The 57,671-nt window shown below is 54.1% G+C and carries 52 protein-coding genes, 1 pseudogene, 1 riboswitch and 1 other annotated feature (1 of these 55 running past the window's edge); of the genes and pseudogenes, 42 read left to right on the top strand and 11 right to left on the bottom strand.

Going from position 1 to position 57,671, the window contains the following annotated elements; all coding sequences use genetic code 11:
• Positions 1-9 precede the first annotated feature (9 nt).
• The 5 genes from JQC72_RS03515 to JQC72_RS03495 all read left to right on the top strand — a co-directional run bounded on the left by JQC72_RS03515 (position 10) and on the right by JQC72_RS03495 (position 5,736).
• Complete coding sequence (locus tag JQC72_RS03515) at positions 10-1,311, top strand: homocysteine synthase (protein ID WP_205492811.1); 1,302 nt, start codon at positions 10-12, stop codon at positions 1,309-1,311.
• 298 nt (positions 1,312-1,609) lie between these two features.
• Positions 1,610-2,806: an aminotransferase class I/II-fold pyridoxal phosphate-dependent enzyme gene (locus JQC72_RS03510; RefSeq protein ID WP_205492809.1), complete on the top strand. Its 1,197-nt coding sequence runs from the start codon at positions 1,610-1,612 to the stop codon at positions 2,804-2,806.
• A complete protein-coding gene (locus JQC72_RS03505) occupies positions 2,772-3,935 on the top strand; it encodes an aminotransferase class I/II-fold pyridoxal phosphate-dependent enzyme (protein ID WP_205492807.1) in 1,164 nt (387 codons plus the stop codon). The genes JQC72_RS03510 and JQC72_RS03505 overlap by 35 nt, the downstream gene beginning before the upstream one ends.
• A gap of 465 nt (positions 3,936-4,400) precedes the next feature.
• Positions 4,401-4,958, top strand: a complete 558-nt coding sequence (gene dcd / locus JQC72_RS03500) for a dCTP deaminase (RefSeq protein WP_205492805.1) — start codon at positions 4,401-4,403, stop codon at positions 4,956-4,958.
• A gap of 109 nt (positions 4,959-5,067) precedes the next feature.
• Positions 5,068-5,736, top strand: coding sequence for a GNAT family N-acetyltransferase (locus tag JQC72_RS03495; RefSeq protein ID WP_302104454.1), 669 nt, complete (start codon positions 5,068-5,070; stop codon positions 5,734-5,736).
• A gap of 183 nt (positions 5,737-5,919) precedes the next feature.
• Here JQC72_RS03495 and kimA read toward each other — a convergent pair whose 3' ends face one another.
• Positions 5,920-7,740, bottom strand: a complete 1,821-nt coding sequence (gene kimA, locus JQC72_RS03490) for a potassium transporter KimA (protein WP_205492803.1) — start codon at positions 7,738-7,740, stop codon at positions 5,920-5,922.
• 97 nt (positions 7,741-7,837) lie between these two features.
• Positions 7,838-7,972: riboswitch (cyclic di-AMP (ydaO/yuaA leader) on the bottom strand.
• Between the two features lie 179 nt (positions 7,973-8,151).
• On the opposite strand from kimA, the gene JQC72_RS03485 reads away from it, so the two are divergent.
• The 4 genes from JQC72_RS03485 to holA all read left to right on the top strand — a co-directional run bounded on the left by JQC72_RS03485 (position 8,152) and on the right by holA (position 13,399).
• Positions 8,152-10,572: a DNA internalization-related competence protein ComEC/Rec2 gene (locus JQC72_RS03485; RefSeq protein ID WP_205492801.1), complete on the top strand. Its 2,421-nt coding sequence runs from the start codon at positions 8,152-8,154 to the stop codon at positions 10,570-10,572.
• 541 nt (positions 10,573-11,113) lie between these two features.
• Complete coding sequence (locus JQC72_RS03480; protein WP_205492799.1) at positions 11,114-11,656, top strand: RNA polymerase sigma factor; 543 nt, start codon at positions 11,114-11,116, stop codon at positions 11,654-11,656.
• The gene (locus JQC72_RS03475; RefSeq protein WP_205492797.1) at positions 11,653-12,351 is read left to right on the top strand and encodes a zf-HC2 domain-containing protein; all 699 of its coding nucleotides are present in this window, start codon (positions 11,653-11,655) and stop codon (positions 12,349-12,351) included. Before JQC72_RS03480 ends, JQC72_RS03475 begins: the two co-directional genes overlap by 4 nt.
• 25 nt (positions 12,352-12,376) lie before the next feature.
• Positions 12,377-13,399 (top strand): DNA polymerase III subunit delta, encoded by a 1,023-nt coding sequence (holA, locus tag JQC72_RS03470; RefSeq protein WP_205492795.1) that lies wholly within the window; start codon positions 12,377-12,379, stop codon positions 13,397-13,399.
• A gap of 296 nt (positions 13,400-13,695) precedes the next feature.
• On the opposite strand, the gene JQC72_RS03465 is transcribed toward holA, so the two are convergent.
• Positions 13,696-14,997, bottom strand: a complete 1,302-nt coding sequence (locus tag JQC72_RS03465) for a phytoene desaturase family protein (protein ID WP_335342385.1) — start codon at positions 14,995-14,997, stop codon at positions 13,696-13,698.
• 141 nt (positions 14,998-15,138) lie between these two features.
• Here JQC72_RS03465 and JQC72_RS03460 point away from each other — a divergent pair, with 141 nt between their 5' ends.
• On the top strand, positions 15,139-15,672 hold the full coding sequence (locus JQC72_RS03460; protein WP_302104453.1) for a 2-thiouracil desulfurase family protein: 534 nt from the start codon (positions 15,139-15,141) through the stop codon (positions 15,670-15,672).
• A gap of 603 nt (positions 15,673-16,275) precedes the next feature.
• Entirely contained in the window at positions 16,276-17,352 is a 1,077-nt protein-coding gene (locus JQC72_RS03455) for an NAD(P)H-dependent flavin oxidoreductase (RefSeq protein ID WP_205492791.1), read from the top strand.
• 598 nt (positions 17,353-17,950) lie between these two features.
• Here the strand turns inward: JQC72_RS03455 and JQC72_RS03450 are convergent.
• The 4 genes from JQC72_RS03450 to JQC72_RS03435 form a co-directional block, all read right to left on the bottom strand.
• Positions 17,951-19,456 carry a M1 family metallopeptidase gene (locus JQC72_RS03450; RefSeq protein ID WP_205492783.1) on the bottom strand — a complete coding sequence of 502 codons (1,506 nt, stop codon included), beginning with the start codon at positions 19,454-19,456 and terminating at the stop codon, positions 17,951-17,953.
• 315 nt (positions 19,457-19,771) lie between these two features.
• Positions 19,772-20,242 (bottom strand): CcdC family protein, encoded by a 471-nt coding sequence (locus tag JQC72_RS03445; protein WP_205493240.1) that lies wholly within the window; start codon positions 20,240-20,242, stop codon positions 19,772-19,774.
• 173 nt (positions 20,243-20,415) lie between these two features.
• Complete coding sequence (locus JQC72_RS03440) at positions 20,416-20,718, bottom strand: hypothetical protein (protein ID WP_205492781.1); 303 nt, start codon at positions 20,716-20,718, stop codon at positions 20,416-20,418.
• On the bottom strand, positions 20,675-21,316 hold the full coding sequence (locus JQC72_RS03435) for a recombinase family protein (protein WP_205492780.1): 642 nt from the start codon (positions 21,314-21,316) through the stop codon (positions 20,675-20,677). Before JQC72_RS03435 ends, JQC72_RS03440 begins: the two co-directional genes overlap by 44 nt.
• A 31-nt stretch (positions 21,317-21,347) precedes the next feature.
• On the opposite strand from JQC72_RS03435, the gene JQC72_RS16395 reads away from it, so the two are divergent.
• Positions 21,348-21,473: a hypothetical protein gene (locus JQC72_RS16395; RefSeq protein ID WP_302104452.1), complete on the top strand. Its 126-nt coding sequence runs from the start codon at positions 21,348-21,350 to the stop codon at positions 21,471-21,473.
• A 129-nt stretch (positions 21,474-21,602) separates the two neighbouring features.
• Here the strand turns inward: JQC72_RS16395 and JQC72_RS03430 are convergent, their stop codons facing one another.
• Positions 21,603-22,025 carry a type II toxin-antitoxin system HicB family antitoxin gene (locus JQC72_RS03430; protein ID WP_205492779.1) on the bottom strand — a complete coding sequence of 141 codons (423 nt, stop codon included), beginning with the start codon at positions 22,023-22,025 and terminating at the stop codon, positions 21,603-21,605.
• A 41-nt stretch (positions 22,026-22,066) separates the two neighbouring features.
• Positions 22,067-22,261, bottom strand: a complete 195-nt coding sequence (locus tag JQC72_RS03425; protein ID WP_205493237.1) for a type II toxin-antitoxin system HicA family toxin — start codon at positions 22,259-22,261, stop codon at positions 22,067-22,069.
• 1,446 nt (positions 22,262-23,707) lie between these two features.
• Positions 23,708-23,929 (top strand) — a binding site (T-box leader).
• 44 nt (positions 23,930-23,973) lie between these two features.
• On the opposite strand from JQC72_RS03425, the gene trpS reads away from it, so the two are divergent.
• The gene (trpS, locus tag JQC72_RS03420) at positions 23,974-24,966 is read left to right on the top strand and encodes a tryptophan--tRNA ligase (protein ID WP_205492778.1); all 993 of its coding nucleotides are present in this window, start codon (positions 23,974-23,976) and stop codon (positions 24,964-24,966) included.
• 244 nt (positions 24,967-25,210) lie between these two features.
• Here the strand turns inward: trpS and rpsT are convergent, their stop codons facing one another.
• Positions 25,211-25,477, bottom strand: coding sequence for a 30S ribosomal protein S20 (gene rpsT, locus JQC72_RS03415; protein ID WP_205492777.1), 267 nt, complete (start codon positions 25,475-25,477; stop codon positions 25,211-25,213).
• A gap of 192 nt (positions 25,478-25,669) precedes the next feature.
• Between rpsT and gpr the strand changes: the two genes are divergently transcribed.
• The 17 genes and pseudogenes from gpr to deoC all read left to right on the top strand — a co-directional run bounded on the left by gpr (position 25,670) and on the right by deoC (position 46,110).
• Positions 25,670-26,752 (top strand): GPR endopeptidase, encoded by a 1,083-nt coding sequence (gene gpr / locus JQC72_RS03410; RefSeq protein ID WP_205493236.1) that lies wholly within the window; start codon positions 25,670-25,672, stop codon positions 26,750-26,752.
• Between the two features lie 112 nt (positions 26,753-26,864).
• Positions 26,865-28,028 carry a stage II sporulation protein P gene (spoIIP, locus tag JQC72_RS03405; RefSeq protein ID WP_205492776.1) on the top strand — a complete coding sequence of 388 codons (1,164 nt, stop codon included), beginning with the start codon at positions 26,865-26,867 and terminating at the stop codon, positions 28,026-28,028.
• A gap of 148 nt (positions 28,029-28,176) precedes the next feature.
• Positions 28,177-28,542 (top strand): DUF3679 domain-containing protein, encoded by a 366-nt coding sequence (locus JQC72_RS03400; protein ID WP_205492775.1) that lies wholly within the window; start codon positions 28,177-28,179, stop codon positions 28,540-28,542.
• Between the two features lie 236 nt (positions 28,543-28,778).
• Positions 28,779-30,962, top strand: coding sequence for an anthranilate synthase component I (locus JQC72_RS03395; RefSeq protein ID WP_205492774.1), 2,184 nt, complete (start codon positions 28,779-28,781; stop codon positions 30,960-30,962).
• 778 nt (positions 30,963-31,740) lie between these two features.
• Entirely contained in the window at positions 31,741-33,564 is a 1,824-nt protein-coding gene (gene lepA / locus JQC72_RS03390; protein WP_419179830.1) for a translation elongation factor 4, read from the top strand.
• Between the two features lie 195 nt (positions 33,565-33,759).
• Positions 33,760-34,920 carry a radical SAM family heme chaperone HemW gene (gene hemW / locus JQC72_RS03385; RefSeq protein ID WP_205492772.1) on the top strand — a complete coding sequence of 387 codons (1,161 nt, stop codon included), beginning with the start codon at positions 33,760-33,762 and terminating at the stop codon, positions 34,918-34,920.
• Positions 34,921-35,003: 83 nt separating this feature from the next.
• On the top strand, positions 35,004-36,026 hold the full coding sequence (gene hrcA / locus JQC72_RS03380; protein WP_205492770.1) for a heat-inducible transcriptional repressor HrcA: 1,023 nt from the start codon (positions 35,004-35,006) through the stop codon (positions 36,024-36,026).
• A gap of 184 nt (positions 36,027-36,210) precedes the next feature.
• Entirely contained in the window at positions 36,211-36,858 is a 648-nt protein-coding gene (gene grpE / locus JQC72_RS03375) for a nucleotide exchange factor GrpE (protein WP_205492769.1), read from the top strand.
• Between the two features lie 157 nt (positions 36,859-37,015).
• Positions 37,016-38,857, top strand: coding sequence for a molecular chaperone DnaK (dnaK, locus tag JQC72_RS03370; RefSeq protein WP_205492768.1), 1,842 nt, complete (start codon positions 37,016-37,018; stop codon positions 38,855-38,857).
• Positions 38,858-38,992: 135 nt separating this feature from the next.
• Positions 38,993-40,120 (top strand): molecular chaperone DnaJ, encoded by a 1,128-nt coding sequence (gene dnaJ / locus JQC72_RS03365; protein WP_205492766.1) that lies wholly within the window; start codon positions 38,993-38,995, stop codon positions 40,118-40,120.
• A gap of 73 nt (positions 40,121-40,193) precedes the next feature.
• On the top strand, positions 40,194-41,132 hold the full coding sequence (gene prmA, locus JQC72_RS03360) for a 50S ribosomal protein L11 methyltransferase (protein WP_205492765.1): 939 nt from the start codon (positions 40,194-40,196) through the stop codon (positions 41,130-41,132).
• 18 nt (positions 41,133-41,150) lie between these two features.
• Entirely contained in the window at positions 41,151-41,897 is a 747-nt protein-coding gene (locus JQC72_RS03355) for a 16S rRNA (uracil(1498)-N(3))-methyltransferase (RefSeq protein WP_205492764.1), read from the top strand.
• Complete coding sequence (gene mtaB / locus JQC72_RS03350) at positions 41,894-43,249, top strand: tRNA (N(6)-L-threonylcarbamoyladenosine(37)-C(2))-methylthiotransferase MtaB (protein WP_205492762.1); 1,356 nt, start codon at positions 41,894-41,896, stop codon at positions 43,247-43,249. Before JQC72_RS03355 ends, mtaB begins: the two co-directional genes overlap by 4 nt.
• 775 nt (positions 43,250-44,024) lie before the next feature.
• Positions 44,025-44,363: pseudogene (locus JQC72_RS16390) on the top strand (NUDIX hydrolase); the annotation flags it as partial.
• 75 nt (positions 44,364-44,438) lie between these two features.
• The gene (locus JQC72_RS16385; protein ID WP_335342393.1) at positions 44,439-44,855 is read left to right on the top strand and encodes a GNAT family N-acetyltransferase; all 417 of its coding nucleotides are present in this window, start codon (positions 44,439-44,441) and stop codon (positions 44,853-44,855) included.
• A gap of 131 nt (positions 44,856-44,986) precedes the next feature.
• The gene (locus tag JQC72_RS03340) at positions 44,987-45,412 is read left to right on the top strand and encodes an NUDIX hydrolase (RefSeq protein WP_205492753.1); all 426 of its coding nucleotides are present in this window, start codon (positions 44,987-44,989) and stop codon (positions 45,410-45,412) included.
• Positions 45,413-45,438: 26 nt separating this feature from the next.
• Positions 45,439-46,110, top strand: coding sequence for a deoxyribose-phosphate aldolase (gene deoC, locus JQC72_RS03335; protein ID WP_205492751.1), 672 nt, complete (start codon positions 45,439-45,441; stop codon positions 46,108-46,110).
• Positions 46,111-46,446: 336 nt separating this feature from the next.
• Here deoC and JQC72_RS03330 read toward each other — a convergent pair whose 3' ends face one another.
• Together JQC72_RS03330 and JQC72_RS03325 are read right to left on the bottom strand one after the other, a co-directional pair.
• Positions 46,447-47,376: a Na/Pi cotransporter family protein gene (locus tag JQC72_RS03330; RefSeq protein WP_205492748.1), complete on the bottom strand. Its 930-nt coding sequence runs from the start codon at positions 47,374-47,376 to the stop codon at positions 46,447-46,449.
• A gap of 368 nt (positions 47,377-47,744) precedes the next feature.
• A complete protein-coding gene (locus JQC72_RS03325) occupies positions 47,745-48,092 on the bottom strand; it encodes a hypothetical protein (RefSeq protein WP_205492747.1) in 348 nt (115 codons plus the stop codon).
• A gap of 406 nt (positions 48,093-48,498) precedes the next feature.
• Here JQC72_RS03325 and JQC72_RS03320 point away from each other — a divergent pair, with 406 nt between their 5' ends.
• From JQC72_RS03320 to JQC72_RS03265, 12 genes are all read left to right on the top strand, one after another.
• The gene (locus JQC72_RS03320) at positions 48,499-48,843 is read left to right on the top strand and encodes a histidine triad nucleotide-binding protein (RefSeq protein ID WP_335342384.1); all 345 of its coding nucleotides are present in this window, start codon (positions 48,499-48,501) and stop codon (positions 48,841-48,843) included.
• 262 nt (positions 48,844-49,105) lie between these two features.
• On the top strand, positions 49,106-49,279 hold the full coding sequence (rpsU, locus tag JQC72_RS03315) for a 30S ribosomal protein S21 (RefSeq protein WP_205492745.1): 174 nt from the start codon (positions 49,106-49,108) through the stop codon (positions 49,277-49,279).
• Between the two features lie 19 nt (positions 49,280-49,298).
• Entirely contained in the window at positions 49,299-49,742 is a 444-nt protein-coding gene (locus tag JQC72_RS03310; protein WP_205492744.1) for a GatB/YqeY domain-containing protein, read from the top strand.
• A gap of 313 nt (positions 49,743-50,055) precedes the next feature.
• Positions 50,056-51,042, top strand: coding sequence for a flotillin-like protein FloA (floA, locus tag JQC72_RS03305; protein WP_205492737.1), 987 nt, complete (start codon positions 50,056-50,058; stop codon positions 51,040-51,042).
• Between the two features lie 70 nt (positions 51,043-51,112).
• On the top strand, positions 51,113-51,475 hold the full coding sequence (locus JQC72_RS03300) for a hypothetical protein (protein WP_205492728.1): 363 nt from the start codon (positions 51,113-51,115) through the stop codon (positions 51,473-51,475).
• Positions 51,476-51,729: 254 nt separating this feature from the next.
• Entirely contained in the window at positions 51,730-51,921 is a 192-nt protein-coding gene (locus JQC72_RS03295) for an alpha/beta-type small acid-soluble spore protein (protein WP_205492726.1), read from the top strand.
• Positions 51,922-52,184: 263 nt separating this feature from the next.
• Positions 52,185-52,463, top strand: a complete 279-nt coding sequence (yqfC, locus tag JQC72_RS03290) for a sporulation protein YqfC (protein WP_205492724.1) — start codon at positions 52,185-52,187, stop codon at positions 52,461-52,463.
• Between the two features lie 12 nt (positions 52,464-52,475).
• Complete coding sequence (gene yqfD / locus JQC72_RS03285; RefSeq protein ID WP_205492722.1) at positions 52,476-53,687, top strand: sporulation protein YqfD; 1,212 nt, start codon at positions 52,476-52,478, stop codon at positions 53,685-53,687.
• 25 nt (positions 53,688-53,712) lie between these two features.
• Positions 53,713-54,651 carry a PhoH family protein gene (locus tag JQC72_RS03280; protein ID WP_205493235.1) on the top strand — a complete coding sequence of 313 codons (939 nt, stop codon included), beginning with the start codon at positions 53,713-53,715 and terminating at the stop codon, positions 54,649-54,651.
• A gap of 29 nt (positions 54,652-54,680) precedes the next feature.
• Positions 54,681-56,813, top strand: a complete 2,133-nt coding sequence (locus tag JQC72_RS03275; protein WP_205492720.1) for an HD family phosphohydrolase — start codon at positions 54,681-54,683, stop codon at positions 56,811-56,813.
• The gene (gene ybeY, locus JQC72_RS03270) at positions 56,810-57,277 is read left to right on the top strand and encodes an rRNA maturation RNase YbeY (protein WP_205492718.1); all 468 of its coding nucleotides are present in this window, start codon (positions 56,810-56,812) and stop codon (positions 57,275-57,277) included. The genes JQC72_RS03275 and ybeY overlap by 4 nt, the downstream gene beginning before the upstream one ends.
• Positions 57,278-57,287: 10 nt before the next feature.
• Positions 57,288-57,671 carry the 5' portion of a diacylglycerol kinase gene (locus JQC72_RS03265; protein ID WP_205492716.1) on the top strand. It continues 306 nt past the right edge of the window, so 384 of the gene's 690 nt are visible here — the first part of the coding sequence; the start codon lies at positions 57,288-57,290; its stop codon lies off the right edge, out of view.

Raw genomic sequence — 57,671 nt, 5'->3', positions numbered from 1 at the left:
ATGATGGTGATGAGCGATACGCAACAATACGGTTTGGAAACGTTGGCGGTCCACGGTGGCCAAGAACCTGACCCGACGACCAATGCCCGAGCGGTACCGATTTACCAAACCACTTCCTATGTATTCAATGATACGGAACATGCGGCCAATTTGTTTGCATTGAAAGAATTCGGCAATATCTACACCCGCATCATGAACCCGACACAAGATGTTTTTGAAAAGCGGGTGGCCGCGCTGGAAGGAGGCGTCGGTGCGCTGGCGACGAGTTCCGGTCAGGCGGCAATCACCTACTCCATCCTGAACATCGCCAAAGCCGGAGACGAAATCGTCTCATCCAGCAGCCTGTACGGCGGCACGTACAACCTGTTCCACCATACCTTTCCCAAGCTGGGAATTACCGTGCGGTTCGTCGACCCTTCCGATCCGGAAAATTTCAAAAAGGCGATCAATGAAAAGACGCGGGCCGTTTATGCGGAGATTATCGGCAACCCCAAAATGGACGTGCTGGATGTGGAGGCCGTGGCCAAAGTGGCGCATGATGCCGGCTTGCCGCTGATCGTGGACAATACGCTGGCCACTCCGTACCTGTGCCGGCCGATTGAGTTCGGGGCGGACATCGTGGTCCACTCGGCCACCAAATTCATCGGCGGTCACGGCACCAGTATCGGTGGGGTGATTGTGGATTCGGGCAAATTCGATTGGACCAACGGCAAATTCCCGGAATTGACCGAACCGGACCCCAGCTATCACGGGGTTTCCTACACGGAAGCGGTCGGACCGCTGGCATACATCATCAAGGCTCGGGTTCAATTGCTGCGGGACATCGGGGCATCCATTTCTCCGTTCAATGCGTTTTTGTTCTTGCAAGGGTTGGAAACGTTGCATCTGAGAATGGAACGGCACAGCGAGAACGCGCTTCGGGTTGCCCGGTTCCTCCAGGAACACGAACTGGTGGAGTGGGTGAGTCATCCGGGATTGGAAGGCCATCCGTCGTACGAAAAAGCGAAAAAATATCTGCCCAAAGGGCAAGGCGCCATTTTCACGTTCGGTATCAAAGGTGGTTTGGAAGCGGGCAAAAAACTCATCGAAAACTTACGCCTCTTCTCTCACCTGGCCAACGTGGGTGACGCCAAATCCCTCGTGATTCATCCGGCCAGCACCACTCATCAGCAGTTGACGGAAGAAGAACAGTTGGCCGCAGGCGTAACACCGGAACTGGTACGCTTGTCCGTGGGAATTGAGTCGGTGGACGATTTGATCGCTGATCTGGATCAGGCGTTGAAGAAAAGTCAACAAGTCGTCACCGCTTGATGTCAGGACCATTTAAATGAATTGGAGGATGAAAACCGGTCTCTCAAGGAAATCCCGTCATCGATCGCTCCTGGAGGAGGATTTGGCATGACAACCGATGAGCCGGCTCATTGGATGTCGCCATCGCGGATTGCAGAGGGAGAAGAGAGACGGTGATTCGGGCGAAGCGATGATGACGGGATGAATCAGGGGACGTGTTTTCCGGACGGGACAAGCGGGAAAGCACGTCTCCGTCTGTGTAAACGATATGACCGAAATAGACTTTCCGTACGGTTATGGGAATAGGGGGAACAATGGCATGCGGATTGAGACACAACTGGCCCAGCTGGGTTCAAACAAAGAGACCAACACCGGGGCGATCAGTTATCCGGTGTATTATTCGACAACCTATCGACATGCGGGATTGGGCCAAAGCACGGGATATGATTACACCCGGACCGCCAACCCGACCAGGGCGGTGTTGGAAGAAGCGATCGCCCGTCTGGAGGGTGGGACGGCCGGATTCGCATGCAGCTCGGGGATGGCCGCCGTGCAAACGGTCATGGGATTGTTTGCGCGGGGGGATCATTTGATCGTTTCGCTCGATTTGTATGGAGGAACGTACCGGCTGTTTGAATCGTTGATGACACGGTATGGTCTTTCTTTCAGCTATGTCGATTTCCGCCGTCTGGACGAAGTAAAGGCAACCATCCGTCCGGAAACGCGCGCCTTTTTCGTCGAGACGCCCACCAATCCCCTGTTGCAGGTAACCGATTTGCGTGCTGTCTGTGAAATCGCGCGATGTCACGGTTTGATCACGATTGTCGACAACACGTTTATGACGCCGTATTTCCAGCGTCCGATCGAGTGCGGGGCGGATATCGTCATTCACAGTGCGACCAAATATTTGGGCGGACACAATGATGTATTGGCTGGCTTGATTGTGACCAAGGGAGACGAGTTGAGCGAACGGATGGCGGGGCTGCACAACGCGATCGGCGCCGTGCTGGGACCGCAGGATTCATGGTTGTTGCTTCGCGGGATGAAGACGTTGGCGCTGAGGATGGAGAAGCATCAGGAAAACGCTTATCAATTGGCCCATTTCCTCCGTCAGCACCCGCTGGTGGATGAAGTGTTCTATCCCGCGTTGCAGTCGGAGACGTGGGAAGTACAGACCAAACAAGCCGACGGGGGCGGCGGCATGTTGTCGTTCCGCGTGAAATCGCCCGCATTGGTGGGGCCGCTCTTGTCTTCGTTGCGGTTGATCGCGTTTGCGGAGAGCCTGGGCGGAGTGGAAACGCTCATCACGTATCCGCACACGCAAACACATGCCGACATCCCGGAAGAAACGCGACGCAAAGTCGGGGTGTGCGATCGTCTGCTTCGGCTGTCGGTCGGGATCGAGTATGTGGATGACCTGATCGCTGATCTGGCGCAGGCGCTCGATCAGGCGGAACGGGTATGGAAGGAGGAAAAACGGGATGAAGTTCGCGACCCGATTGCTCCACAATGGTAACGAGATTTGCCCCCGGACGGGGGCGGCCAGTATACCCATGTATCTCGCATCCACCTATCACCAGTTTGATTTGGATCAACCGGGACGGTACGATTACGCGCGGTCGGGCAATCCCACGCGGGAAGCGTTGGAGAAGACCATCGCCGAGCTGGAGAGCGGCTCCCGCGGATTCGCCTTTTCGTCAGGAATGGCGGCCGTCTCCACCGTATTGCTGCTGTTTTCCAGCGGGGACCATCTCGTGGCTTCCCAGGACTTGTACGGTGGCACTTATCGGGTGATGGCCGAAGTGTTGCCCCGATTGGGCATTACGGTTGACTTTGTCGACACGACCGATCTGAACCGGGTGGAGGCGGCGATCCGTCCCAACACCAAGGGAATTTACATCGAAACGCCTTCCAACCCCACCCTCAAGGTGACGGATATTGCCGGTACGGCGGAGATTGCCCGCCGTCACGGTGCGCTGCTGATGGTGGACAATACGTTTTTGAGTCCGGTCTATCAAAATCCTTTGTTGTTGGGGGCAGACATCGTCATTCACAGTGCGACCAAATTCATTGGTGGGCACAGTGACGTCGTGGCCGGTTTGGTGGCCGTAAAAGATCCGGACTTGGCCGAACGGATCGGCTTCCTGCAAAACGCGATCGGTGCGGTGTTGGGTGTGCAGGATGCCTGGTTGGTTCTCAGGGGAATCAAAACGCTCAAAACCCGGATGGACACTGCCACCCGTTCCGCGGAAACGATCGCCCGTGCGTTGGCGAATCACCCCGAAGTACAACGGGTGTATTACACGGGGCTTCCCTCACACCCCGGCCATCGTTTGCAATGTCAACAATCCAGCGGACACGGTGCGGTGCTGTCGTTTGACGTCGGATCAGGAGAACGGGCGCGGGAGGTGCTGAGTCGCGTACGTCTCCCCATCGTGGCGGTCAGCCTGGGTGCGGTGGAAAGCATCCTCTCCTATCCGGCCAAGATGTCCCATGCTGCCATGCCGCAACATGTACGGGAGCAACATGGGATCACCGACGGATTGCTCCGGCTGTCCGTCGGATTGGAGGATGTGGATGACCTGTTGAACGATTTGGATCAGGCATTGTCGATCCGAACGGTCTCAGTCGCTTCCAACCGGTGATGAACCGGTTGAGGTTGTTGACAAAAACGCAGTGAAAGCGCACAGCCGTCTTCGGCGAACGATAACCGTTCATACCGGCAAGGATCGTTGCCGGCAAAGTCCGCGGACTCCTGTTTTCCGTCTCTGTTCCGCACGACGGGAAATTCGAACTCGCTGCCATGAGTGCGCTGCGATTCAGGAGCGGGAGAGAGAACGGCACCCGGAACCGTGAATGGATCAAATGGGTCGGCAGTCTCACCGGTCAAGGGAATACTTGACCGGATTTTTGTGTTTGAGGATGATTGTCCCGGATGATCCTTTTTTCTACATCAAATATGGTAGAATAGAGACACCCTGATACAACGGCTATTGTTTTTTGCCGTTTTCCTGCCCCGGTCTCTTTGCAATCGTGATTGTCTGTCGTATCATATCGGTTGGAATGCAGTCGGGAATCTATGAAATGGGAGAAAAGGAGTCGTATGGGAAATGACGATCAAATCGGACAAGTGGATTCGAAAAATGGCTTTGGAACACGGCATGATCGAGCCGTTCATTGACCGGAACGTCGGTAAGGGAGAAGCCGTCAGTTTCGGCCTGAGCAGTTACGGGTACGATCTGCGTGTGGCCGATGAATTCAAGATTTTCCATAACGCGCTGAACACCATCATCGATCCGAAACAGATCGATTCCAACTCTTTCATCGACTTTAAGGGAGATGTTTGCATCATCCCGCCCAACTCGTTTGCATTGGCTCGGTCGGTAGAGTATTTTCGCATCCCGGAAAACGTGCTGGCCGTTTGTGTGGGCAAATCAACATACGCCCGGTGCGGAATCATCACCAATGTGACCCCGTTCGAGCCGGGATGGGAGGGACACGTTACGCTGGAAATTTCCAATACGACGCCGCTTCCCGCCAAAATCTACGCCAACGAGGGACTTTGCCAAGTGCTGTTCTTCGAAAGCGATGAGGCGTGTGAGGTGTCGTACCGGGCCAAACAGGGAAAATACCAACATCAACGGGGAATCACCTTGCCCAGGGTTTGATGGGAGCCGCACTCCTTTCTTTTGAAAGGAGTGTTTCTTTTTTGGGAGGAAGGACGATTGCCGGCGGGGAATAAAAGTGACGGTGACAACTTGAAAAGGGGACCCGAACATGAATTACGGCGGTCGGACAATGAACCGGGGAATGGCTCATCTCCCTCTTCCTGTCATTCCCATAGGGGCCATACCGGCAAAGCTGTCACCAAGGGTAGGGGATATTGAGGACTGGCGTTGGAGATACCGGCATTTTTTCTTCAGGGGGAAGATCATGAACATCTTGGAGACAGAAAGACTCAGATTACGCAAGATGACGATGGATGATGCCGAAAACTTACTGAAAATTTTTTCAGATCCAATAGCCATGTCTTTTTATCCTGGCACGAAGACTTTCGACGAAACGATGAAGTGGATCAAATGGACACAGTCCAACTACGATCAGTTTGGAATCGGGCTGTGGATTGTTGAGCGAAAAAATGATGGTGTATTTGTTGGCCAATGCGGTTTAGTCCCCCAGGAAGTAAACGGACAACCTGAAATCGAAATCGGGTATTTGTTCGCAAGGGATTATTGGGGACAAGGATTTGCTACTGAAGCGGCGAAAGGATGTCGCGACTGGGGCTTCAAACATTTAGATTCACCGAGATTGATCTCACTCATCGATCCTTCCAATGCACCTTCAGTACGAGTTGCTCAAAGACTGGGAATGAAGCTGTCCGGAAGCATAAAAAAATGGAATAAATCCATTGATGTATATGCCATATCCCGCGATCGAAAAGTTTGACCAACAGGTCCATTGCCATGAAAAGCGGCGGAAGCAAGAGGCTCAAAAAGAGTGGAGGCAAAAGTTCCTTCAGTCTGCCGGAGAAAACGTGCCGGAAGTGACGGTGGGAGACGGAGCCATCCATCCGGCGTAATAAGCAAAGCCCAACCTGCGTCGATGACAGGTCGGGCTTTCTTGATGGTTTCATTTGCGCAAATGGAACGGCACTGTGGAGACGATGACATCTTTTCTCAACAACAGCAGGAAACGCAGCCACAGCGCGGATTGGTTGTGCAAAAAGCGCTGCCACCACCTGCGGGGGATGAATTCAGGGATCAGGACGGTAATCAGGTTGTCGCCTACCCGTTCCTGGACCATGTCGATGAACCTCAGCACGGGGCCGTTGACGCTTCGGAAACGGGAACGGGTGACAACGAGGCGGACGCCGGGATTCCATTGCTCCCACTTTTTCTCCATCTTCTCCGCATCTTCCTCGGTGAAGGCCACGTGGATTGCCACCACGTCATCCCCGATCGTCTTGGCGTAGGCGATCGTGTTGCGAACGACGCGGCTGATACCCCCGACAGGGATGATAATCACATGATCTTTCTTTTCCGGTTTGTCGGTGGCGATGTCGATGCGCAACTCTTCCGCGACAGCCTCATAGTGTTTCCGAACTTGATAAAAGGCGAAGATGAACACCGGTATCACCAATACCACGATCCAAGCGCCTTCCGTAAATTTGGTGACGGCGAAAATCAGCAGGACGATGAACGAGACGACCGCACCCGCGGCGTTGATCGCCAATTTGCGCATCCAGCCCGGGTTGCGCTGCTTCCACCTGCGAACCACCATCCCGGTTTGGGACAAGGTGAACGATAAAAAGACACCGATCGCATACAAGGGGATTAACCGTTCCACTTCTCCTTCAAACGCCACGATCAACCCGATTGCGGCCAAGGCCAACACGATGATGCCGTTGGAGAAATTGAGCCGGTCTCCGCGGGAAGCAAACATCCGCGGCATAAATTTGTCCTTGGCCATAATGGAGGCCAACAGCGGGAAGCCTGCAAAGGCGGTGTTGGCGGCCAGAATCAGGATCAGCGCGGTAGTCCCCTGGATGTAATAATACGGAAGCGTTCTGCCGAAGGTCTCTTCAGCGATTTGGGAAAGCACCGTCTCTGTCGGACTGGGCGTGATGTGATACAGATATGCCAACATGCTGGTCCCGCCGAACAACACGGCCAGCAATAATCCCAGAAGCGCCAATGTACGCGCCGCATTTTTCGTCTCCGGTTTCCGGAAGGCGGGAGTGGCGTTGGAGATGGCTTCGACGCCGGTCAATGCAGAGCATCCGGACGAGAACGCTCGCAACAATAAGAACCAAGTGAGACCGACCGGAAAGGTGTGTGTCACCGGTGGGACGTCGGCAGGAATCCCATGGACCGCCACATTGCCCAACCCTACGAGCACCAGACCCAGCATGCCCAGGATAAACAGGTAGGTGGGGAATGAGAAAATCGTTCCGGATTCGCGTAAACCCCGCAAGTTGAGGATCATGAGGAGAAGGACGAAGAATACGGAAATGAGCGTACTGTGATTGTGCAAAACCGGAAATGCCGAAGTGATCGCGTCCGTACCGGCTGAAACACTGACTGCCACTGTCAGTGTATAGTCGATCAACAACGACGCACCGGCGATTAACCCGGCAAACCAACCCAGGTTGTCTGTTGAAACGATGTAGGCACCGCCCCCTCCGGGGTATTCGTGGATGATTTGCCGATAGGAAAGGATGAGCAGTGTCAACAAACCGATAATCGCGCCGGATATGGGCAATGAATACCAAAGCGCCAGCACGCCGATCGGGGCGAGTACATGCAGGATCTGCTCCGTACCGTAGGCGACTGACGACAGCGCGTCCGATGATAAGATAGGGAGCGCTTTCCAAATCGGCAGTTTTTCTTCCTGCAGTTGCTCAGTACGAAGCGGGCGCCCGATGATCAAGCGTTTCAGTGAGGACAACATCACATACACCTTCCCCAGATAAATTCCGTTTTTGTTTAAAACGCAAAAAAGCCATTGAAGTGCCCACTTCAATGACTTTTGGTCATGTGAAGAAGCACACTTCCCTCTCAGCACGCTTACGAGGTTAGCTGACGGATTCGGGTCCGTGAGAGTGACCCTACCGGTGATGGCACCGGATTCACCCCAAAAAATTGGTTCCCCCGTTCCTGTACGGATTCAGCGCTCGAAGTGTGAAACTGTTGATGATTAGGTTTTGTCATGATTAGCATTCTAATACGATTACCGGAACCTGTCAATCAAGGTTTGACAACCGGCCGTAGCAAAATGGCGACAGTTTTTGTCGAACATGGAGGGATTCTGTCGGAATTTGCGGAAAGGATATACCATTTCATCCCTTTTATGGAGGTTGTTATGAAGGCTCCGGTGAGTTGGTTGGCGGGCGGATGGATGGGAGGCATCGGCGTTGCATTGGCATGGGGAAGCGGGTACGGTGGATGGTGGTTGTTCGGGGCGGTTGTTGTCGGGATGGGGGGAGGATGGGTGTGCCTGTGGCGTTGGCGGATGTGGACGGCAACATGCACGCTGCTCTCTTTTTTTGTCGGAGCCGCCTATACGTCCTGGGTGGATGCCCGCAATGTCTCGTCTATCGATGATCGGTTGGCCGATCACGTTGGCATCAAGATGTATGGGGTTATCCAGTCCGCCCCTGAGGTGGATGGAGATCAGCTCACCTGTATGGTGAAAGTCCGATGGATAGAGGTGGATGGTGCCGTTCGGCGCTTGGAAGACGAAAAAGTGTGGTTTCGTCTGCGAGTGCAATCACCGACGGAGTTGCGGACGATTCGCGATTGGACAAGCGGGACGCGGCTGTCGGTGGACGGTGTACGGTTGACTCGACCGGAACCGGCGCGAAATCCAGGCGGTTTTGATGCACGATCGTTTTATCGCCGTCAATTTGTGCATTGGATTGCGTCGACTGACGGGCTTCACGGGGTGTCGGCGGAACAACCGCCTCCATGGCATGTATTCGCATGGGCAGACCGGATTCGGCAAAGTGGCGGCGAAACGCTGGCACAACTGTATCCTGCGGAGATTTCCGGTCTGATTCGCGGATTGGTGCTGGGAGAGAGGAAAGCAGTGCCGGAGGAGGTAGACCGCCTGTTTGCCCAATGGGGACTGACGCATTTGTTGGCCATTTCCGGGATGAATGTGGCCGTCTTCGTCGCGGGCGTGTACGGTTTGTTGACCCGATTGCGCTTGACGCGTGAAGTGGCAGGCGGACTCACGATGGTATCGTTGCCGATATTTGCATGGGTGACGGGGGCGGAAGCATCCGTTGTCCGGGCGTGCATGATGGCCGGTTTCACCCTTGTTGCCGCGGTTTTCGGCAAGTGGCACGACCGGCTGTCCTTTTTGTTTCTGGCAGGATGGATGATGCTGTTGTGGAATCCGTATCAGCTCCTGGAGGCGGGGTTTCAGCTCACCTGTTTGATCACCCTCGGGCTGCTGTTGGCTGTCGAACCACTCAGTGGCCGGTTTCCATTACCTTGGAAGCGTGGCAATCAATTGTTGGCGGTCACATTGATCGCCCATCTGGTATCATTTCCTGTGATGATCGTCTATTTTTATGCTTTTCCCACTGGCTCTTGGTGGGTCAACCTGTGGGTCGTCCCGATTGTCGGTAGCGTGGTGTTCCCTTTGGCACTCCTCTCCTTGATGTTGGGCTGGATCGCACCGGTATTGGGAGCGGTGCCTGCCTGGGTATGCACTTGGGTGACAAAAGGGCTGTTATGGTTGTTGGAACGGTTTTCCGCGGGACCGGGAATGTTGACGTCATGGTCACCGCCGTCATGGATATGGTGTGCGGCATACGCGGCGGTATGTGTATACGCATTGTACGCTTGGACGGGCAACGCGCTTTATCCCCGTCGGCATCGCTGGTGTTCGCTTGCGTTGCTAACGGGTCTGATCTTCTACTCCTATCATCCGTTTTACGGGGGGATGGAGGCGCGCATCACCTTTCTCGATGTGGGGCAGGGGGATTGTGCCGTCATCGAGACACCGAAAGGACAAGTCATCGTAGTGGACGGAGGTGGAATGCCGTCATTTCCGCAAAAGTCGTGGCAACGGCGGCAATATTCCTACGACGTGGGAGAGAACACGGTGGTTCCATATCTGCGTTTTCGCGGCATTCGACAGATCGACTACCTCATCATGACGCATGGGGATACGGATCACATCGGAGGCTTGCAAACAGTGGCGGAACAATTCCCTGTTCGCTTCGTCCTGCGCAATCCCCACCCGCCCCGTACCGAGACGGAACGGAAATTGGTGCGAACATTGATCGAACAAGGTGCCCGTACCGTCACGCCTTCTCCCGGAACGGCATGGACACTGGAACCGGGGGTTGCATGGCAGTTTCTCCATCCCGATCCTGCTCATCTCGCGACCGACGAACGAACCAACAATGATTCCATTGTTTTTTTGCTGCAGATCCAACGTTTCCGCTTGCTGATGACGGGTGACATCGAGCAGGAGGCGGAAGCGGACTTGATGGGGAAGTGGCGCTTTCCACCTGTGGATGTGCTGAAAGTGGCCCATCACGGAAGCCGTACATCAACCGGAGAATCATGGCTTGCGCAAGTCCGTCCCGGTTTCGCCGTGATCTCGGTCGGCCGGCATAATCGGTTCGGCCATCCGGCTCCGGAAGTGATCCGCCGCTTGCAAAGCCATCGGATTCGCGTGTATCGGACGGATCGTCACGGGGCGGTGACCATCCGGATTCGTCCCGCCGGCTGGACGGTGGAAACGATGATGTCGGAGGCAAGATGACGTCACGGATTGCTGGTCGTTGGAAACCGTCGTGTCATTGTCTCCAGTGTGTGTCTGGTGAATACTGTCCGGGTTCTTTCCCGGTTCGCCCCACCTGCGCCTTGCAAGAAAGAAAATCATGACCGCTCGGACCCGGTCAGTGCAGGATGCGGGCAAAGTCCGTTTCGCTTTGAGGAAATGGCCCGCGATTTCAAACCGGCGCTTTCCCGAGTCTTCGCTCAGTTCAGGCTCAGGTCTTCGCTCGCCTGGAAAAACATTGCTCCCTTACGGTATGCCGGCCGCGCCCGAGAAAGGCGATCATTTTCCCGCGGGTATACGTAAACCTCTCGTAAACAGGAGCAAAAAGATGCTCCACCCTGTACCGTAACCGACGATGGCACAGAAGCGGAACAGGTTGTCCCGTCTCGGATCAGACCGGCTTGTCCGACTGTGGTACAATGGGAATGAATTTGCTCCCGGGAGAGCGTACCGCAGTCCGGATTCCAATCAAACAGCAACTTTTGATACCCCAGGACCGTCTGGTAAATTAGGAGGGATAAATGTGGTCGAAGCGGAATGGGTCAAACGGGCGCAAGCCGGCGATCGCGAGACCATGATCCGGCTGCTGCGGGAAATTGAGACACCAGTCTACCGCACGGCCTATTATCTCCTGGGAAATGAGCAGGATGCGCTGGACGCGACCCAAGAAGCACTGCTAAAGATCTATCATCGGATTTCTACTTTTCAGGGGCAATCCCGCTTTGAAACTTGGGCGCAACGGATTGTGACCAACATTTGTATCGATCAGTTCCGCCGCAAAACGAAAGTGGTACCGATGCCGGAAGAGATGCAACCGGTGGATACCGAGGCGGAACAGGCAGTGCACCAATCCCATTTTCATTCGGATTTGAAAACGGCCATTTCGCAATTGCCGGAGCAACAACGCACAGCCGTCGTGTTGCGCTATGTGCACGACTATAGTTACCAGGAAATTGCGGAATCGATGAATTTACCCATCAACACCGTTAAATCCCATCTATTTCGCGCACGCAAACAATTGCAAGTGTTGTTGGCGGAATACAAGGAAGGGGGTGTCGCACGATGAGGTGTGAGGAGGCGCTGGAACTGATCCAGCGGAGCTTGGACGAGGAATTGTCCGATGAGGAACAGGCAAGCCTCCAATCCCATCTGTCTGTGTGCACCGGTTGTTCGGATTTTCACTCGCGGCTGAAGCGACTGGATGAGCATTTATCTCTCCTGCCCCACGTTCATCCGCCTGTCAGCGTGGTCGACCGCATCCTGCCGCAATTGGAAAAACCGAACCCGACACGTACCTTCCGCAGAAGATTCACCAGTATGGGATGGATCAGCGGAGGAATCGCAGCAGCGATCGTAATCGGTGCCATCTTCACACAATGGGGGATGTCGGAAAAGCACACTCCTCCCAAACCGCCGGTTGCGACAAACCCGTCCGGCGGTACCTCAGGGAAGGACCATCCATCCACCCCACCCGGAAATAAACCTGTTGTCGGTGCATCTGAGCACGACACGGGAGACGGAGCCGAATGGTCGCCTCGTCGGCGCTATCAGGCGGTGGTATCCGGCAACCGTGTAGAGGTTCGCACAAGGGAAGGGAAGTTGTGGTATCGCTCTTCTGCTTGGCAAAGTGGAGGCAAAGCCCGGCTCAGTTGGGCGGATGATCGCAAGCTGATTGTGCTGATCGTTTGGCACGAAAAAGACGGTCAAGCGAAATCAGTTTTGAAAAAATATGATGTGATTGACAAACGAGAAGAAAAGTAGAAGGCGGAGCAGGGGGGACTGCTGAATGTACCGCACCTTGGCGCGGGAAATCGTGAAGGGGCAAATTCAGCCGATTTATTTGTTCTACGGCAAAGAAGGTTTTTTGATCGAAGAGATGGTTCACTTGTTGCGCAAACATGTCCTGCCTCCGGAGGATCCTTCCTTTCATGAAGTGATCCTGGACTTGGAGGAAATCCCGGTGCAACAGCTGGTGCAGGAGGCGGAAACCCCCTCATTTTTCGGTGGGCGCCGGTTGGTGATCGGCAAAAATGCATGGTTCTTGACTGCGGTCAAAGGGAAGGACAAAGTGGAGCACCAGCCGGAAGAACTCCTGCGGTATGCGGAAAATCCCCTGGAATCCAATGTCGTGGTGTTGATCGCACCCGCTGAAAAACTGGACACACGAAAAAAAACGGTGAAAGTGTTGGAAAAGCATTGTTGCACCGTCGCCTTTCCCCCGTTGGAAGAAAAAGAGTTGCCGGGCTGGGTGGCCAAACGGTTGAAACAAGCAGGTGCTTCAGCCCAACCGGAAGCGGTTCGGCGGTTGATCCGGTTGACGGGAAACGATTTGCGCATGGTGGATCAGGAATGCAGGAAACTGGCCGCCTATGCCGGACAAGAGGAGATTACGCCGGAAATGGTGGACCAGCTGGTTCCACGGACGTTGGAACATGACGTATTCAAACTGGTGGATTGCGTCGCGCGGCAAAAAACAGACGAGGCGCTGTCCATCTTGTACGATTTGTTGTATCAGCGGGAGGAACCGATTCGAATTCTCGCTTTACTGATTCGCCAGTACCGAATCATGTTGCAAGTGAAAGTGTTGGCTCAGCAAGGAAAGTCAGAGCGCCAGATCGCTTCCGTCCTCGGGTTGCATCCGTACCCGGTAAAACTGGCCTTGCGTCAAGGGGAGGCATACACAGAGAAAGCGCTGCGCTCGTTACTGTTAAAAGCCATTGAAACCGATCAGGCTGTCAAGTCAGGAAAAATAGACAAGGTGTTGGCATTGGAACGGTTTCTGATGGCGCAAACACCGGAGCCGGTCTAATCTTCCGAAAAAATGTCGGTGAATTTGATCCCCATCGCTTGAGAAGACCCGGTCGTTCTGAATCGGGGGCGCAGGCGCGGGCAAAACACACGTTTCTCATTTGCGAGAAAAAGTCGCAAGCAACCTGATTCCTGCAACGTTTCGCTCAACGGGAAATTTCGGCTCTTCTTTTCCTCAGCTGAAAGAAGGTGACCGAATCCCTGCGAGCACCCTTTGAGTTACCGAAAAAGGATCAAACGGCTCACGCAAAAATCACCTGAGGGGGGCTTCCCCCTCAGGTGATTTTGGAAAAAGCCCTAAACCTCCTTACTTTCCTCACCCCGATGTGCCAGGATCCGGTTGGTGACGTCATAGGCTGAGCTGAAGGAAAGCTCGGATAATTGTCCTTCTCCTTGGCACCAATCACCGGCAAAATATGCGTTGGCGATGCTGTAGAATTTGGTCGGCATCAACCGCTGATCGTCAATGCACTTGATTTCCTGCACGGTGGCCCGTTTTGAAATACGCTTGGCAACCAAGACTTCCCGCCAACCCGGGAAGTGTTTGTCGTAAACGGATTCAATCGTAGCCACTTTTTCATCCGCTTTATTTTGTTCGATCTCTTCCTGGGTGAGATAAGCAACGGCCTGCATCAGTTGACCGCCTTCCGGGATACAGGTTTCATCGTAATAGGAGATGTCGGTGATAAATACTCGTTCCCCTTTATGGTAAATGTAAGTGTAAGGGCTTTCAATCCGTTTGTTGAGACCGACATCGTATACAACGACTTGATTCGGAACGTATCGCCCGTATTCTTCAAACAACGGTGCAAATCGCGTTTCGCCGAACAGTGTGAGCAGCTCTTTGGGCGGAATGCAGAAAATGAAATGATCGGCGTAATAAACCGTATCCTTCCCGTGAACTGCTGTGACGCGGTTGCCTTCCGTGTCCACTTGTTGCACTTTCTCTTTGGTCAGGATCCGACCGCCGTTTTTGGTGAGAATGTCTGCAAAACCGTCCACGATGGATTGCCAACCGCCGCCGATGTAGGCCACAGCATGATGGGTCGCAAATAATCGACTATAATATTGGAAAAATAACGGAGACGGTATTTTCTCCGGTTCATTGGTGAAAAAGTTGGAGGATGCCAGCGTTAACAGCAAATCGCGTAAAGGTTCCGGCTCTTTTTTCAAATATTCGCCGATCGGAACCCCGTCTTCCCCCCGTTCGATATGGGTCAGTGTTTTGATCACTTCATAAGCAAAACGCAATTTGTTTTTGTTGTCCAAGATCTTGGTTTGAAACAGCCGTTCCAAGGTGGATGGCATCGGGGTTGTGAACGACCCCAGATCGTAATACGCTTTTTTGGGGGAGAAATCCCGCCAGTTCACCTTGAGATCCAACTCATGTTCGTATTTGCGCAGGATACTTTTGTCACGGGCGTAAATGGCATGAGCGCCAAAATTGAAATTAAATCCCTTCATCGGGATGGTGATCGCCCGACCACCCAATTTTGGTGCCTTTTCCAAAAGTGTGACTTCGTAACCATGGTGGGCCAAACGCGCGGCCGCACTTAGTCCTGCCAATCCGCCACCGACGACAACTACTTTTTCAGACACAGACGACACACTCCTATTCTGATTGACCACTGAAGATGACCAGTTTCTCTGTTCCATAGATATTGTAACAAAATTGCAACCCTGTCGCGTAGGGATTGCGCATATCTGAAAGTTCCGTTTTCTTTTAGGGAGGTGAAGGAGATGGAAAAGAAAGATCGCGACCGGACTCCCCCGATGATCGTCAGCGCTTGTTTCGCCGGGATTCATTGCCGTTTTGACCAAAGACACAACCGGATCGATGCCATCCAGCGGCTGGTTCGGGAAGGAAAGGCGATCCCCGTTTGTCCCGAGCAGATGGGCGGACTGCCCACCCCGCGCAATCCGGCGGAGATCGTCGGCGGTGACGGAGAAGATGTGCTGGACGGTCGGGCACGTGTCGTGGACAACCACGGGAATGATGTGACAGATGCATTCCTGGCCGGGGCACGGGAAGCGTTGGCCATGGCAAAGGCGATCGGTGCCAAAAAAGCGATATTGAAGGAGCGGAGTCCGTCATGCGGCAGTTGTGCCATCTACGACGGGACATTCAGCAAAACGTTGCGGTCCGGGATGGGGGTAACCGCCGCATTGTTGTGGAGGCACGGGATTGAAGTCGTGTCGGAAGAAACGTGGGAAGAAGAAAAAGACGCACAAGATTCAACCCGTACCGTACGGCGCGACCCGGAAGAGGGATGAGAAGGAATGAGACTTTCCCCTTCAGGTTGTTTGACAAAGACCACGGGCTCCGATTTTCCGCCTTCCTGTCCCGGTAAATTGATGAGGACGCAACGTTTTCCAGCCAGAGCGACTTTACCAAGCCCTGCCGAGCGGAGAACCGGTAAGCGCCGGGATTCATTCGTGGGCAATGTCCTTTAAGTGAAGCGTACTTTGCCCGCATCCCGCGCGCTCTCCGGTTCGGAGCGGCCAAAACCGGTTTCCTTGCAGGGAACAGGCGGAGCGACCCGGGAAAGCGATGGTGAACAGACTCACCCGACTCGCCACAGATGGATGTTCATCGCTTCCACGTCAATGGGCAGCACACGCTGTTTATGCCGCATCCACCAAAAGAAGAACGCCGTGTTGATCGTTGGAATATCCTTCGGCTCACCCGATACGACATGATGTCAGCGGTCTCGAGGGGAATATTCTCCTCTTGTTTTTACAGAAAAAGCCTCCTAAAAGCCCACGGCGACCACAGGGAGTGCCTGTGGTACTTTAGCCGTGTGGAGTGTCAATTTTTCAAATCTACTGCTAAGATGGAAATGAACGTCCATACCAACAAAGGGGAGAGGAAGGCTCATGTGGTCGGAGACCGAAGTCGCACGCAGGTTGGGTGTGCAATATCCCATCATCCAGGCGGGAATGGCAGGTGGTCCTGCATCGCCGGAGTTGGCCGCGGCAGTTTCGGAGGCGGGAGGACTGGGAACGTTGGGGGGCGGTTACTGGACGGGCGAGCAGTTGCGGGATGCCGTTCGTACCGTGCGCCGGTTGACCGACCGTCCGTTTGCCGTCAATCTGTTTGCTCCGGAACCTTATGAAGTGTCGGCGGAGAAGATTTCCCGCGTTCAGGAAAGAATGCGTCCCTATCAATATGAACTGGGGTTATCGGAACCGCCATTTCCCAAACAGTTCGCTCCGTCGTTTGAGGAACAGATGGAAGTGGTGCTGGAGGAACGGGTGCCGGTATTCAGTTTTACATTTGGCATGTTGGAAGCCGAGTGGATGCAGGCTTTAAAGGAACGCGATATCGTGGTGATAGGCACGGCGACAACCGTGCGGGAGGCAGTCGCGTTGGAGCAGAGCGGTGTGGATATGGTGGTGGCCCAGGCGTTTGAGGCGGGTGGCCATCGGGGGACGTTTTTGAGCCGGTTTGAGGAAGCGTTGATCGGCGGGATGGCGTTGATCCCGGCGATGGTGGATGCCGTCCGCATTCCGGTGATCGCCGCGGGCGGCATCATGGACGGTCGGGGAATCGCCGCGGCCTTCATGCTGGGGGCGCAAGGCGTACAATTGGGCACGGCGTTTTTGACCTGCCGGGAGAGCGGCGCCCATACGTTGCACCAGCAAGCGGTGCTGTCCGCAACCGAGGAGAGTACGACACTGACGCGCGCTTTCTCCGGCAAGCCCGCACGAGGTATCCGCAACCGGTTCATCGAGGAGATGGCGGACGTTGAGGTGCCGGATTACCCGGTACAAAATGCGTTGACCCGGGAAATTCGGCAAGTGGCGGGCAAAGCGGGACGTTCCGAATTCCTGTCGATGTGGGCGGGACAAGGCACCCGACTGAGTCGGGAGATGACGGCGGAAGCGTTGTTAGAGGCATTGGTGAGAGAAACGGAGGAAGCGGTTGGCCGGTTGGCGCAGGGAGTGCGCTAGGGTATGAAGAGGGTGAGAAAATGGTTGCGCCGGCGGGTGTTTGATCAATCCGAGGGACAGTGTCGTTTCTCATGAGTGAAAACCTGTGCCAGACGGAGGGAGAAACGGAAAAGCACGAAGAATCGAACTGCGGATTGCGCGCGGAACCCACTCCCTTGTTCGAAGCGGCCTTGATTTAAAGGTCACTGGTGGAAAAACGGTCCCCTTTTTGGGGAACAGGGCAGGTCCCCATCAAGGCATGGTCAGCGGGCATATTGGCCCCACGAACTTTTCTCATCATGATGGCCGCTCTGATCGGAGCGGCCAACGTATGTTCACCCTTGTTACACCTTTTTACAGAAAAAGTCGTCTGTGGGGCGATCCACATCGGCAAAGCCATTTCAGGGTTAGTAGCCTGGTATACTGGTAATACCACGGGCACTTCCGTTGGTCGCAGGTGTGCCGCCCATCCGGGTACGTGCTAACCGGATGGAACGGGCTGATGACACAGCCCTGGCTTGAGGGTTGCCCGAAACAGAAATGGACTAAGGGTGTTAACCACTCAAGAATCCCACGGCGACCATAGGGAGTGCCTGTGGTGATTTAGCCGTGTGGAGTGTCATTCCTGATCATTGACATACACACGGTGACTGACGAAGAAATCGTGCAAATCCCGTCCGCTGGTTTGCTGCATGATCCGGATGAAGTCCCGCGTGGTGGCCACGCCGAACTTCTTGGCCCGGAACCAAGCGTGCATGGCACGGTAGAAGGTATCATCACCCAACTCCATCCGCAATTCGTTCAACGTGCGGGAGCCGTATCCGTAGATCATCTGGTAATATGCCTCGATGCCGCCCGCATCGGCGTGCTGGGTGAACGTGGAAACAGGGGAGGAAACGTGATAGTATTCCTCCTTGGTGGGTTCCGTCGTCAACTCGTCCAGATCATTCATGTAGAGCGCTGCGGCGAAGGTGGCAAACGATTCGTCCAACCACGGTTCATCATATTCGTTGTTGCCGATGATGCCATAGAACCACTGGTGGCCGATTTCGTGTGCCGTTACTGATTTCACCCACTCCTGTGTACGGTTGTCGGTGAGGCTGATCATGATCAGCTGGGGATATTCCATCCCGCCGAACCATCCTTCCATGCTGACGATGTCCAGCTCCGGCCACGGATACTTTCCGAACTTTTCACTGAAGAGGGCGATGCTGCCGCGGCCCGCCTCCAACATCGCGTCGGCATACTTGGCCTGACGGTCAGTATAGTACACGTTGATTTTCACGTTTCCGACCGATGTCTGCCGGACATGGTAGTTCGGGTCCAACTCCATCGCAAAATCGCGGACGTTTTGAGCGCGGAAATGGTAAGTGGCCGAGTCTTTGTGGAAGATGGTTTTGCCCACTTGCGTGCCGGTCGCCGCCACCACCTGGCTGCGATCGGTAGTGAACAGGACGTCAAAATTCCCGGTCAACGAGTAGAACGATTCCCCGTAAGGGAAATACGGATCAGTATTCCAGCCCTCTTCGTCATAGACGGCCAGGATGGGGAACCAGTTGCCGAGAGAGACGGTGGTGCCATACCATCCGAACCGGTCTTGCAGGTTGGGCACTTTGACAGTGAAGGTGATTTGCACTTCCGGTCGACTGTTGGAGGGCAAGTTCAGGCCGGTGATGTGAAGCGCGGTTTCGTTCAAGGAAAATACGGCCGGTTTTCCGTTTACCTTGACGGATTGGATCTGGGTACCTCCGCCGGCTTCCGTGAAATCCCGTGCGTTGGCCCACACGTTGAAATACAGGTCATGGAGTGTAAAACCGAGATTGTTGGCAAACGTCACGTTCATCGTTCCGGTGATCACATGACGGTTGGTGTCATAGGAGACGTTCATCCGATAATGGGGACGGGTGGGACCGAGCAGGCGGTCATCTCCGTGGGCGGATGACTTCACCCGGGGTATCTCTTCCTTATACAGGTGCGGATTCGCCGGATGATAGACACCGGGGATGTCTGCCGGGTCCGTCGCGGGTTGTGCGTGTGTGACGGCAGGAGACAGCGTCCAAGTAACGGTCAATGCCAATAGAGAAACGATTGTGGTGAGTACGGACAGCAACCTTCTCTTTTTCAAATGGCATCCCTCCTCTTTTCAGGGATATCTTTCTCGATTGGAAGAAACAATTCCTTGGGACTATTGCACTATTTTAAAAAAATAAAAATCGGGGCTGTTGGCAACGTGCCGGAGAAAGTGTCCGGTCATCCCGTCGGGCTGCAATGTTGTCTTACTTTATCAGAAAAGCGGATTGTTTGATTCGGACAGGCAAGGTTTCGGTAAGTCTTTCAGTGAGATTTTTCATGGTGCGTTTCTTCAGGACACATCCAATTAAAGACAAAATAAAAAAAGAGCCGGCCGGCTCCCGGATTTTAAACAAACAGTTTCCATATGTCAGTTTCCACTGTGTGCTTTGGATCGGGTTTGCTTGAGCAAACGTCGATACTGAAGATACATCGCCACCCGCCAAGGCAGGATCATGCCGAAAGCGAGGATGAAGAAGACCGCTCCCGTCTGCGGAATGGAAATGTGTTCTTCCACGTATGTATGCAAGCCGAGACGCAGGAGCAGCAATCCGAGCAGGATGAAGACAAACGCTTTGGAGCGCTTCAGGTAGATCTCGTCGCCAATGATGTGAAACTGGGATGTGCGGATCAACGGGTAGGAGAAAAACACCGCACCGGCGAGAAAAGCGATGATTCCCCAGGAAAAGGGAATGCGGGTCGGCGGATAGAGGAACATCAGAAATCCCGTACTCATGGCGATCGGCGGGAGTATGATCTTTTTGGCTGATGTTGGTTTCTTGGCGGCACGCAACCGAATCACGACAAAGGTCAGGGCCATGATGATGGTACCTAACGTCATGAAAATATGATGTATTCTCACGCTAGCTCAAACTCCCTTATGATTACTGGTGTATATGATCCTCCTCTTTCTTTATCGACGACAAGACGGGAAAAGATACTGCGGATCATTTCCTTTCGCTCCCACCGTGTAACTCGTTTCCATACATATCGAAGGTTTTCTAATGCCTCGACTCATTCATCGCTCGAAATTTTGGGCGACGTTTCCGTTTGCGGAATCGAAGCTAATTCCGCTTTAAGTTGTTCCTCTCGTTCTCGATCCTCTCTAGTTCTTTCTTTCAATTCCTCCACAGTGATTGCACTCATTGGCGAATGCCTCTTGCCATTTTCTGCGCCGTTTCTTGACCGCTCGATTTCCGCTTCAATCTCTTTGATCCGATCACTTGGCGATTCGGGGTTCGGTGGTTCCAGCCGCGGCACTTCTTGGATGATATCATGTAGTAGCTCGAATAATGCTTTCTCTACTTGTTCGGACATATCCGGCATATCGCAAATACCACGAGCATTTCGACCATTGCAACGGTAATAAATAATAATTAATTCCGCCGTTTTTACTTCTCATCTTATTTTTCGCTCCGACCATCGGGGAACCACACCGAGCACATACTAGTATACCAGAAAAAGGGTACTTACTGGTAATTGTCTTCGCGGATTGTTCCTCCCGGCGTTCCTTGATCCGTTTCTGTGTCTCGTAGAATAATTCCTCTGATATGATCGGTTCGTGTTGGGATTTAAGGACAATTTCCTTGTCTTTAGATTGTCCACGGTAACGCAAGTGGCCAATATAGACGGGATTTGTCAGGGCATACCTAACCTGCTGATCCCCCCAGTGAGCTCCTTGTCGTGTTTTGATCCCCTGCTTGTTTAGATTATATGCGATAGCATGCAAACCATCATGCTTGTACTGCTCAAAAATCCACCGCACCACCGCCGCTTCATTCGGATCAATCACCAATTTTCCGTTTTCTTCACGGTACCCGAACGGTATATTTCCATCGCGACGCTCCTCCAAGAAATCCTGTTCCATCCCCATTCTGACACGCTCGGATAAGTTCTCCCGTTCCCACTGCGACATGGCCCCTACCAGAGTAATAAAGAACCGGCCCATGGCTGTGGTCCGCGCGGAAATTATCGGGGCAAGCCCTGAGCTGGACGAAGTGGGCGGCGGTCGGGGGAATCTGCCGGGCGATCCCACGGCCAGGGAGGCCACCGCTTTTTCATGCATCCCATAAGGGTCTTTTTTATGGGATTCATGGAGGGGCCAAGGATAGCAAACGATCACGGGTTTGATTCCCGTGCAACCCACCAATTAACGGAATAGCAAATAAAAAGAAAAGGCCACCGAATGGATCGGCCGGCCTTTATTTGCCCACTCCCAAATGCTGTTTCAATGCTTCTTGAAGCAGTTGGGAATAATTCACGTCGTGCTTCTCGCCAAGATCATTTAACCATTTGGGGATAGAAAGAGTTTTTTTCACCGATTTCTGGCCGACTTCTTGAACGGCCTTTTTTGATACAGAAATCAAAACAAGGACAGCGCGCTCGTTTTCTTCTTTGTATGCTTCCAAATCGATATCCGCCAATTTGGAGGGTTCGGGGATTTCCTCGTTATGGGCCAACATTGTATACAAATGTCCAGCCAATGCTTCTTGGGCCATACGGAAGGCATCTTCTTCGTCTTTTCCGTGAGATACACACCCAGGAAGATCGGGAAAAGTAACGCCGATTCCCTCAGTGTCAGGGTCGTAATGGAATACGGCTGGGAAGACATAGGATTTCGCCAACTGTATCAACTCCTTTGATATACTTGAAGGGAAGGGCGGGGTCAAAGAAGTTTGACCCCGGATTGACGTTCAATACTTCTTATTGTTCCTTTGGGTAAATCTTTCTTTGGATGAGGCACTGTTACGGTGCCCTTTTTTGTTGGGTGTCGGAAGTGGTGATGGTCACCCGTCACCCGTTCTAAGTACCATCCATCCTTCTTTAACAGCTTGATGATTTCCCGTGATGACTTTGGTATTTGCTTCCCCTCCCTTCGATATTTATTATAACACGTATTCGATACGTATTAAATGCATATTTAGCACGTATTTTCGATAGAGGAGGGGAATTTATTGTTCTGGTTCGGGTTGATGATCGGGTTGATGTTCGGGTTCACTGTGGCAGTATTTGGGTTGCTGGCTTTTTGGATTTATGCGGTGACTCATAGGGGTTGAGGTGAGTCGGTGTTCTAACTTCCGATACGAAGGTATTATCAGGATTAAAGCCCATGTTCCAATCGTCGATCGGTGCTATATCCGATGTATTTAAAAGTGTGGATCAAGCGATTATGGGGGCAGAGTTCCAGCGGTTTTTCCAGTGGCTGAATCAAAACGCCGGGCATTCGGGCATTTGGAGAAGCATTTATCAACGTAATGAAGGGCGTAATTAATATCATCATGGCCTTTACGCCCTTAGCGGATGACATGCAAGGTGGTTTGGTAAAAAATGACACGACGCTTTGCCGAGTGGTCGGCCGGTTTAGCGAACTCTCAGGGCTTCAAACAATTTATTTCCTCTGTCCAGCTACGGGCTCAATGTTAACGCTTCGAGTTACAATCCTCGTTACTGAGGTGTATCTATTATTGCGCCCGAATTGTTTGATCCTAATCGTGGTAGATACCTGTGGCTTCAATCCTCACTACAGAGGTGTATCTATTGTTACAGCGTTTGCCAAGCCCCTTGGTTTATCTCAATTCTCCCGCAGTTTTCCGAACACCTCCTCAAAAGCACCCATTTTCTGTGTTTCCTACTGTATTTCCAGCCGGACAAAATCTCCGAAAGCTCTTATCACACAAGGAACTTCGTATTTCCGAACACCCCCCGGGTATTTTTCGAAGCGAAGGCTGTTCGGAAACAAAACAAAAAGGCATGATGTCCATATTTTTATGTTTAACTGTTTTCGCACTTCTCAGCTTAATAATACCAAAATTCTGTTGCGCTTGCGAGAGGATGAACCATCAGGAACAAGATAACTTGGCCCAAGCGATAACGTCGAGCGTGGCCACCGCGTTTGAAAAACAAAGCTGCGTCGCAACCTGTCGTCAACCACAACCGAATAGCCCAAACCGATGCATTGTGTTGTGGTTAATGGAAAAGCAATTATTGATTTCGCGTGTCGGCGGCGTTGGACAAGTACCAAGACAGGGTGGAGATCACCAAACGATAACTGGAAGAGTATTGGTGGAAGAGATTCGATGATTTAGAATAGACTTTGACCAAGTCCAGACCATCAAGGCCTGTATGGTCAACCCTCCTACTTGAACACCGAAATCGTAACATACCAGTCTTGGTGTAAATATTTCGGTAAGTCAGGTTGCATCCGGCGCCATTTCTTGTTATCTTGTTATCATGATGAGCCGGAACGCTTGGCTCTTTCAGGGTTGGGATGAAAGAGACCGTCGGCGAAACGGACAATCGGATACCGTTCAAGGCGAGGAAGAAGAAGAGTAGCGCGGACTGGCCCGTTCAGAGAGTTGACGGTCGGTGCGAGTCAACCGGGCTCCCGCGTGAATGGGCTTCGGAGCCGTTCTCCGAAAGGACGCTCAAGTCCGAGTAGGCGGAACCGGTCCACAGACCGTTATGGCAATCAAGTGCGCCGTTTTTTGGCGAATCAGGGTGGTACCGCGAGCAATGCCTCGTCCCTATGGGGATGGGGTTTTTTATTTTGAGGAAAAAGGAGCTGAATGGTCAATGAAACGGATGTTGTCCGGCATTCAACCAACGGGAAATCTGCATCTGGGCAACTATCTCGGTGCGTTGAAGCGGTTTGTGGAATTGCAGGATGAAGCGGAATGCTTCTACTGTGTGGTCGATCTTCACGCATTGACCGTACCGCGTGATCCCGATGAGTTGCGGGAAAAGACATTGGAAGTGGCGACGTTGTATCTGGCAGCCGGCTTGGACCCGAAAAAGGCCACACTGTTTGTACAGTCCCATGTTCGGGCGCATACGGAAGCCGGTTGGTTGTTGCAATGCGTGGCCCGTATGGGCGAGTTGAATCGCATGACGCAATTCAAGGAAAAAAGCCAGGGTTCCGAAGGCGTAGTCGTCGGTTTGTACACCTATCCCGTGCTGCAGGCGGCAGACATCGTACTGTACCAAGCGGACGCCGTTCCGGTGGGGGAAGACCAGAAACAGCACCTGGAATTGGCGCGCGACTTGGCCGAGCGGTTTAACAACCGGTACGGGGAAGTGCTGACATTGCCGGAACCGCTGATCGGGAAAGTGGGAGCGCGTATCATGGGATTGGACAATCCGGTGAAAAAGATGAGCAAAAGCGCCGGAAGTGAAGCCAACTACATTGCGCTCTTGGACGAGCCGGATGTGATCGTGAAGAAAATCAAACGGGCGGTGACCGATTCGGAGAACCGCATCGCCTATGATCCGGAGAACAAGCCTGGGGTCAGCAACCTGTTGGTTATTTACAGCCTGATCACGGGACGGTCGATTGATGACACGGTCAAGCAATTTGAAGGACAAGGATACGGGCAGTTGAAAAAGGAAGTGGCCGAAGCAGTGGTGGAACATCTCACACCGATTCGCGAGCGTTATCACGAACTGCGGCGCTCGGGGGAAGTGGAGCGCGTACTGGCCGAAGGTGCGGAAAAAGCGAGTGCCATCGCGGATGAAACGCTGGCCAGGATGAAGGAAGCGATGGGGTTGGTGCCGCCGTTTGGCCGGTAACGAGGACATACCGGCATTGCGGGGGATCGTAAGCGGGACGTGAGAGGGTGGCTTAACCCTGCGAACGGTCTTCGATGAAGCGAGACAGGAGCGAGTGGGGAAAAGATCATGACCCCGGAACTGAAACGGGAATCAGCACCACTCGCTCTTACAATAGCATTAAGGTCCGGGTGAATCGCCCGGACCTTCTGTTATGATGTATGATGATCGAAAATAAAAGCCGACCCTGCGTGGGGTCGTCCGATTAACCGTTCAAGGCGTTCAATTTTTGAGCCAAGCGGGATTTTTTCCGAGCCGCGGCATTTTTATGGAGAAGGCCTTTGGTGACGCCTTTGTCCAATTTCCGTGAAGCTTCGCGCAACAACACGGCCGCTTGTTCCTTATCCTGGGCCTCCACTGCGGCCAGGAATTTTTTGATGGCCGTACGGATGGCGGATTTTTGAGCCGCGCGATGCATCCGGCGTTTTTCGTTGGTTTTCGCCCGTTTGATCGCAGATTTGATGTTCGCCATGATTTCACCTCCTGCAGATACCACCATTGCGTCCCTTAGCGTGCAACATGCTCAATTGTAGCACGGCATTGGGCAAATTGCAAGCTTGGAATAATGAGGGGGAATGTATGGCAAAAATAGGATGTATCTGAGCAAGAGGAGCTGATTTCGGGCATGGCACATGACAAACGGGACGGAGCGAAAGATCGGCCGATGCTGGATTTGAGTGCTTTGGCCATTCGGACGGACCTCGCGCGGGAAGCTCATGATCTGGCACTGAAAGCCCGCGAAGAAGGGGAAATCCCCGGTGTGCGGATGGAAGAATACGATGAAGATGGTATCAAAACCAGCTGGATTTGGGTGGAGAGTGAAGAGGGAGCCCGCGAACTGGGAAAACAGCAGGGGACCTATCTGACATTGGAAGTGCCGGGGCTCAGAAGCAAGGATTCGGAACTGCAACATCGGGTGGCCGTCCATTTTTCCCGGGAATTTTCCCGTTTTCTCGAAGAGGCGGGAATTGCCCCGGACGACAAGATCCTGGTCGTCGGGTTGGGCAATTGGAACGTGACCGCCGATGCGCTGGGACCTTTTGTCGTGAAACACACACTGATCACCCGCCACCTGTTTCAGCTGATGCCGGAACAAGTGGAAGAAGGGTACCGTTCGGTCAGTGCCATTTCACCGGGGGTGATGGGTACGACCGGAATCGAGACGAGCGAAATTGTACGCGGCCTCGTGGAAAAAACGAAACCGGATGCCGTCATCGCCGTCGATTCGTTGGCATCCAGAGCACTGACGCGGGTCAACACCACGATCCAAGTGGCAGATAACGGTATCAATCCCGGTTCCGGTGTGGGGAACAAACGAAAAGCATTGAACCGTGACACGTTGGGTGTGCCCGTGATTGCGATCGGGGTACCGACAGTGGTGGATGCGGCGACGATTACATATGACACGATCGAATTGGTGATGTCGCACCTTCAACGAGAGATGAACCAAAAAAAGCCGGCCAACCCGCTTGACCCGTTGAATCGGCCCGATTTGAAAGAGTTGCAGAATCAGAAAGTGGATGAAGCAGCCAAAAACAAGTTTCTGGGATTGATCGGCGTGCTCAGTGATGAGGAAAAACGGCAGTTGATCCACGAAGTTCTCTCACCGTTGGGACAAAACCTGATCGTCACTCCCAAAGAGGTGGATGATTTTATCTCTGATATCGGCAAACTGGTGGCGGACGGAATCAATTGCGCATTGCATGAATCGGTTACCATTGATAACGTATCGGCTCATACAAACTGAAATCGGCACACAGCCGTTTGTTCTATCAATTCGCTTCGTTTTTCATAGGTTCTACCTCGTCCCTTTCTTTCATATACCTTGGATAAGACAAGGATGATAGAGGGGGAGAGGAATGCGCCACCGTTATCGGGGTTTTGCTACGTTGAACATGTCCGGGCCACGTGTACGCCAATCATTTGTCCTGTTGATACTGGGAACGGCGTTGGTTTTCATTTTTACCGGCGCTTTCGCCATGTTGGAGGCAGAACGGAGCGCACACTCTTCCGATCTCGGCAGACTGACCGCTCACCTGTCGGCCGATACGTTGTTGTGGGCGATGGGTAGAGAGATTCCGTATTTGGCGGCGATGCGGGATGAGCAGGCTGATGGGAGGATGTCCCGACTTTTTTTTGAACTGGCCACCAGCATCGATCCGAAGGACCCCCGCACGTTTATCGGACGGGAATTACCCGGATTCACTTTGTTTGACACCGAAATCGTCGTAGCCGGACAAGGCGTCAAATACACCGACGTGCCCATCGAATCAGAACCGCCGCCGGATTTGGCCAAAGAACTGGAGCGACAATCCGAAAAGGGAAAGGACCGCACCCCGTCTGATCGTGTGGATGAGCCGTCACCTTCACCCTCCGTCAAGCGTGTCTTCATCTATCAGACGCATTTCAGCGAATCGTATTTGCCGGAATTGGGCAGGAGCGACCCCGACAGAGCTTATGACTGGAACACAAACGTGATCTTGGTCGGCAAGCGATTGGGCAAGGAGTTGGAACGCCTGGGAATCGGGGCAGAAGTCTCCACCGCGCATTACAAGGAAGAGCACCCCAAACTGTATCGCTCCTCCCGCAAAACGGTGCTGGCGGCGATGCGGCAAAATCAGGATTTGCAATACTTCATCGATATTCACCGGGATTCGCAACGCCGGGACAAAACCACCACGACGATCGACGGGAAGCCCTACGCCCGCATTGCATTCGTCATCGGTACGGCACATGAGGATTGGGAACAGAACCTGAAACTGGCCCGTCAACTGCATAACAAACTGGAGTCCCTGTATCCGGGGTTGTCCAAAGGCGTGTTTCTCAAAAACCGTGCCACGGGCAACGGCGAATACAACCAATCCTTGTCGCCGCGGAGCATCTTGGTGGAAATCGGCGGGGTGGACAACAACTTTGATGAAGTGTTCCGTACCACCAAAGCGTTGGCCCGTGCGTTTGCGGATCTGTATTTCCAAACCGAACCCGTGGACGCCCGACCATCGTCATCAGGTGGCTCTCAATAGAGGCTGTTTTCTGTTTGCAAGGCTTTGGGGAGGGTGGCCTGTTTCTCGCAAGTGACCTTGGAGTTGACGAAAAGAAGAGAGGGAAACAGGCTCACCCCGAACGAGATGGATTGATCCGATATGTTCCGGAATGGTCAGGTGATGTGAAATGAGATGGGCGGCACAAGTGACCGCGCTGTTGCTGGTGTTGATGTTCGGGGTGTTTCTGGGCATCGACACGGCTGAACAAAACATCCAGAAAATACAGGGCAACGAAGGAGCCCCACGGGCAGTTCATATCACGCCGGAAAACGGCAGGGTGGAAATCTCTGTGATGGGACATGTGGTGGAAACGGAAAATCCCGTTTCCGAGAAGAATGTCCAACGGGTGAAACAAGTGAAGCGTTCAGTGGAAGAAAACAGCGGCATACTGGCCAAGATGGGCAATGAGATGGGCAGTGGTATCCGGGAGGGGGCGAGAAAGGCGATTGAAGTGATTGTGGGATGGTTGGATTCAGATGGCAAAAATCCATGAAAGCCGTTGATGGAGAAAGTCGTTCCGTGGTATAGTGACAATCAAACAAAACGGAGCAGAGCCAGGAAGAGCGGAGCGGAGCCGAGCAGAGACGAGTCGGAGAGAAAGAAGATTTTGACCGAAAGGTATCAAGGGTGTGTCCGGTAAAGGATGCCGCCCTGAAGAAGGTTTTTTTGCCCTCACCTCCCAACTCCCTCGCTTTCTCCTGTGCTCCTCCCTGACAAGGAGGAACTTTCGTGTCACTGTTATCCGCAGTCACATCCACGGAAGTGTTGAGTTACCGGACGAAAGGCGGCGTGGATATTCGCAGGTTGACGGAACCTGTCGCGCCGGCTGAAGCCATGGATGAAGTCGCCCGAACCATCGACGGGCACAAAGGTATTTGGTTTTCCAGCTGTTATGAATATCCGGGACGGTACTCCCGGTGGGATATCGGTTTGGTGAATCCTCCGGTGGAAATCCGCGGCTTCGGGCGTACCTTCGAGGTGCGGGCGCTTTGGGAGCATGGCGTTGTGTTGCTGGAAGCCGTGAAACGTACGCTGCAAAGTATACCCGACGTACGGCTGACGCATGTGGACCCCCATATGTTCCGGGGAACGGTGAGAGAGCCAGAGCCGGAAGACATGCGATGTGAAGAGGATCGGACGCGCTTGCCGTCCATTTTTACCGTCATCCGGGCGATCCGGGATTTGTTTTTCTCAGATGAGGATGCTTTTCTCGGATTGTACGGCGCGTTTGGTTACGATCTGGTGTTTCAACTGGAACCGATGAAACTGAAACATCGCCGTCGACCGGATCAAGCCGATTTGGTTCTGTACCTGCCGGACCGGATTGCCGTAATTGATCACCAGATGGCGCGTGCGTACCATCTCACCTATCAGTTTGCCGCAGATGGAATATCGACGGTGATGCTGCCGAAGCGTCCGATCTCAATGCGGGAAGGGTTGTCCCGAACAGCTACGATCCCATCAGCGAAACCGACCCCGGACGGGCATTATCCGGAGCTGGTGCGGAAGGCCAAGCAGGCGTTTCGCAGGGGCGATCTGTTCGAGGTGGTACCGACGCAGATGTTCACCGCCGATTGTACTGCCGCCCCGACCCGGGTGTTTGACCGGCTGAAGCAGATCAATCCGAGTCCCTATTGCTTTTTGATCAATCTGGGTGATGCCCACTTGGTCGGATCATCCCCGGAAATGTACGTCCGTGTGGAAGGGGATCGGGTGGAGACGTGTCCCATCTCCGGCACGATCCCGCGTGGTTCGGACGCACTGGAGGATGCCGAGCAGATTCGTCGGCTGCTCAATTCCACCAAGGATGAAGCCGAATTGACGATGTGCACCGATGTGGACCGCAACGACAAGTCCCGAATTTGCGAACCGGGATCGGTTCGGGTGATCGGTCGGAGGCAGACGGAGCTGTATTCGCACCTCATCCACACCGTGGATCATGTGGAAGGGCGGTTGCGTCCGCCGTACGATTCGCTCGACGCGTTTATGACACACATGTGGGCGGTTACGATCACAGGTGCTCCGAAACGGGCGGCGATCCGGTGGATTGAGGAACATGAGGACAGCCCGCGCGAATGGTACGGCGGTGCTGTCGGTTATCTGGCGTTCAACGGGAATGTCAACACCGGATTGACATTGCGCACCATGAAATTGCAGTCGGGACAAGCGTGGGTGCGTGCCGGAGCCACCTTGCTCCACGACTCGGACCCCGATGCGGAGGACCGGGAGACACGGGTAAAGGCGGCCGCTCTGTTGCAGGCGATTCGCGAGGCCGGTGAAGAACCGCCGATCGTCTTTTCGGCCGAGCGGAAGACCGGACGGGGCAAATCGATCCTGTTGGTGGATCATGAAGATTCGTTCGTCCACACATTGGCAGGGTATTTTCGCCGGACTGGAGCGGAAGTGATCACCCTGCGATCGGATGCGGCCCGAAATGCTTTGTTGCGGGAAGACTTTGATTTGGTGGTGTTGTCTCCCGGACCGGGACGTCCGGAGGAGTTTGCATTGAATGAAACGATTCGGTTGTGCCTTGAGAAACATTTTCCCGTGTTCGGTGTCTGTCTGGGATTGCAGGGGCTGGTCGAGCATTTCGGCGGTGAACTGGGAATCCTGCCCGAACCGTTGCACGGAAAAAAACGCACCGTGTCCATCGTCCACGCGAGTCCGTTGTGGAAGGGTGTGCCCGAGACGTTTACGGCCGGTTTGTACCACTCGCTGTTTGCATCCCGCGTACCCGAGGAACTGCGTGTCATCGCCCGTTCCGAAGATGACATCGTGATGGCGATTGAACACCGGTCACTACCGATTTGGGCCGTACAGTTTCATCCGGAGTCGATCATGACGGCGGGCGGCTCCGTGGGGTTCACCATCATTGAAAATGTGATGGAGATGTTGCCGGTCCGGACGGGATGACATCCGCAATCAGCAAGCTGTTCAGGTGATGGACCAAGTCCGCGGCTTCCGGTTTCCCGTCTCAAGCTCCGCACTCGGCGGGAACTTCGGACTCGCTGAATAGGGTGTGTCAGGCCAACTGCTTTCCTCTGTTCGCACTACCTGCGCCCTCAAGGATGCAAGTCATGGCCGCTCCGACCCGGAGCGCAGGACGCAGGCAAAGTACGCTTCGCTCAGAGGAAGTTGCCTGTGATTTCATTCCTGCGCTTTCCGGGTCTTCGCTCGGCCGGGGCTTGGTCAGTCGCTCACCTGGGAAAGCATTTGCTCCCTCACGGATTCACCAGACAGACTCCAAAAGAGGGTGACCGAATTCCTGTGAGCGACATTTGCATGGCCGAAAGAAGAGCGAGAGGAAAAACCGCTCACCTGAAATTGCGATGGTAGACAACCAGTAGGCTGGCGTATCACGGAGATGTGAGATTGCTTCAAAACAACCTTGCTCTGTTTCCTGCTGGGCGAAGGAGCGAGCCTGGGTAAGCAATGGAACAGGAATCACCAGACATGCGTTGAATGAGGGTGGCTGTTTTCCATCGGGCAGTCTTTGCGCTTTTCGAAAGAGAAGCGTGAGGAAAAACGGCGCACCCGGAATGACGGGAGTTACCCTTCTTTGTCAGCAGTATCGGCCAAGCCTTGTCGGCTTGGCCGTTTTCATGATATCGTGCCAATTGATGATGAATATGTTCCCTGATATAATATAAAAATGCAGTCTTTGTGCGTTGCCCGTGCAGGAGGGACACAAGTGGAGAAACGGAATCGGCAACAAAACATACGCAACTTTTCCATTATCGCTCATATTGACCACGGAAAATCGACCTTGGCCGATCGGATTCTGGAGTATACCGGCGCACTGAGCGAACGGGAGAAGACTGACCAGTTTCTGGATCAGATGGATCTGGAACGGGAACGCGGCATTACGATCAAGTTGCAGTCGGTACGCCTGAACTATCGTGCCAAGGATGGAAACGAGTATATTCTCAACCTGATTGACACGCCGGGGCACGTGGACTTCACATATGAAGTTTCCCGCAGCCTGGCCGCGTGTGAAGGAGCGCTCCTCGTTGTTGACGCGGCACAGGGCGTCGAAGCGCAAACGATGGCCAACGTATACCTGGCGTTGGAAAATGATTTGGAAATCATCCCGGTCATCAACAAGATTGATCTGCCCAGCGCCGAACCGGATCGGGTAAAAAACGAAATCGAGGAATTGATCGGATTGGATGCCAGTGAAGCGGTGCTGGCTTCCGCCAAGGCGGGGATCGGGATCGAAGAAATTTTGGAGCAGATCGTCGAGAAAGTGCCCCCGCCCAAGGGAGATCCCGATGCGCCGCTGAAAGCGCTCATTTTCGACTCGTTGTACGACTCCTACAAAGGCGTCATCGTCTACCTGAGGGTCGTTGAAGGCACGATCAAAAAGGGCATGAAGATCAAAATGATGTCCACCGGTAAAACGTTTGAAGTGACGGAAGTGGGTGCATTCACGCCGCATCCTGTGCTGATGGATGAATTATCGGTGGGTGAAGTGGGATTTCTGGTAGCCGGCATCAAGAATGTGAAGGACACCCGGGTCGGGGATACCATCACGGATGCGGAGCGTCCGGCCGCCGAGCCGTTACCGGGATACCGGCGGATCAATCCGATGGTGTTTTGCGGACTGTACCCGGTCGACTCCGCCGATTACGACGACTTGCGTGAGGCACTGGAAAAACTGGAGTTGAACGATGCGTCCCTGCGCTATGAGCCGGAGACGTCGACCGCGCTCGGATTCGGATTCCGATGCGGCTTTTTGGGTTTGCTCCATATGGAGATCATTCAGGAGCGAATCGAGCGGGAGTTCGACATACCGCTGATCACCACCGCCCCCAGCGTGGTGTACCGGGTCCATCAGACCGACGGCACGGTGCTGGATATCGAAAACCCGACACACATGCCGCCCCAACAGAAGGTCGATTATGTGGAGGAGCCCTATGTGCGGGCCAGCATCATGACACCCAATGATTACGTGGGCGCGGTCATGGAGCTGTGCCAGAACAAACGGGGCGATTATATCGACATGCAATATCTGGACAACAACCGTGTCAATATCATCTATGAACTGCCGCTGGCCGAAATCGTCTATGACTTTTTCGACCAACTGAAGTCAGGGACCAAAGGATACGCATCGTTCGATTACGAACTGATCGGATACAAACGATCCAATTTGGTGAAAATGGACATCCTGCTTAACGGTGAACCGGTTGACGCGCTGTCGTTCATCGTTCACCGCGACAAAGCGTATTATCGCGGACGCCAGCTGGTGGAAAAACTGAAAGAACTCATCCCGCGGCAAATGTTTGAAGTCCCCATTCAGGCGGCCATCGGCAACAAGGTGATCGCCCGTGAAACGATCCGCGCCATGCGCAAAAACGTGTTGGCCAAGTGCTATGGCGGGGACATCACCCGGAAACGGAAGCTCTTGGAGAAACAAAAAGAAGGGAAAAAACGAATGAAGGCCGTGGGCAGTGTGGAAGTGCCGCAGGAAGCGTTCATGGCCGTATTGAAGATGGACGACAGCAACAAAAAATAAAAAATGAACGGAAGCGGGAGCCGGTTTCCCGGCCGAGCGACTCCAGCCGACCGGCTACGGAGCGAAGGCGGGATGGAAGGCTCCCGCATCCTTTTTTCATGCACCCGAACCAAAAGGATGGACCGGACGAACCTTGCCGAAATGGTGAAACGGGTCGTCACATCTCGACGTTTTTTAGGAAGGGGGTGACTCCAGGTGGCGCCGCAAGCGGTTTATATTCATATCCCCTTTTGTACCAACAAGTGTCACTACTGTGACTTTACCGCATATGTAGTAAAAGGTCAGCCTGTTGACGATTACCTGTCCGCGCTGGAAACGGAGATGGCACGGACGGTTGAGCAGCATCCGCCGGGTGAGATTCGGTCGGTTTTTATCGGCGGAGGCACCCCCACCGTATTGTCTCCCCGGCAGATGGAACGGTTGTGTGCAGCAATCCGGCGTTATTTTCCCCGTTGGGCGACGGACATGGAGTTCACGGTGGAAGCCAACCCGGGAACGACCGAACCTGAGAAGTTGGCGGCGATGCGTGAAGGCGGGGTCAATCGCATCAGTTTCGGCGCCCAGACATTCCGTGACGACCTTCTCCGGAGAATCGGGCGCATTCACACGGTGAAAGATGTTTTTCGCAGCGTGGAGCAGGCAAGACAGGCCGGCTTCGATAATCTGTCACTCGATTTGATTTTCGGTCTGCCGGGCCAGACACTCACCGATATGGAAGAAACGCTGAAAACAGCATTATCGTTGCGGCCCGATCATATCTCCGCCTACAGCCTCAAGGTGGAAGAAGGGACACTCTTTCACACCTTGTATCAGCGGGGAGAGCTTCCGCTCCCGCCGGAGGAAGAAGAGGTAAAGATGTACCAGCTGACCCGGCGGATGCTGGATGAGGCTGGGTTGAGCCAGTACGAAATCAGCAATTTTGCCCATCCTGGTAAAGAAAGCCGACACAATCTGACGTACTGGCGCCATGAGGAGTTCTACGGACTGGGGGCGGGTGCCCACGGATATGTCGGTGGTTTCCGCCATGCCAATGTGCGGGGGATTTGGGAATACATCGAAAAAACGAGGCGGGGGTTTCCAACTGAAGAGGTACATCACGTTTCCCGCGCCGAAGCGATGGAGAATTTCATGATATTCGGGTTGCGTGTGCTGAGCGGGGTGGAGGCTGGTGAATTCGAACGGCGTTTCGGTTTGCCTATGGATCGCGTGTTTGGTTCGGTTCTGGCCGCATTGCAACAAAAAGGATTGCTGATCATCGATGGCGGTCGGGTGCGCTTGACGGAGCAGGGGCTGCTCTTCGGCAATGAAGTGTTTGCCGCATTCCTCGGAGAAGCTGAAAACACAAGTAAAGATTGACAATGCCCACCCTGTTTGGTACTTTAAAAATAAGTATTTTAGCACTCGTGGAGAGAGAGTGCTAACAAGGAGGTGGGTGGCAGATGTTGACCGAGCGGCAGAAGCTGATCCTCCGTGCCGTTGTCGACGATTACGTGATGACGGCCGAACCGGTCGGTTCGCGCACTGTGTCCAAACGCGAAGGCGTTGGGTTCAGTGCGGCAACCATCCGCAATGAGATGGCCGACCTGGAAGAGATGGGTTATCTGGAACAGCCGCACACATCTGCCGGCCGCATTCCGTCTCACAAAGGCTATCGTTACTATGTCGATCACTTGATGGAGCCTGCCCGTCTTTCACGCATGGAAATGATGGCCTTCCGCCGATTCTTCGCGCGCAAGAGGGATGAGGTGGAGCAGGTCATTCAGGAGACGGCTTCCATTCTGTCTCAGATGACCAACTACACCTCCATCATCCTTGGACCCAAAGTGTTTGAGAGCACACTCAAACACTTGCAGGTCATCCCATTGTCTGAACGGGTGGCGGTCGTGATCTTCGTAACCAATACGGGCCATGTGGAAAAAAGACGGATTTCGGTACCGGATGGTGTATCGCTCTCCTCAATCGAAAAACTGGTCAATTTACTCAACACCAAATTGACCGGTGTCCCGCTGTATAAACTGAAACGCGTGGTTTATTGGGAATTGATGGATGAGCTCCGTCGGCATGTTGATCACTATGAGTCCGTGATGAGCATGCTCGATCAGATGCTGGAAACGGATCATGGCGAACGCGTCTTTTTCAGCGGGGCCACCAACATGCTGAACCAACCCGAGTTTCAGGATGTGGAGAAGGTCAAAACCTTACTGGATCTTTTCGAGAACAGCGAAACGATGGTCCAGCTGTTCGAATCGATGGAAGAAGGCGTACAGGTGCGCATCGGGCGTGAAAACGATCTGGAAGCAGTCAACAACTGCAGCATCATTTCCGCGACCTACACGGTGGACGGGCGCCCTTTGGGCACAATCGGAATTTTGGGTCCGACAAGGATGGATTATCGGAAAGTGATTACGATTTTGGATGTGTTCTCCAAACACTTTTCAGAGCATCTGCGTCGTCTCTATTGACCAATCGTTGCGGGACGATGGATCAAACATGTGGATGCTGCCAGGTTTGGTGGGGGTACAACGCTACCCCCTCTCCCTATGTTTGCCGACAGAAACGATGGGATGCATGTCGGGGATTTGATGATCCGGTCGGCTGTCCATTGGCTCGGCCAGGTCATGATCATATAGGAGGTTGAAATTCACGGTGCAGAAAGAACAACCGGCGCAACGCCGCAAGGTTTGGCCCGAGGGGTCTTTCGCCGCCGGTGAAGAGCAGGCGGCGCGGGACCAAGAGTCGGGCGTGACGGAAGAAACGGTCCATCAAGAAACGGATGAACCGGTTCAACAGAAGACGGAAGAAGATCTGCACGAAAGTGTCAATCCGGAGCAGTACCAGCGAGCGCTGGAAGAGTTGGAGGCGTGGAAGAAAAAGGCGGAGGAACATTATGAGATGTTCCTGCGCGCCCGGGCGGACTTGGACAATTATCGCAAACGGGTGCGCAAGGAAAAGGAAGAATCGGACAAATACGCAGTGGCGCCTCTGGCTGAAGCGATCCTGCCGGTCGTGGACAACCTGGAACGCGCACTGGCGGCAGGCGGAAACGCAACAGACGCCAAAGCTCTCCATGAAGGCGTGGAAATGGTGTATCGCCAGTTGCTTCAAGTATTGCGGCAAGTGGGAGTGGAGCCGATCGAGGCGGTGGGTCAGCCGTTTGATCCGCATCTGCACAATGCCGTGATGCAAGAGGAAGCAAGCGGCACAGAGCCTGGCATCGTCGTTGCGGAACTGCAAAAAGGATACCGGTTCAAGGACCGGGTGTTGCGTCCGGCCATGGTCAAAGTCAGCGTGTGATTTTTCGGGAAGCATGAGCGCAGAAGAAGGAATGGGGATCGTCTGCGCCCTTCTTTCGCTGCGCCTGTTTCTCATGGACACATACCGTTTTGGAAGCCCGCATCATAACACATAGTTGATAAATAGAGATTACCATGATATTGGGGGGACATTTACGATGGGTAAAGTCATTGGCATTGACTTGGGAACCACCAACTCCTGTGTGGCGTTCATGGATGGGGATGAAGTGGTCGTCATTCCGAACGCCGAAGGGGGACGCACCACACCGTCCGTTGTCGGTTTTACCAAAAACGGGGAACGGTTGGTGGGTGAGTCGGCCAAACGTCAAGCCATCACCAACCCTGATAAAACCATCATCTCCATCAAACGGCACATGGGAACTGACCATAAAGTGAATATTGACGACAAACAGTATACGCCGCAGGAAATCTCGGCGATGATCCTGCAAAAATTGAAAGCGGACGCCGAAGCGTATCTTGGCGAACCCGTAACGCAGGCCGTGATCACGGTACCTGCATACTTCAACGACAGCCAACGGCAAGCGACCAAGGACGCCGGTCGGATCGCCGGTCTGGAAGTGCTGCGGATCATCAACGAGCCGACGGCTGCCGCACTTGCTTACGGTCTGGACAAAGGCGAAGACCAAACCATTCTCGTCTTCGACCTGGGTGGCGGCACATTTGACGTCTCCATCCTGGAGCTGGGTGACGGCCTGTTCGAAGTGAAAGCGACCAGCGGTGACAACCACCTGGGTGGTGATGACTTCGACCAGGCGATCATTGATTGGCTTGTTGAAGAGTTCAAAAAAGAACACGGCATTGATCTGACCAACGACCGCATGGCGATGCAGCGTTTGAAAATGGCGGCGGAAAAGGCGAAAAAAGAATTGTCCGGTATGTTGACCACCACGATTACGGAGCCGTTCTTGGCGATGGACGAAACCGGACCGAAAAACCTGGAAGTGACCTTGACCCGCGCCAAATTTGAAGAACTGACCGCAGATCTGGTGGAGCGCACCATGGGTCCGACCCGTCAGGCGCTGAAAGATGCCGGATTGGAGCCTGACCAAATCGACAAAGTGATTCTGGTCGGCGGATCGACCCGGATTCCGGCCGTGCAAGAAGCGATCAAAAAACTCATTGGCAAAGAGCCGAGCAAAGGGGTCAACCCGGACGAAGTGGTGGCAATGGGTGCGGCCATCCAAGCCGGCGTGTTGTCCGGTGACGTGAAAGACGTCGTGCTGTTGGACGTGACGCCGTTGTCGCTCGGAATCGAAACGCTGGGCGGTGTGTTCACCAAACTGATTCCGCGCAACACCACCATCCCGACGGAGAAATCGCAAATCTTCTCCACGGCAGCGGACAACCAAACCGTGGTGGATATCCATGTGTTGCAAGGGGAGCGCCCGATGGCGGCCGACAACAAAACACTGGGCCGTTTCCAACTGCAGGATATCCCGCCGGCCCCGCGCGGTGTGCCGCAAATTGAGGTGACGTTCAAAATCGACGCCAACGGGATTGTGAACGTCTCGGCGAAAGACCTGGCGACCGGCAAGAGCAAGGACATTACGATCAAGTCTTCCAGCGGCTTGAGCGAAGAAGAGATTCAGCGGATGATCAAAGAGGCGGAAGAGCACGCCGAGGAGGACAAAAAGCGCAAAGAGGCCGCCGAAGTGCGCAACAAAGCGGATCAATTGGTCTTTACGACCAACAAGACATTGAAGGATCTGGGCGACAAAGTGTCCGAAGAAGACCGGAAAAAGGTCGAAGAGGCCAAGGAAAAAGTACAGAAAGCCTTGTCGGATAACGATACCGAGGCGATCAAGCAGGCCGCCGAAGAGTTGGAGAAAGTGGTGCAAGAGGTTTCCGTCAAAGTGTATCAGCAAGCGGCCCAGCAACAAACGGCCAATGAAGCCAACGACGATCAAGCGGCGGAAACCAAAAAGAAAGACGATAATGTCGTAGATGCTGATTACGAAGTGGTCGATGACGACAAATAACCAGCCTTGGGTGCCGGGGGTCGGAGCGAAAGTCGCCTTTCGCTTTGACTTCCCCGTTTTTTGCTGAATAACGATGTGTCATAATATGCGTCAAATACACGTGTGCCGGGGAAATGGGAAAAGGGGGGTGAACCCGTGAGCAAGCGGGATTATTACGAGGTGCTGGGTGTCAGCCGGGACGCTTCCCCCGAGGAGATTCGAAAAGCATATCGGAAGCTGGCCCGCAAATATCATCCAGATGTCAACAAAGAGCCAGATGCAGAAAAGAAGTTCAAAGAAGTGAAGGAAGCGTACGAAGTACTGAGTGACCCCCAGAAAAAGGCGCAATATGATCAATTCGGCCATGCCGATCCCAACACGGGAGCGGGTGGAACTGGCGGGTTCGGCGGATTTGGTGGAGAAACCGATTTCGGTTTTGGAGATATTTTCGATATGTTTTTTGGCGGCAGACGAAGAAACCCGAATGCACCCCGGCAAGGAGCCGACTTGGAGTTTCGTCTGACCGTCGAGTTTAAAGATGCGGTGTTCGGTAAAGAAATGGAAGTGATGGTTCCGCGGACGGAAACCTGCTCCACCTGTTCCGGAACCGGGGCGAAACCGGGTACGCGTCCGGAGACCTGTCCGGTTTGCCGTGGATCGGGCCAGGCGGAAATCGTTCAGAACACGCCGTTTGGACGCATCGTCAACCGACGGATCTGTCATCAGTGCGAAGGGAAAGGAAAAATCATCCGCCAAAAATGCGTCACATGCGGTGGAGCCGGAAAAGTCAAGCGGAAGCGGAAAATCAACATCCGGATTCCCGCCGGTGTCCACGACGGTACGCAACTCCGAGTGGCCGGCGAGGGAGAACCGGGGATCAACGGCGGACCGCCAGGCGATTTGTACATTTTGATCAAAGTAAAGCCGCATGAATTTTTCACGCGCGAGGACGACGATATCGTTTGCGAACTGCCGATCACCTTCGTTCAGGCGGCGCTGGGAGATGAAGTGGTGGTGCCGACCTTGAACGGCCGTGCCAAATTGAGGATACCCGCCGGCACGCAGACGGGAACGGAATTCCGCTTGCGTGGCAAAGGGGTCCCGCGGCTTCGCGGTTACGGTCAGGGTGACCAGCGGGTGCGGGTTCGCGTGGTGACACCGACCGGTTTGACCGAGGAGCAGAAAAACGTCCTGCGTGAATTCGGTCGGTTGACCGGCGATTACATCCATGAACAAAACGACAGCTTTTTCTCCAAGATGAAACGGGCATTCAAGGGCGAATGATGATTCGAAAAAGGTCGCAAGGACTTGCATAGCGGGCGTATGCCCGTTTTTCCTGTATTGGGGAGGTGTGTGCGTGAATTGGGTGGAGGTTTGTGTCCATACCAGCCGGGAGGCTGTGGAAGCCGTCAGTTATCGGTTGCAGGAGATGGGAGCCGACGGCGTTTCCATCGAAGATCCTGAAGTACTGGAACGTGAATGGGAAAGCCCTTTTGGCGAGATTCCCGCATTGTCGATGGAGGATTACCCGTCGGAAGGAGTGCGGGTGAAATGCTATATTCCCGAAACGTCGGACGTGCCCGCTTTTGTCCGGCGAGCCGAAACGATGATGAAGGAGATCGGGGAATACGGTCTTGATCCGGGACCGGCACGGGTCACCACTCGCAAAGTGGCGGAAGAGTCATGGTCGGAGGCATGGAAAGCCTACTACAAACCGGTACGCGTTTCCAAACGCATGATCGTGAAACCGGTGTGGGAGCCGTATGAGCCGGACCACGACGATGAAGTGATCATCGAGCTGGATCCGGGGATGGCGTTCGGTACGGGAACGCACCCGACGACGACGCTCTGCCTGCAGTTGTTGGAGCGGTACGTCCCACATCGAGGCAGTGTCATCGACGTGGGATGCGGCAGCGGGATTTTGAGCGTGGCTGCGGCCAAATTGGGGGCGGAAACGGTCCTGGCGCTCGATTTGGACGATGTGGCGGTGACCAGTGCGGAAGCCAATGTGCGGTTGAACAAAGTTCAGGATCGCGTGCGGGTTCGTCAAGGCGATTTGCTTCGGGGTGTAACCGGACAGACCGATCTCATCGTGGCCAATATCCTTGCGGAGATCATCGTCCGCATGTTGCCGGATGTTCCCAAGGTGCTGAAGGACGAAGGCCATCTGATCGTTTCCGGTGTCATCCGGGAGAAAGAAAAACTGGTGCGCACAGGGATGGAAAAGCAAGGATTGCAGATAGTGGAAGCCGTTCGTGACGGAGATTGGGTAGCCATCGTGGCGAAAAAGTTGTAGAATGTGAGGAGTGAATCCATGCAGCGTTATTTTGTCGACCCGGATCAAATCGGTTCCCGCACGGTCACCATCGTGGGCGATGATGTTCATCACATCAAAAAGGTGATGCGGTTTCGGCCGGGCGATCCGATCATCTGCTGCGACGGTCGCGGAACCGATTATATAACAGCCATCGACACCATCGGGACAGATGAGGTCGTCTGCCGAGTGGTGGAAAGGCGTCCATCCGCGGGAGAACCGTGCATATCCGTCACGGTGGCACAATCGCTCCCCAAGGGAGACAAATGGGAATGGGTGTTGCAAAAAGGCACGGAATTGGGTGCCACAGCCTTTTTGCCGTTTGTCTCCGCGCGCACCATTGTGAAATGGGATGCAAAGAAAGCGGAAAAACGACGGGAACGGTGGATGCGCATCGTCAAAGAAGCGGCCGAACAAGCCCATCGCGGGTCGATTCCCGAAGTGATGCCCGTGGCGGATTGGCAAATGTTATTGTCCCGTGCGGCTTCAGCGGGTTGCGCCATGATCGCCTATGAGGGAGGCGGTTTACCGATCCAACAGGTGTTGGCGGAAGGCATTCACTCGTCCTTTTTGCTGATTGTCGGACCGGAAGGCGGTTTTGAGGAAAGAGAAGTGAAGGAAGCGGAAGCGGCTGGTGCCGTTCCGGTCAGTTTGGGTTCCCGCATCCTGCGGACCGAAACGGCTGCCGTCGCCATGTTGACCGCAGTGATGTATGCATCAGGTGAGATGGGAGGTGAACGGGCATGAGCACCGTTGCGTTTCATACGTTGGGTTGCAAAGTGAACGCCTACGAAACGGAAGCCATCTGGCAACTGTTCAAGCAAGCCGGTTACGAAAAAGTGGACTTCGAACAAAAAGCGGATGTGTATGTGATCAACACCTGTACAGTGACCAACACCGGCGACAAAAAAAGCCGGCAGGTGATTCGCCGGGCCATTCGCCGCAACCCGGATGCCGTGGTGGCGGTTACCGGCTGCTACGCGCAAACGTCACCCAAGGAAATCATGGCCATACCGGGTGTGGACATCGTCGTCGGCACGCAGGGGCGGGACAAACTCCTGGAATACGTGGAACAGTACAAACGGGAACGGCAGCCGATCAATGCGGTGAAAAACATCATGAAAGCGCGCGAGTTCGAGGAGTTGGACGTCCCGACGTTTTCGGAACGGACGCGTGCGTCGCTCAAGATTCAGGAAGGATGCAACAACTTCTGCACCTTCTGCATCATTCCGTGGGCGCGGGGACTGATGCGCAGCCGGAAACCGGAAAGCGTCCTCAAACAGGCCCGTCAACTGGTGGAAGCGGGGTACAAGGAGATCGTCCTGACCGGCATCCACACGGGCGGTTACGGGGAAGATCTGGAAAATTACACGCTGGCGGATCTGCTGTGGGATTTGGATCGGATCGACGGGCTCAAACGTGTCCGCATCAGCTCGATCGAAGCCAGCCAGATCACCGACCGGGTGATCGAAGTGCTCAACGCCTCGGACAAAATGTGCCGTCATCTGCACATCCCGCTTCAAGCAGGGGATGACGACGTGTTGAAGCGGATGCGCCGCAAGTACACGGTTGACGAGTACCGGCGCAAAATCGAACAGGTCAAAGCGGCGATGCCCAACGTGGCCATTACGACTGACGTGATCGTCGGATTCCCGGGCGAGACGGACGAGCAGTTTGAAAACGGCTATCGTTTGATTGAGGAGCTGGAATTTGCGGAACTTCACGTCTTCCCATATTCCAAACGGACAGGCACGCCGGCGGCCCGGATGGAAAACCAAGTGCCGGAAGAAGTCAAACACGAACGGGTTCACCGCTTGATTGAACTGTCCAACCGTCTCTCGCTCAAATACGCAAAACGGTTTGTCGGCGATGTGCTGGAAGTGATTCCGGAGCGTCCGTTCAAGGAAGCGCCGGACAGCGGGCTGTACATGGGTTATTCCGACAACTATCTGCAAGTGGTCTTCGAAGGCAATGACGATCTGATCGGCCAGGTTTGCCGCGTGAAAATCGACGAAGCAGGTGCCGAATATTGCCGAGGCACATTTGCCACCGTGGTACGGGACGTGCCCCATCCCGCATCCAAACCGAAAGCGGTGTGAATGACGAAGTGAGCCCAAATGGGGTCGCTTCAGGTTGACAATGTCATGCGAGCTCCGTTTTCCCGTCTCCGCTCCGTGGTGCGCTCGACTGGAAATCGGAATCGCTTATGACAAAGAGGGTGGCCGTTTTCTCATGAGCGACCTTTGAGCAATGCGAATGAAGAGCGAGAGACAACGGCGCACCCGGATCATGGGTTGAGACCACTCTGCCAACAGCCCCGCGACCCCATATGTGGGTCGCTTTTTTTGATTCGTTATCGTTTTACAGAAACTGCCGCCTAAATGCCCACGGCGCCCATAGGAAGTACCCTTGGGGTATTTTAATCGTGGGATGAAAGGCGGGTTGCTGGAATCCCCCTTGTGGGGATGGCAAGAGCAACTTGTCAATAGTATAATCGAACGTATGAGCGGTGCTCATCCCACTGGTTATGGGTTTCGTTCCTTGAAAACGTTATGGTATGGGGTTCCAGCGGCGAACCAGTCTCTCCCGCTGGGTAAAACCATAAGAGTGAAAAAAGGAACTGGGACACTGGTAATACCACGGGCACTTCCGTTGGTCGCAGGTGTCCCGCCCATGCGGGTACATACAGCCCAGCTGTAGAACTGCATGGGATGGGCTGATGAGACAGCCCTGAACTTGGGAGTTGTCCGAAACAGAAATGGACTGAGGACGTGAACTACCCAAGAATCCCACGCCTTCAGCCGTGTGGAGTCTCAATATTGACAACTGTCCCGTATTTTGCTACCACATGGTCATTCCCTTTTTCGTAATGGAGTGAATCGCGTGGAACGAATCGATGTGGTTTCCGTATTGATTCTGGATGAGGAGCAAAAACGGGTGTTGGTGGTGCAAAACGAGGAGCTCTGGAGTCTTCCGGGCGGAAAGCGGGAAGAAGCGGAGTCGCTACGCGAGGCGGCGATACGGGAGACGAAGGAAGAAACCGGTTATGATGTGGAAGTGGAACGTGTGGTGCAGATTACCGAACGGATGTCATCCGATCATGTGGTGTTTTTCACCTTTCGCGGTCGCATAGTGGGCGGGAAGATGGCAACCGAAGATCCTGAGATCCAGCGTATCGAGTGGAAAAATCTCAATGAAGCGGAAAGGTTGATGCCGTGGTACGGGGATCTTTTGACGCTGTGGAACGGCCCGTCTGTGTATCGGTACGAGCAGGGAGGTGGACATACGATCCGGGAGTTGACGACCGAAGAAGACTTCCAATCCGCTTTTCCGCTTATACGCCAGCTCAGGAACGATCTCAGCAGGGAGAAATATGCGGAATTGTTGCATGCCATGCGAAAGGAAGGATACCGTCTGTTCGGCCTGGAACGGGATGGGGAGTGGATGGCACTGGCCGGTGCAGGGATTCGTCACAACTTCTACAATGGACGACACTTGTTTGTATATGATCTGGTGACGGATTCCCATCAACGATCCAAGGGATACGGAGCAATGTTGCTTACCCATCTGGAAGCGTGGGCACGTGCGAACGGGTGCGAAAAAGTGGAACTGACATCCGGCGTGCAACGTAAGGATGCACACCGGTTTTACGAGAGGAAAATGGGATATAACCGTACCGGCTGGGTATTCCGGAAGGAACTTTAGATGTATCATTTTCATGTTTTTGCACCTCCCCGTTTCCTTTTCCCTTGCCCATGCCGTTTGTGGTATGCTATCATCACGAACGTGTGAACTTGTGCCGCCTATGACAACGGGCCAAAAGGGGTGTGTGCCGAATGAAAGAGATATCAGCCGGCGGTGTCGTGTACCGGCGGACGGCAAACGGCGTGGAAATTTTATTGATCGAGGACCGGTATGCGCATTGGACACTGCCCAAAGGCAAGCAGGAACCCGGGGAGACGCACGAGGAAACGGCACTGAGGGAGATCGAGGAGGAGACGGGGATTCGCGGCCGGATCGAGCAGCCGCTGGAATCGGTATCCTACACCTATTTTCACCCCGACAAAGGGAACGTGCAAAAAGAAGTCCACTATTATCTCGTACGGGCTGAAACGGACCAAGCCGTCCCGCAATTGTCGGAAATCAACACGGTGCGGTGGTTGAGTGCGGAAGAGGCTTGGAAGTTGCATGAACGGGAAGGATATGACAATAATCGTTCGGTCTTGAAGAAAGCGTTTCAATACTTGGGCATTGCCGTTTGATTGAGCAGGGAAAGGAAGAGGGAAGAATGGACTTGCAAACCATTGCCAGCATGATTGATCATACCTTGCTGAAACCGGATGCGACAGCATCGCAGATTGAAAAACTGTGCCGGGAGGCCGAAGAGTACGGTTTTGCTTCCGTTTGCGTCAACCCGGTTTGGGTGGCCCGGGCGGCCGAGTGGTTGAAGGGTTCCGACGTCAAAGTATGTACCGTGGTCGGCTTCCCGTTGGGTGCGACCACCAAGGAGACCAAAGCGTTCGAAACCCGGAACGCCATCGAAAACGGTGCCGATGAAATCGATATGGTGATGAATATCGGCGCGCTCAAATCGGGGGATCACGCGCTTGTTCGGGAAGATATCGCGGCTGTGGTGGAAGCGGCAGGCGGAAAAACGGTCAAAGTGATCCTGGAGACGGGCCTGTTGAGTGACGATGAGATCCGTATCGCATCCACATTGGCCAAGGAGGCGGGTGCCCACTTCGTCAAGACGTCGACCGGATTCGGGTACGGCGGCGCCACTGAAGCGGCCGTCCGGCTGATGCGGGAGACGGTGGGAGCCGACATGGGAGTGAAAGCGTCCGGGGGTGTGCGTGATGCGGAAACCGCCCGCAAAATGATCGAAGCAGGAGCAAACCGGATCGGGGCCAGTGCCAGTGTGGCCATCGTCACCGGTGCCCGGGCAACGCAAGGGTATTGATGGATCAATAAACCGGTGGCCTGAGGACCGGAGCTGAATCGCACTTCGGCCCATCGGGTTTGGACTGTGAAACCCGCCTGCATGGCGAAGAGACTGATGACAAAGTGGTTCATCACTCGCGATTTCGAGAGGGTCCGAAATTCCCGTCGAGCGAATCCGGCTGTTGCTACGGAGCGGAGACGGGAAACCGGAGTCCGCAGAACTTGTCATCAACCTGTCCGCCTGCATCGGCGGTTTTTTGTATGGGTGCGCGGTTTCCATGCGTTACAGAAACAGTTGACTGAAAGCCCACGGCGACCACAGAAAGCGCCTGTGATACCTTAGCCGTGGGGAGTGTCAAATATCCCTCGATGGAATCAGTCTGGTGATAAACCGCGCGTACACGTCTGTAAAGGGAAGCATGATCAATGAGCAGATGATGTTGAACAAGGTTTGGGCATGCGCCACTTGTGTCGCCGGATGAGCGGACAACGATGCCACCCAGTCTGCAAATGGCGAGATAAATGGTGCGAACAGCAACACGCCGCCCACATTCAGCAACAGGTGGGCGACCGCCACTTGCTTGGCGGCTCGGTTTGCGCCGATCACGGCCAATAAACCGGTAATGCATGTGCCCACATTGCTGCCCAACACCACGGCCACGGCAAAGGGAAGGGAAATCAGGCCTGATGCGAAAAAACCCATGGCCATCGCGATGGTGGCACTGCTGCTTTGAATGATTGCCGTCATGAAAAACCCGGCTGTAAGACCGGTTTGTACCGCATCCCCACGGCTGAGTAACCACGTCATCCATCCCTGTTCTTTTAGTGGCACGGCCAGCCACTGCATCACGTTCATTCCGAGAAAAATACAACCGAAACCGCCGATGACCACGCCGATCCACGTAAACCGTTTCCATGGCAACAGCCAGATGACAGCCCCCGAGATGATCATCGGCAAGGCGAAATCCTCGATTTTCAGGGCCAGGATTTCGGTTGTGACGGTAGTGCCGATATTGGTGCCCAAAATCAACCCCACTGTTTGCGTAAAATTCATCAACCCGGCATTGACGAATCCGATCGTCAGCACGGTTACCGCACTGCTGCTCTGCAAGAATCCGGTGGCCACAATGCCGGTCACAAAACTGCGAAACGGTGTTTTGGTAAAACGTAACAATACTGATTGCAAATGTCGACCGGCCATTGTTTCCAATCCCAATCGGATCAGTTGCAACCCGAACAGAAAAATGGTCAAACCTGTTGCAAAAGGGATCAACAATTCGCGCATGGCTCCGCCTCCCCGCCCTTGATTCCAATATATGGCCAAGCGGAGACAGGCATGAGTCCAAAAGAAAAAAGCCCCATGGGGGATGAGACTGTTGACAATGTGGTTGAGCCACGCTCGATTTCACGTGCGTTTTTTTCCCGCTCCGCGCCGGAGTCGCCGGGCGTCTGAGGCGCCCGCGGGAATTTGGCTCCATTTGGGAAGCGGATTCGAATTTCCCGTCGGTGACGCTACTGTCGCTGCGTGCTTCAAGAGGGAAATCGGAGTCCGCGGACTTGGACCAAAATGTTGTGGTTCGTGGATGTCCCATTCGCACCAAGCTGAACATCCACATGGCCGTCAGACGAGCGGCACCTCGCCAATGGTCCCGGTCAACGGTGTTTGTTTCGTCCCGGGATGAACGGGGGTGGTTCCATCCCCGGTTCCATACCGGGAGAGAAGGGGACCGGCCATTCCGGGGGCGGCATGGGCCGTTTTCCCTTTTCAGGATGGTGTTCGGGATCGGGCTGGGGGGAGCCGAATACCGCCCAAGGTGATGGGGTGGTCGCTTTTTTGTGGGAGCGGGTTGATGGAGGAGGGGAAGGGTGATCATGGGTAAACGCCGGATCGTCAGGGGGGTCTGGTGAAACAGCAAGGTCCGTCGGGAACAGTTTTTCCAGCTCTTCCTTCACCATTTTGCGGATCAGGCGCCGCAACTCAGATTGTTTGTCGCGGGACATGTCGATTTCCCTCCTTTCTTCCGGTCGGTTGGGCGACCGTTGTATCCTATGCGTCTGATCTCTTATTAGTGCGGGACTTTATAAAAAGCGAGCGTCGGACACGGGAGGGCTTTGTTCCTCTCGCAAGTACAACAAAAATTTGGTACAATCGAGTCGAGAAGTGCAAAAACACTGAAAACTACCGCGAGCAAAAACGCGTGAAACGAAGATCACACGGCTTGGACAAAAGCCATCGTGGATGGATGTGGGCTGCCACGCCAGATGAAGCGGGAAGCCCACGGCGACCGAAGGGAGTATCTCCGGTGCTTCAGCCGTGTAGGGTATGTCACATGTCGTTTCAAACACTTTTGTCCAAGGGCGTTTTCTTGATATAATGTGGCCATCAGAAGGACAAGGAGGGTCGTGTGTGGCCGATTGTCTGTTTTGCGGTATCGTCAAGGGAGAGATTCCGTCCGAAAAAGTGTATGAGGACGACCGTGTGCTGGCGTTTAAGGACATCAATCCCGTCGCACCGGTACATGTTCTGCTGATTCCCAAGGAGCATCATCGTGACGTGATCGAAGCGGCGGATCGCGACCCGGCCGTGCTGGGCCATTTGTTCACGGTGGCTTCCAAACTGGCCAAAGAGCTGGGGTTGTCGGAAAAGGGATTTCGTGTGGTGAACAACTTTGGAAAAGACGGCGGTCAAACCGTTTTTCACCTTCATTTCCATCTGATCGGCGGCCGGCAACTGACATGGCCTCCGGGCTGATGCCGCAATCCCAGGTCTTTGACATGCCTTTTTCTGCTAATGTATAATGAAGGCTGACTCTGCAACATGAGACTGGTCTTTCTCGGGCCGGTTGGCATCCTACGGGCTGCGTGGGGGCAGGTTGACAGCGAGAACCGGCAGGTGTGGACTTTCCCTTCGCCGGGAAATCGGTCGCCACTTGTGTCTGGTGGTGGTCAACTTTGTCAAACCCCGGCCGCTTTTCGTATGGCGGCTCGCTGACCCGCGGAGGGGAGGGATATGCATGGCGGAGGTTCGCGTGCGCAAAAACGAATCGCTGGATAACGCATTGCGCCGGTTTAAGCGTTCCTGCTCGAAAGACGGCGTGCTGGCCGAGTTGAGAAAACGGGAACACTACGATAAACCCAGTGTTCGCCGGAAAAAGAAATCCGAGGCTGCACGGAAAAAGCGGAAGTAAGAGAAAGGTGGCTGTCAAAGTGAGCCTTTTGGAACGGTTGAACCAGGACATGAAGACTGCGATGAAAAACAAAGAGAAGACCAAGCTTTCCGTGATCCGCATGCTTCGTTCCGAGATCAAAAATGAAGAGATTCAGCGACAACACGAGCTCAGCGACGAAGAAGTGATCGAAGTTCTGATGCGTGAGTTGAAAAAGCGCAAAGATGCCTTGCAGCAGTTTGAAGATGCGGGCCGGGATGATCTGGTTCAGCAACTGCGGGAGGAAATTGCGGTGATCGAACCGTACCTGCCCGAGCAGTTGAGTGAAGAGGAACTGCGCGAGCTGGTGCGGGAAGTGGTGCAGGAAACGGGCGCTTCGTCCAAAGCCGACATGGGCAAGGTGATGAAGGCGATCATGCCCCGTGTCAAAGGGCGTGCGGACGGAAAACTGGTCAACCGTTTGGTGCAGGAAGTATTGAGCTGACGCCGCTTGGGGCGGTATGTCAGTTTGGTGATAAGATGTACGTGGCGGTGTACCCTACGCAGGCGGCTGAAACCGTCGATGATCAAACGCTTCGTTGAACCGTTTGGCGGTGGTTGCCGGGGTTGGGAATCCCTTCCGGCAACTCCGGCTAACCATCTGTAAGCGGAGAAAGGGAACGATTGCTTACCGTCTATTTTCCCAATGGATGGGGCAAACACCTTGGATCAAATGGTTTACAGCGTTGGGTACGCTGTTTTTTTGCCTCTCATTTGTCAAAATCATTTTTTATTACCGAAAAACGGAGGATGAATGGATGAGTGCCGACGTATTGGTCATTTTACTCGTGGTGGTCGGTATTATTTTCTTGTCCATCCTGTTTACGTTCGTACCCGTAATGTTGTGGATCAGTGCGATGGCGTCCGGAGTTTATGTCGGTTTGACCACATTGATCGGGATGCGGTTGCGCCGGATTGTGCCGGCTCGAATCGTCAATCCTTTGATCAAAGCGAGAAAAGCGGGTCTGGATGTCACGATTGTCCAGTTGGAAACCCACTATTTGGCCGGAGGTAATGTGGATCGTGTGGTGGACGCCCTGATCGCAGCGCAGCGGGCGGACATCGATTTGGTGTTCGAACGGGCGGCCGCGATAGATCTGGCCGGTCGCGATGTGCTGGAAGCCGTGCAGATGAGCGTCAACCCCAAGGTGATTGAAACCCCGGTGGTCTCCGCTGTAGCCAAAGACGGGATCGAGGTGAAGGTGAGAGCCCGGGTGACCGTCCGCGCCAATATCGACCGTTTGGTTGGCGGTGCGGGAGAAGAGACCATCATCGCCCGGGTCGGCGAAGGGATCGTGACCACCAACGGTTCGGCCAACAGCCACAAAGAAGTGTTGGAAAACCCCGACATGATCTCCAATACCGTACTGAGCAAGGGATTGGATGCGGGAACGGCTTTTGAAATCCTCTCCATTGACATAGCCGACGTGGATATCGGGGAGAACATCGGTGCCCGCCTGCAGACCGATCAAGCTGAAGCGGACAAACGGATCGCCCAAGCCAAGGCCGAGGAACGCCGGGCGATGGCAGTGGCCAAAGAGCAGGAAATGCGCGCACGCGTGGAGGAGATGCGCGCAAAAGTGGTGGAGGCGGAAGCACAAGTGCCGCTGGCGATGGCGGAAGCGTTGCGCTCCGGAAAATTGGGGGTTATGGATTACTATCATTTGCAAAATGTGATGGCGGATACCGCGATGCGCAAATCGATCAGCCGTTCTGCCGGTGCGGAAGAGGACGAGCAGAGCTGATGATCGTTCGGTGGGATTTGTCTGATGTCAGTCACGAATCCCGACAACGTCACCGGGGAGGTGCACCAAAGTGGGATGGATGCTGTTGGCCGTCGGATTGTTTGTATTGACCCGATTGGTGGGACGGCTGTCGAGAGGAGATCAACGGCGTCCGCTCTCCCGACCGCTTATGGCCGAAACAGACCGGAAACGCCCTTCTGATCGCCCGAATGAAGTTTCGGTTTCCATGAAGAAAAAGCCAAAGGGGAGAGCACAGGCTACCGCGGTGTCGGCTTCCCGGGAGGTGCAGCCCCGGGTGGGGTCGAAGCAAACAAAAAGATCCCCGATGCAATGGGCACGGGAGGACTGGTCCCGTGCAATCGTCATGCAGGAGATTCTGGGTCCACCTCGGGCATTGCGGCCGCTCACCCGTAAATTTCCTCGGGATAGGTGAACACATGTTATGGCAGATTGGCCCGATTGAGCGAAGAACGAGCCGGGAAAGCGATACGGACGTTACAGGTCCAAACACCCTGATTCGCTTTCTCCACGATTTCCCCCGACATGACGTCGGGTTTTTCCTTGTTTGTGAAGAACTGACATGCTTGTTTTGATGGGGTGGACGGCTTGCCGTTGTTTGACATGGAAACATGTGCGACTGATGGTACACCCCCATCGGTTCATACTAAAGGACAAGGGGGTGAAACCATGGCACGCACGCGCAGCAGCAACAAGTTGCTGGTTCCGGGGGCTGCGGGGGTCATCAATCAGTTCAAGGAAGAGATTGCCGCGGAATTCGGAGTGACGTTGGGCGGAGCGGAAACGGCCCGAGCGAACGGATCAGTCGGCGGAGAAATTACGAAACGATTGGTTCGCCTGGCCCAACAACAACAAAGCTGAGTTTCCGGGATGGAGATCCCTTCCCGTCATGACGGGGCAATGGGACTTATGACAAAGTGGTTGAACCACTCGCTTTTGGCAGTGGGTCCGAATTTCCCATCGAGCGATCAAACTGTTGATGCAGGTCTTGAGACGGGAGATCGTGACCCGCGAACTTTTTCATCAATCTGGGCGGTGCGTTTTGACGCATCGCTTTTCATTTTGCCCTTCATAAATTCGGATTGGACAGCATAAGGGTTAGAAAGGAGATGGAGGGCTGGTCCATGCGGAGGATAAGCAGTAAGCTGCGAAAACGGGCCTTTCAATGGCTGGATATTCCCCCGGATGTGACGTCCGACGTTCCGCGCATTCAAATGATCGGGTCACAACAAATCGCAGTGGAAAATTATCGGGAAGTGACACATTTCAGCGACGGGGAACTGCGGTTGCGGTTGAGTGAGGGAAGCCTGTGCATTACCGGGACGCAATTGACGATTCGCGCCATTTACCGGGACGAGGTGTGGATCGAGGGAAACATACACGGGATTGAGTTTGCGAAATGAGGAGAGGGAGCCGTGACGCAATTCAAGTGGCCACGATCGATGACCGGTCACCTGCGGGTGGAACTCAAAGGAGACAACTTGACACAGTGGTTGAACCGGGCGATGAGTACCGGGCTCCAACTGAAAGATATCCGTTGGTCGGATCAAAAGCGACTGCGGTTTACTCTGACGGTACAAGATTTTTACCGCATGGTGCCGCTGGTGCGCCGTACGGGAATCTCCATGCGCATCGTCGGCAAGAAGGGATTACCGTTTTGGTTGCACAAAATTGAGCGACGGAAATTCTTTACGGCGGGCATCGCGTTGTTTTTGGCGATGCTGTTTGTCATGGCCTCCATCGTGTGGCGGGTGGATGTGGAAGGCAATGAGACCATCCCGGATAAACAGATTCTTGCGTTGGCCAAGCAGGCGGGCGTGTACGTCGGTCAGGTGAAATACCGCATTCCTGACACGGAATCGGTCCAATATCAATTGTCCCGTAAACTTCCAGGCGTTTCTTGGGTGGGATTCCGGTTGGAAGGAACGCGGGCGATTATCACCGTTGTGGAAAAAAAGCGGGTGGACCCCAAAGAACAAAGCGACGACCGCGGTCCCGTCAACTTCGTTGCCAAACGGGATGCCATGGTGTACGATCTGCGTGTGGAGCGGGGGCGTCCCATGGTGGGTGTATCCGACATGGTGCGCAAGGGGCAAGTATTGATTTCGGGTTATTACGGTAACCCCGAGCAGAAAGGTTCGCTCCGGTTGGTCGGGGCGAAGGGAAAAGTGCTGGGGATCATGTGGTACGACTCGGACGTGGTCGTTCCACTGACGCAAAAACGAAAAGTGTTTACCGGCGAACGTCACGTTTCCACCCACTTGTATGTGGGTTCCCATGTTTTGCGGCTCTCTTTCTTGTGGAATCCCGTTCCCTTCAATCGATATGAAACCATGCAGGAATACCACGCTGTCCGGGTGCGCAACTGGCGTCTGCCCATCGGTTGGGTCAACGAGAAGCGGTTGGAGATGAAATGGGTGAAACGCATCTTGACGAGAGAAGAAGCGGTCCGCTTGGGAATGGAACGGGCCCGTGCGGATTTGCTGGCCCGCCTGGGGCAAGACGGCAGGATTTTGGAGGAAAAAGTTTTGCACGAGCGACTGGACAATGGTAAAGTTTATTTGAAGATACACTTCAACGCAGTCGAAAACATTGCGGTGCCACAACCGATTTTGCAAGGAGAATGAGCCATTGCAACAAAGTCAACAACCGATGAAAATCCGTTTGCGTGATGCAGGTGAAGCATTGAGTTTGTTCGGGCCTCACGATACCTATCTGAAGCGGATCGAGGCCAACACAACAGCCAAAATTGTTGCGCGCGGAGAAGAGGTCGTCATCACCGGCTCCCCTGAGGAACAAGCGGTGCTCGGCCATCTGTTCCGCGTCTTGTTGACATTGATTCGCCGGGGGACTTCCATCACCGAGCGGGATGTCGTGTACGCTCATCGTTTGGCCCGACAGGGAATGGCCGATGAACTGCTGGAGCTGTTTGACGAGCAGATCGGCACCACCTACAAAGGGAAATCCGTTCAGGCCAAAACGTTGGGCCAACGCCATTACGTCTCCGCCATACGGAAGCATGATATCGTCTTCGGTATCGGTCCCGCCGGGACGGGAAAGACGTTTCTGGCGGTCGTCATGGCGGTGACGGCGCTGAAGTCGCATCGTGTCAAGCGGATCGTGTTGACGCGGCCGGCGGTGGAGGCAGGCGAAAGCCTCGGGTTTCTGCCGGGAGACCTGCAGGAAAAAGTGGATCCGTATTTGCGACCGTTGTATGACAGTTTGTACACCATGCTTGGAGCGGAACAGGTGGCCAAAATGATGGAACGCGGATTGATCGAAGTGGCGCCCTTGGCGTATATGCGGGGCCGCACACTGGAGGATTCGTTCGTCATTTTGGATGAAGCGCAAAATACGACGCCCGAGCAGATGAAGATGTTTTTGACGCGGTTGGGATTCGGGTCCAAAATGGTCGTGACCGGTGACGTTACGCAAATTGATTTGCCCAAAGGTAAACAATCCGGATTAATAGAAGCGCAACGCGTGTTGCGATCGGTACCCGAAATCCGGTTCGTCTATTTGGGGCAGGAAGATGTTGTCCGTCACACATTGGTGCAAAAAATCATCGATGCTTATGATCGTTATGCCTAGCGGGAGAACGTGAAGGAGTCGATCAAAAGATGATATCCACCAATGAGCCTCCGTCCAGAAGGTTTCGACGCATACGGCTCCCTGCGGGCACGCAATCCAGCGTCCGCGTCCGCCTGTTGATCTACTTTACGGTCGGTGTGCTGTTGTACCTGATGATGATGAACGCGGTCTTACCCAAGCAATATGAGTTGTCACCGGGTTCGGTCAGCAAGGAAACCATCGTGTCGCCCGTCACCAAAGTGGACCCGGAGGCGACGGAGGCGGCCCGAAAACAGGCGGCGGATGCGGTTGAAAAGCAGTACCGGCGGGATGATGAACTGACGGGGATTCTGATCGAACGCTTGGATCGCATCTTCACGGACGCGCGTCGAATCGTCGCCGACACTTCTTTGACGGAGCAGCAGAAAATCAAAAGTGTGCGGGAATTGATCCCCTATCGTTTATCGGATGCCTTTTACACGCAACTCGTTCGAACCTCTCCCGACCAACTGACGGAAATGCGCTTCGTGAGCCGGGAGATCGCCCGCAACATCCTCTCATCCGGCGTCCGCCAGTCCGAATTGGAACAAAAGCGGAACGAGGTGGATCGCGAGCTGTTGGCATCGTCGATCAATGCCCAATCCCGCAGTGTCATACGGGAATTGGTACGGGCGAGCATTGTGCCCAACGAATTTTACGATGAAGCCAGGACCAAGGCGCTTCAGGAAGCGGCATGGGACAGTGTGGAGCCGGTACCGATCAAAAAGGGACAAATCATTGTTTCCGCCGGGGAAGTGATCACGCCCGATCAGCACCGCAAACTGAAGGAACTCGGCTTGATTCACGATTATACCAACCCATGGCCGCATTTCGGATTGGGTTTGTTTGTCTGTTTGCTGTTGGTCATGCTGTACGGTGCCGTCCACCGCTACCAACCCGATGTACATCGGGACAATGCGAAGCTCTTGATGTTGGCCACCATCGTATTGCTGACAGCCTCGGGGATGAAGGTGGTGGCGGTGGGACAAAATTTGGAATGGAGCACGTTGGGCTATTTGGCACCCGTCGCTTTCGGCACGATGTTGATCACACTGCTGTTGGACATCAATCTGGCGTTGAGTTGCGCGGTGCTGTTCGCCATTTTGGCCAGTGTGATCTTCAATACCGAAAGCCATCTGTTGTTTGATTTCCGTTACGGCTTGGTGTCATTGGTGATCGGAATGGCCGGTGCTTGGGGATTGGCAGGTGTACACAACCGCACTTCCATTTTGCGTGCCGGGCTGATCGCGTCATTGGCCAGCGTGGTGCCGATCACGGCGGTTTTTCTGCTGGCGCCGATCGAAAGCGGTTGGGGAGACTGGTTTTGGTCGATCGGGTTCGGTTTTGCCAGCGGGTTGTTCTCCGCTGTTCTCACGATCGGATTTTTGCCTTATTTTGAAACGGTCTTTGAAATCCTTTCCCCGCTCCGTCTGCTGGAACTGTCCAATCCCAACCATCCGCTGTTACGCAAACTGCTGATCGAAACACCCGGAACCTATCATCATTCGATCATTGTCGGCAATTTGTCCGAAGCGGCTGCAGAAGCCATCGGGGCAAACGGTCTTTTGGCGCGTGTGGGTGCGTATTATCACGATATCGGGAAAACCAAACGTCCTCAGTTTTTCATCGAAAACCAGATGGGGGAGAATCCGCACGACAAAATCTCGCCCAACCTGAGCAAAACCATCATCCTGTCCCATCCCAAGGACGGTGTGGAGATGTTGGAGGAACACGGCATCCCCAAACCGATTCGGGACATCGCTGCTCAACACCACGGTACAACATTGCTCAAATACTTTTATCACAAGGCAATGAAACAAAGTGACGGGGGAAAGGTGTTGGAAGAAGATTACCGCTATCCGGGGCCAAAAGCGCAATTTAAGGAAGCGGCCATCGTCGGCATTGCCGACTGCGTGGAGGCGGCCGTCCGGTCGCTGGCCCGTCCGACACCGGCCCGTATTGAAGGGATTGTGCGCAAAATCATCCGGGATCGTCTGGAAGACGGTCAATTCAATGAGTGCGATCTGACACTGAAAGAATTGGACGTGATCGCCCGATCCATGTGTGAAACCTTAAACGGCATCTTCCACTCACGCATCGAATATCCGGAAGAATGGCCGAACAAAGGGGTGAAACAGGCATGAGCATCACGATTGACCTCAATGTGGAAACCGATTTGACGGAATCCCAGCGTGCGGCACTGGTATGGATCGAACGGTGTCTGGCGGCGGGAGCGGAGATCGAACAATTGCCGTCTGCCGAAGTGTCCGTCACGTTGTTGGATAATGAGGCCATTCGCCGGTTGAACCACGAATACCGGGATGTGGACCGGCCCACGGATGTGTTGTCCTTCCCGTTGTGGGAGCCGGATGAGGAATGGGAAACCACGGACGGGGAGCCGGTTCCGTTGGGCGACATTTTCATCTCCATTCCACGTGCAGTGGAGCAAGCAGCGGAGTACGGACACTCATTCGAACGGGAACTGGGATTTCTCGCGGTACACGGTTTTTTGCATCTCTTGGGGTATGATCACGGCACGGAAGCGGAAGAAAAAGAGATGTTTACACGTCAGGAGGAGATTTTGGAACGAGTCGGCTTGAAAAGGTAGGGATTCTCTCATGTGGTTGGGCAAAGTGATCCGAAGTTTTCGATATGCGCTGGAAGGGTTGCGGTATACGCTGGTCACCCAGCGCAATATGCGTGTCCACTTTCTCAGTGCATTGGGCGTGTTGCTGTTAAGTTTGTACCTGCCGTTGACCAAGGCGGAAGCACTGTTGCTATTCGTCACCATCATCCTGGTGTTGGTGGCCGAATTGTTCAACACTGCCGTCGAATCGGTAGTGGACATGGTCACCGAAGAATTCCACCCGTTGGCCAAAGTGGCCAAAGACGTCGCCGCCGGCGCTGTATTGTTGTGCGCCGGTCTGGCTGTGGTGGTCGGCGTCAGTGTGTTCTGGCCCTATCTGGACAAACTGTTCTCCGCATATTTCAAAGGCTCCCAT

Origin of the sequence: Polycladomyces zharkentensis (assembly GCF_016938855.1) — a bacterium.
GTDB lineage: Bacteria > Bacillota > Bacilli > Thermoactinomycetales > JIR-001 > Polycladomyces > Polycladomyces zharkentensis.
This window is presented reverse-complemented; position numbering and strand designations above follow the sequence as displayed.

What these genes read in the sequence shown, in the direction of transcription:
- JQC72_RS03515 (WP_205492811.1), top strand. Translation starts at nt 10, where the DNA reads ATGAGCGATACGCAACAATACGGTTTGGAAACGTTGGCGGTCCACGGT.
- JQC72_RS03510 (WP_205492809.1), top strand. Translation starts at nt 1,610, where the DNA reads ATGCGGATTGAGACACAACTGGCCCAGCTGGGTTCAAACAAAGAGACC.
- JQC72_RS03505 (WP_205492807.1), top strand. Translation starts at nt 2,772, where the DNA reads ATGAAGTTCGCGACCCGATTGCTCCACAATGGTAACGAGATTTGCCCC.
- dcd (WP_205492805.1), top strand. Translation starts at nt 4,401, where the DNA reads ATGACGATCAAATCGGACAAGTGGATTCGAAAAATGGCTTTGGAACAC.
- JQC72_RS03495 (WP_302104454.1), top strand. Translation starts at nt 5,068, where the DNA reads ATGAATTACGGCGGTCGGACAATGAACCGGGGAATGGCTCATCTCCCT.
- kimA (WP_205492803.1), bottom strand. Translation starts at nt 7,740, where the DNA reads ATGTTGTCCTCACTGAAACGCTTGATCATCGGGCGCCCGCTTCGTACT.
- JQC72_RS03485 (WP_205492801.1), top strand. Translation starts at nt 8,152, where the DNA reads ATGAAGGCTCCGGTGAGTTGGTTGGCGGGCGGATGGATGGGAGGCATC.
- JQC72_RS03475 (WP_205492797.1), top strand. Translation starts at nt 11,653, where the DNA reads ATGAGGTGTGAGGAGGCGCTGGAACTGATCCAGCGGAGCTTGGACGAG.
- holA (WP_205492795.1), top strand. Translation starts at nt 12,377, where the DNA reads ATGTACCGCACCTTGGCGCGGGAAATCGTGAAGGGGCAAATTCAGCCG.
- JQC72_RS03460 (WP_302104453.1), top strand. Translation starts at nt 15,139, where the DNA reads ATGGAAAAGAAAGATCGCGACCGGACTCCCCCGATGATCGTCAGCGCT.
- JQC72_RS03455 (WP_205492791.1), top strand. Translation starts at nt 16,276, where the DNA reads ATGTGGTCGGAGACCGAAGTCGCACGCAGGTTGGGTGTGCAATATCCC.
- JQC72_RS03445 (WP_205493240.1), bottom strand. Translation starts at nt 20,242, where the DNA reads ATGACGTTAGGTACCATCATCATGGCCCTGACCTTTGTCGTGATTCGG.
- JQC72_RS03440 (WP_205492781.1), bottom strand. Translation starts at nt 20,718, where the DNA reads ATGTCCGAACAAGTAGAGAAAGCATTATTCGAGCTACTACATGATATC.
- JQC72_RS03435 (WP_205492780.1), bottom strand. Translation starts at nt 21,316, where the DNA reads ATGTCGCAGTGGGAACGGGAGAACTTATCCGAGCGTGTCAGAATGGGG.
- JQC72_RS16395 (WP_302104452.1), top strand. Translation starts at nt 21,348, where the DNA reads ATGGCTGTGGTCCGCGCGGAAATTATCGGGGCAAGCCCTGAGCTGGAC.
- trpS (WP_205492778.1), top strand. Translation starts at nt 23,974, where the DNA reads ATGAAACGGATGTTGTCCGGCATTCAACCAACGGGAAATCTGCATCTG.
- rpsT (WP_205492777.1), bottom strand. Translation starts at nt 25,477, where the DNA reads ATGGCGAACATCAAATCTGCGATCAAACGGGCGAAAACCAACGAAAAA.
- gpr (WP_205493236.1), top strand. Translation starts at nt 25,670, where the DNA reads ATGCTGGATTTGAGTGCTTTGGCCATTCGGACGGACCTCGCGCGGGAA.
- spoIIP (WP_205492776.1), top strand. Translation starts at nt 26,865, where the DNA reads ATGCGCCACCGTTATCGGGGTTTTGCTACGTTGAACATGTCCGGGCCA.
- JQC72_RS03400 (WP_205492775.1), top strand. Translation starts at nt 28,177, where the DNA reads ATGAGATGGGCGGCACAAGTGACCGCGCTGTTGCTGGTGTTGATGTTC.
- hrcA (WP_205492770.1), top strand. Translation starts at nt 35,004, where the DNA reads ATGTTGACCGAGCGGCAGAAGCTGATCCTCCGTGCCGTTGTCGACGAT.
- dnaK (WP_205492768.1), top strand. Translation starts at nt 37,016, where the DNA reads ATGGGTAAAGTCATTGGCATTGACTTGGGAACCACCAACTCCTGTGTG.
- JQC72_RS03355 (WP_205492764.1), top strand. Translation starts at nt 41,151, where the DNA reads ATGCAGCGTTATTTTGTCGACCCGGATCAAATCGGTTCCCGCACGGTC.
- mtaB (WP_205492762.1), top strand. Translation starts at nt 41,894, where the DNA reads ATGAGCACCGTTGCGTTTCATACGTTGGGTTGCAAAGTGAACGCCTAC.
- JQC72_RS03340 (WP_205492753.1), top strand. Translation starts at nt 44,987, where the DNA reads ATGAAAGAGATATCAGCCGGCGGTGTCGTGTACCGGCGGACGGCAAAC.
- deoC (WP_205492751.1), top strand. Translation starts at nt 45,439, where the DNA reads ATGGACTTGCAAACCATTGCCAGCATGATTGATCATACCTTGCTGAAA.
- JQC72_RS03330 (WP_205492748.1), bottom strand. Translation starts at nt 47,376, where the DNA reads ATGCGCGAATTGTTGATCCCTTTTGCAACAGGTTTGACCATTTTTCTG.
- JQC72_RS03325 (WP_205492747.1), bottom strand. Translation starts at nt 48,092, where the DNA reads ATGTCCCGCGACAAACAATCTGAGTTGCGGCGCCTGATCCGCAAAATG.
- rpsU (WP_205492745.1), top strand. Translation starts at nt 49,106, where the DNA reads ATGGCGGAGGTTCGCGTGCGCAAAAACGAATCGCTGGATAACGCATTG.
- floA (WP_205492737.1), top strand. Translation starts at nt 50,056, where the DNA reads ATGAGTGCCGACGTATTGGTCATTTTACTCGTGGTGGTCGGTATTATT.
- JQC72_RS03295 (WP_205492726.1), top strand. Translation starts at nt 51,730, where the DNA reads ATGGCACGCACGCGCAGCAGCAACAAGTTGCTGGTTCCGGGGGCTGCG.
- yqfC (WP_205492724.1), top strand. Translation starts at nt 52,185, where the DNA reads ATGCGGAGGATAAGCAGTAAGCTGCGAAAACGGGCCTTTCAATGGCTG.
- JQC72_RS03280 (WP_205493235.1), top strand. Translation starts at nt 53,713, where the DNA reads ATGAAAATCCGTTTGCGTGATGCAGGTGAAGCATTGAGTTTGTTCGGG.
- JQC72_RS03275 (WP_205492720.1), top strand. Translation starts at nt 54,681, where the DNA reads ATGATATCCACCAATGAGCCTCCGTCCAGAAGGTTTCGACGCATACGG.
- ybeY (WP_205492718.1), top strand. Translation starts at nt 56,810, where the DNA reads ATGAGCATCACGATTGACCTCAATGTGGAAACCGATTTGACGGAATCC.